This window comes from Cryobacterium arcticum (assembly GCF_003185895.1).
Taxonomy (GTDB): domain Bacteria; phylum Actinomycetota; class Actinomycetes; order Actinomycetales; family Microbacteriaceae; genus Cryobacterium; species Cryobacterium arcticum.
In genome coordinates, this window is record NZ_QHLY01000009.1 from 57672 (window position 1) to 115342 (window position 57671).

Below are 57671 nucleotides of genomic sequence, written 5' to 3' on the forward strand. Positions count from 1 at the left end.
CTGCTCGCCAAGGGCTACGAGGTGCACGGTTTGATCCGTCGCGCGTCGACCTTCAATACCTCCCGCATCGACCACCTCTACGTGGACCCGCACGACCCGACCGCCAAGCTGTTCCTGCACTACGGTGACCTCTCGGACGGCTCCCGGCTGGTCACCTTGCTGGCCGAGATTCAGCCCGACGAGGTCTACAACCTGGCGGCGCAGTCGCACGTGCGGGTGTCGTTCGACGAGCCTGAGCACACCGGCGACACCACCGGCATGGGCACCATCCGGCTGCTCGAGGCTGTGCGCATGGCCGGCATCCACCCGCGGTTCTACCAAGCGTCGAGCTCAGAGATGTTCGGGGCAACCCCGCCGCCGCAGAACGAAGAAACCCCGTTCTACCCGCGCTCCCCGTACGGCGCGGCGAAGGTCTACTCCTACTGGGTGACCAAGAACTACCGTGAGGCGTACGACATGTTCGCAGTCAACGGCATCCTGTTCAACCACGAGTCGCCTCGTCGTGGCGAGACGTTCGTGACGCGCAAGATCACCCGCGCTGTCGCGGCGATCAAGGCCGGCACGCAGGAGCACGTGTACCTGGGCAACCTGGACTCGATCCGGGACTGGGGTTACGCCGCCGAATACGTCGAGGGCATGTGGCGGATGCTGCAGGCCGACGAGCCCGACGACTTCGTGCTCGCCACCGGTGGCAACTTCACCGTGCGGGACTTCGTGGAGACCTCCTTCAGCCACGCCGGACTCGACTGGGAAGAGCACGTGCGTTTCGACGAGCGTTACCTGCGCCCGACCGAGGTTGATGCGCTGGTCGGGGACGCCTCCAAGGCGCAGGACAAGCTGGGCTGGAAGGCCGAGGTCGACACCGCCGAACTGGCCCGGATCATGGTCGACGCCGACATTGCGGCGTTGGAGCACTCGGGTCGTCCCTGGATCGACGAGGTCAAGCTGACCAGCTGGGGAACCAAGTAGCCATGACCGACCCTCTCGTTGACGACCGCGACCAAGTCGACTTCACCCCGGCGGCCCTGGACCGGGACGCCCGGTTCTACGTCGCCGGGCACCGCGGCCTCGTCGGCTCCGCCATTTGGCGGCGCCTGGAAGCGGAAGGCTTCACCGACGTCGTCGGTCGCAGCTCGGCCGAGCTGGACCTCAAAGACCGCGACGCGGTATTCGCGTTTTTCGCCGAGACCACACCGCGGTACGTCGTGCTCGCCGCGGCGAAGGTCGGCGGCATCCTGGCCAACAGCACCTACCCGGTGGACTTCCTCAGCGATAACCTGCGCATCCAGGTGAACGTGCTCGACGCGGCGTTGAAGTATGGCGTCGAGCGGGTACTGTTCCTCGGTTCGTCGTGCATCTACCCGCGGCTGGCCGCGCAACCGATCCGCGAGGATACGTTGCTGACCGGCCACCTCGAGCCCACCAACGACGCGTACGCGATCGCGAAGATCGCCGGCATTCTGCAGATCCAAGCGATCCGCCGCCAGTACGGACTGCCGTGGATCTCGGCGATGCCGACGAACCTGTACGGACCGGGCGACAATTTCTCGCCCAAGGGATCGCACGTGCTGCCGGCATTGATTCGCCGCTACGACGAGGCCGCGCAATCCGGTGCGGGCAGTGTCACAAACTGGGGCACCGGCACGCCCAGGCGGGAGTTCCTGCACGTGGACGACATGGCCGAGGCCTGCCTACACCTGCTCGAGAACTACGACGGACCCGAGCAGGTGAACGTGGGCACCGGCACCGACGTCACCATTCGCGAGATCGCGGAGACCATCGGCCGGGTCGTGGGTTTCACCGGCGAGACCGAGTGGGACACCGACAAGCCCGATGGCACGCCGCAGAAACTCCTTGACGTGAGCAAGCTCGCCGACGCCGGCTGGACGGCGAAGATCGGCCTCGAAGAGGGCCTGCGCAGCACCGTGCAGTGGTACCGGGACCACGCGCACAGCCTGCGAGAGTAGGCGATGGAACCCACTCCCGCAACACGACCGCGCGGACGTGCCCGGCAGCGTGCCCGTAATGGCCGCAAGAGGGCCGTGTTGTCCGCGGTGGTAGTGGTGCTCGTGCTGGCGGTGGGACTGGTTGCGTGGGTGGGCGTGCGGGCGGCACTCGCGCGCGGCGAACTGGAATCGGCAATACCCCTGGCAGGCACCATGCAGCGTCAGGTGGTCGCGGGCGATGGTGAGGCGGCGCGGGCCACGGGCCTGGAGCTGGCTGAGCGTGCCTCCTCCGCTGCCACTCTCACCAGCGACCCGGTCTGGCGTGCGTTCGAGGGGATTCCCGCCCTGGGCCGCAACCTTGCGGTCGTGCGGCAGCTAGCGGGCGTCGTCGACGACCTGGCCAGAGATGGCATCTCGCCACTGGCCGATGTGGCGGGCGGAATATCGGTTGATGACTTCCGACCGGTCGACGGTGTGATTGACGTACAACCGTTGGTCGACGCGCAGCCCGCGATCGCGGCTGCCGCGGCAGCAATCCTGACCGCCCAGGACCATATCAGCGCCATCGATACAGACGACACTCTCAGCGAGGTGTCTGGCGCCGTCGGGCGGCTCGGTTCCGCGGTCGATGAAGCCGCGTTGTCTATCGACGCGGTTGATAAGGCGGTGCGCATCATTCCGGCGATGTTGGGTGCGAGTGGTCCGCGAAACTACGCAGTACTGTTTCAAAATCCCGCTGAGCTGCGGTCGACTGGTGGGATTGTAGGTGCCGTGGCCTTGATCCACACGGAGAACGGCGTACTCCAGCTCACTCAGCAGGCACCTGGTGCGAGCTTCCTCAGGAAGTCGCAGTCGGTTCTCGAGCTGCCAGGAGACACACGAAATCTGTATAGCGACAGAACCGGCCAGTACATGCTCAACGTAGGGCTCACGCCCAATTTTCCGCTATCCGCCCGGCTCGCCCAGGAGATGTGGCGCCTGCAATTCGGGGTGCAGGTTGACGGCGTCCTGTCGATTGACCCGGTCGCCCTGGGTTACATCCTTGCTGCAACCGGGCCGATCACCCTTCCCAGCGGGGACGTTCTCAACTCAGACAATGCGGTCAGTCTGCTCCTCACCGATGTCTATCAGCGGTATTCGGAGCCTTCCGATCAGGATGCATTCTTTGCTTCTGCTGCGGTTGCAGTGTTCTCGGCCGTTGCCGGCGGCGATGTCGACCCGGTCAAACTGATCACGGCACTGGGCCAGGCCGGAAATGAGCGTCGGGTGTTGGTGTGGAGCGCGGCAGAAGCAGAGCAAGCCGTGTTGGCGCCTACTACCCTCGCTGGAGCACTGCCCGTCAGTGACACGACTACGCAGCGCTTCGGGCTGTACCTGAACGATGCGACCGGCGCCAAGATGGGCACGTACCTTGCGGTCGACACGAGCGTTGGTCAGGCGAGTTGCCGCGCCGATAGGCGCCCGAACTATTCGGTGGAGGTCACACTCACCAACACGGCACCGGCCGACGCAGCCACCGTCCTACCGAGATATGTGACCGGTGGGGGAGAGTACGGGGTGGCACCCGGAAACGTGAAAACCATAGTTTCCGCTTACGCCGCACCAGCTCTGCAGAATCTGGGACTCACTCAGGACGGCCAGAAGGTGCCGTATCTACCCGCAACCGACGACGGCTACCAGGTAAGCGCGCTCACCGTGGATCTGGCACCCGGCCAGAGCACAGTCGTGCGCTACAACTGGCTGGGACCGGAGTCATTCAGCGGTGACATTGAGTTGCAAATGACACCCGTAATTCACAGAAATGAAACAAACAAACTGGATATCAGCTGTTAACGTCCCCTAGTGTGGGGGTAGCCCCTTTTGGGGGCCAGCTTCATTCGAAGCAAAGCCAGTGTCGGCAAATTCATTGCACATCAGCAGGGGGTACCTCCATGTTCAAAAAGTCCTTAGCGGCAATCGCTCTCGCGGTTCTCGCAATTTTCGCAGTTCCGGCCGCGGCTAACGCCGCCGGCTACGTTCCGGTCGGCAACATCACCGTCTCCGGTGCTGTTACTCCCGGTAGCGTCGTCACCGTCAGCTTCACCGACGGGTCCTTCACCCCGGGCGAAGACGTTTCCTTCACTCTTACCGGTGAGAACGCAGTCGGCGCCACTCTCGCGACCTTCAAGTCCGTCGTGAACTCGCAGAGCCTCGTAAAGACCGCGAGCGACACCGGCGCGGTCTCGCTCGACGTGAAGCTCCCGACCGATGCGACCGGTACCTACACGGTCACCGCAACCGGCCTCACCTCCGGCACCGTTGGTACCGCGTCGCTCACCGTCGGTTCGGCTGACGCCGGTACCGGTTCATCTGACTCGGCTGCAGGCGGCCTCGCCAGCACCGGTTACAACACCCCGATGCTCGCCATCTGGGGTGCAGCCGGCGCGCTGCTCCTCGGTGTTGCACTGGTCGTCGTGCTCGGCGTCGTTCGCCGCCAGCGCGCAACCGCCTAACTCACATCCCGAGTTCCGCTAGAGGCAACATCTTCCGACACTGTGTGAAGTTGCTAGCCAGGATGTAGAGCGTTAGGAAAGGCCCCGGACACAGTCCGGGGCCTTTTCTTAAGAAGAAATGCAATTACTGGGACGCGCAGGACGCTGCCCAACCACCAATCGTCGCCAACCGAGCAGCCCAGACGCTGCCGGTAGGCTTGTCTTATGGGGATCCAACTGTGAAGATTTCAGTCATTGGCTGTGGCTACCTCGGCGCCGTGCACGCATCGGCCATGGCCGAGCTTGGCCACGAGGTCGTAGGCATCGACGTCGACCCGGCCAAGATCGCGGCTCTCTCCGCGGGTAGAACCCCGTTCTTCGAGCCCGGTCTGCCCGAAGTTCTCACCTCCGCGACGGCCTCAGGCCGACTGCGTTTCAGCACCGACATCGCGGATGCGGCAGGTGCCACCGTGCATTTCGTGGCGGTGGGCACACCACAGAAGCAGGGTAGCCATGCCGCCGACCTTACGTACGTGAACGGCGCCGTGGAGGCCCTTCTGCCGTACCTTAATGCCGGGGATCTCATCGTCGGCAAGAGCACTGTGCCCGTGGGCACGGCTGCCCGCCTTGCCGACGTCATCGAGGCCTCGGGAACCGGTGCCGCCCTGGCCTGGAACCCCGAGTTCCTGCGAGAAGGATTCGCGGTGCAAGACACCATCAGCCCCGACCGCCTCGTCTACGGCGTGCCAGCCGGCGAAGCCGGCGAGCGTGCCGTCGCACAGCTGAACGAGGTCTACGCGTCGGCCATGGCCACTCAGACCCCGCTCGTCGTCACCGACTACGCCACCGCCGAACTCGTCAAGGTCGCCGCCAACGCGTTCCTGGCCACCAAGATCAGCTTCATCAACGCCATGGCCGAAATCGCCGAAGTCTCCGGCGCCGACGTCACCCAGCTCGCCGATGCCATCGGTTACGACGCGCGCATCGGACGCCGGTTCCTGAACGCCGGTGTGGGCTTTGGTGGCGGCTGCCTGCCCAAGGACATCCGCGCTTTCACCGCACGAGCTGAAGAGCTCGGCCGTGGTGAGTCCGTCGCGTTCCTCAAGGAAGTCGATTCCATCAACCTGCGCCGTCGGCAGCGTGTCGTCGACCTGGCGGTCAACGCACTCGACGGCAACGTGTTCAACGCCAAGGTCGCCGTGCTCGGTTTGAGCTTCAAGCCGCACTCCGACGACGTGCGGGACTCGCCGGCGCTTGACGTGGCCGTTCAGCTGCGCGGGCTCGGCGCCGACGTGGTCGCAACCGACCCGCAGGCGATCGAAAACTCTCGTTCGCGCCACCCGCAGTTGACCTACAATCTCGACATCGAAGCCACGCTCCGCGATGCCGCCGCTGTTGTACTGGTGACCGAATGGCCGGAATTCAAGGACATCGACCCCGTCTGGGCGGCCACCCTGGTGCAGACGCCTACGATTGTGGACGGGCGCAACACCCTCGACGCCGCCAAATGGCGCGCCGCCGGCTGGACATACTACGGATTGGGCCGCCCCTAGATGGCAACGCTTCACCCTCAACTGGTCGCTTTCGATCTTGACGACACCCTCGCACCGTCGAAGTCACCCATCGACCCGCGAATGGCCGAACTGCTCGTGCGCCTGTTGGGCGTCGCGCAGGTCTGCGTCATCTCCGGCGGACAATTCGCCCAGTTCACGATGCAGGTGATCGATAACCTCACGGATGTGGACTCCAAGGCGCTGACCCGGCTGCACCTGATGCCCACTTGCGGTACCCAGTACTACCGGTATGAAGACAGCGCGTGGACGCAGGTCTACGCCGAGAACCTGACCGACGATCAGAAGCAGCGTGCCCTGGCCGCTGTGGAAGAGACAGCCAAAGCGCTTGGCTATTGGGAGAGTGAAACGTGGGGTCCGATTCTCGAAGACCGCGGTTCGCAGATCACCTTCTCTGCGCTGGGCCAAGCTGCGCCAGTCGCGGCGAAGACCCAGTGGGATGTGGACGGCGCCAAGAAGACGGCCCTTCGCGAGGCTGTGCAGGCTCTGCTGCCCGACCTGGAAGTGCGCTCGGGCGGGTCGACTTCGGTCGACATCACCCGGCGCGGCATCGACAAGGCCTATGGCATGAACCGCTTGGCGGAACTGACCGGAATATCACTCGACGATATGCTCTTCGTCGGTGACAGGCTCGACGAGAACGGCAACGACTACCCGGTCAAGGCGCTCGGTGTCGACTGCGTCGCTGTCGAGGGCTGGGAAGACACTGCATCGTTCCTCGAAGCGCTTATTCCGACGCTGCAGACCGTTTCCTCGTAGCCGCAGTGCGCTGCGGGACTGACCTGTCCGAGTCCTGCAGCTGGTGCTCGTCGAGGCGTGAATACATCGCTGTGAGCGGTTTGGTGACTTCACGGTCGAACCAGTGCTGCAAGCGGGACTTGGGCAGGCGCAGTCGGATCATGGGCACATCCTCTTCGGGGAGCATGTCTAGTACGCGTCAGCGGGTCCAACGCGTACCCGCAGCAGGGTAAGTGCCGCGGGTGCTGCACAAGATACCCCGGTTAGCCCTTAAGCGGTGCTTCCCGCAACCGAACCCTCCGGATGCGCTTATGCGTCGAGTGTCTTGACGAACTCCTGGAGCCAGGGGCGCAGGTCTAAGCCGAGGTCGTCACGTTCAACGGCCAACTGCACGATGGCCTTGATGTAGTCCAGTCGGTCGCCGGTGTCGTAACGGCGGCCGCGGAAGATGACGCCATAGACCCCGCCGGTGTCGCCAGGGGTGGCCGCCATCTCCTGCAGGGCGTCGGTGAGCTGGATTTCGTTGCCTTTGCCCGGCGCGGTGCGCTCGAGTACCTCGAAGACCTCAGGGCGCAGCACATAGCGCCCGATGACGGCCAGGTTGGACGGGGCATCGGCGCTGTTGGGCTTTTCAACCAGGCCGGTGATTCGCACGACGTCGGGATCATCGGTGGCTTCGACCGCTGCCGCTCCGTAGAGGTGGATGCTGTCGGGGTCGACTTCGAGAAGCGCGACGATGCTGGTGTTGCGTTTCGCCTGCTCGGCAAGCATCTTCGCGAGCAGCGGGTCCCGGGGGTCGATAAGGTCGTCACCGAGCAACACCGCGAAGGGTTCCTGGCCGACGTGCATCTTGGCTCGTAGTACGGCGTGACCCAGGCCGTTCGGATCGCCCTGCCGCACATAATGCATGTCGGCCAGGGTCGTAGAGTGCAGCACGGCAGCAAGGCGTCCGTGGTCACCCTTCTTCACCAGCACGTCTTCGAGCTCTGTCATCCGGTCGAAGTGGTTCTCGAGCGCGTTCTTGTTTCGCCCGGTGATCATCAGGACGTCGGTCAGACCCGCGGCGACAGCTTCCTCCACGACGTACTGGATAGCCGGTTTGTCGACAACCGGCAGCATCTCCTTCGGCATCGCCTTCGTGGCCGGCAGGAATCGAGTTCCCATTCCGGCGGCGGGAATGACTGCTTTGGTGATTGCGTTGGCCATCTCACCATTAGGCCAGATTCAGGTTACGCAGAGGTTTCTTGCAGGTGCCGAGGTAGTTCCGAGGTGGTTCCGAGCGGCGGGTTTATTCAGCGAGGTCCGACGCGACCCGCTCACTCTGATCGGGGCAGCTCTTGGCGGCAGACTGCTCGAGAACCCGGTGGGCCAGTTCGATCCGGGATGCTTCGGAGAGGCCCTCTGTCGCGTACGTTGCCAAGACCTTGTCGACGGCAGCGTTCAGGTCGATGTCGGGGTTGTCGGTGAGGTTCGTGCAGACGACCTCGCTGTACAGGTTGACCATGGTCTTGGTCTGCTTGTCGAGCAGCTGGGGCTCAGTGAGCGGGGTGGCGGACTTCGTGGCCGTTGGTGTGGGCGAAGTGACCGGAGTGCTGGCGGCGCAGCCGGCGAGCAAGACTACTGCGAGAACGCAGGTGGCGGGGGCTAGAAGGCGCATCCGGAGAGCTTACCCACACTTCCCGGGTGAAAACGCTGGGAGAACGCGGGTGCCGGTAGTCACAATGCCCACACGACTACGGTGGCGGCGGCCACCGCACACACGGCCACGAAGATGATCTGGGCGGCCAGCATCCCGGCGCTGTATTCACGTCGTCGGTACCAGCGGCGAATCCGACGAGTCCGTCGGCGGATGCCCATGCGGCGACTATAGCGGCTCCGACCGGTATTTGTCCCCTAAATGAGGCACCCCAGTTCGAGAGTCAGCCGTACCCGGCAACCTATCCGGGGTGATGCCCTCGGTCTATGGTGTGCGCACCGCTACCCGTTCGGTCCGCAGGAGGCAACCCGATGCCCACAGTGCAGAGTATTTCGCCGCGCCATCAGGCGACGCCTCCGCCCGGGAGCAGGGCCTGGCGGATTGTCTTTTTGTGCTTCGGGGCTTTCGCTGTGGTCGTGCTCGGGATCGCCGCCCTCACGGTGTGGAATCTGTCGCGCAGCTTCGAATCCGTAGAGAAGATCCCGGATGCCTTCCCCGCCGACGATGCCGCTCGTCCACCGGTGTCGACTGGAGTTGCGGCCTCAGCGTTGAACTTTCTGCTTCTGGGTTCTGACACCCGCGGCGCCAGCTCCGGGTCCATCGCCAACATCAGCGGGCAACGATCCGACACCATCGTCATCGTGCACATTCCGGCTGATCGTCAGCAATTGTCGGTGATGTCGATACCGCGAGACAGTTGGTTGGAGATCCCGGGCTACGGCGAAGCCAAGATCAACGCGGCGTTGTCGTATGGCGGGGTGCCGTTGGCGGTGCAAACCGTGGAGGGGTTGATCGGTGCCCGCATCGACCACGTGGCGGTGGTTGATTTCTCCGGTTTCAAGGCGCTGACCGATGCGCTCGGCGGGGTGGACATCGACAACCCCGTTGCCTTCGACTCGTACCATTTGAAAGGCCACACCTTCGCTCAGGGGGCACAACACCTCGACGGTACCGAGGCGCTTGCGTTCGCCCGGGAGCGTTACGCCTTCGCCGACGGCGACTTCCAACGTGTGCGGAACCAGCAGCTGTTGATAAGTGCTCTGTTCACCGGACTCACCGACAGATCGACGCTCACCGACCCGGTCGCCATGAACGGGGCGATCCGGGCCCTGCAGACGCATATCGCTGTCGACAACGAGCTGAGTTCGGTCGACTTGGCGACGCTGGGCGTGGAGCTGGCAAACGTGCGGGCTGGCGACATCACCTTCTTCACGATTCCGACCGCTGGCACCGGGACGTCAGCTGATGGACAGTCGATCGTCAATCTGGATTGGGCGGCGCTGCCCGGGGTGCAAGATGCATTTTGGCTAGACAATCTCGGCGGTGTCGCCCCGCACCTGCAGGCCGCTGGTTAGCGTATGAGCGCGCAATCTGCACCGACGACGCTGACGGGGACGGGTGGAAAGCGCCGGGTCCGGCGAATCGTCGTGATTGTCCTCAGTATCGTCGCGGTGGTGGTGCTGGTGGTCACCGGCGTCACCGCCGGCAGCGTACTGGCCACCTTCCAAGCGGTGGAGAAGATCCCAAACGCGTTTCCGGCCGAGGCCGACCGGCCGCCGGTGACCAGCGGTGTAGCGGCGTCGTCGATGAATTTCCTGCTGCTGGGCTCCGACTCCCGCGGTGAGCACAAGGGCTCGCTTGCGGAGATCAACGGTCAGAACTCCGACACCCTCGTGGTCATGCATGTGCCCGCCGACCGCGATCAGATCACCGTGATGTCGATTCCCCGGGATACCTGGCTGGCAATTCCTGGACACGGCGAAGCCAAAGTGAGCGCCGCGATGTCGTGGGGCGGCGTTCCCCTCGCCGTACAGACCGTCGAGAGCCTGATCGACGCACGCATCGACCATGTGGCGGTGGTGGACTTCGGTGGATTCCAGGGGCTGACCGATGCGCTCGGCGGGGTGGACATCGACAATCCCATTGCCTTCGATTCGTTCTATTTGACGGGCCATGCGTTCCCGCAGGGCCCGCAGCACCTCACCGGAACCGAGGCTCTCGCCTTCGCCCGTGAGCGCGCCGCGTTCCCGGACGGCGACGTTCAGCGGGTTCACAATCAGCAGTTGTTGATCGCGGCGATTTTCGACGGCATCCTGGAGCAGGCCACCCTTACCGATCCGGGACGGGTGAGCGCCGTGATCGGCGCGGTCACCGAGCACCTGGCGGTCGATGACACCCTGGCTTCCACCGACCTGGTTGGTCTCGGCGTGGAGTTGCGGGAGGTGCGCGCCGACGACGTTACCTTTTTCACCATTCCGACCCTGGGCGCGGGAACCTCCCCAGACGGACAGGTGATGATCACCCTCGACCGGGCAGCGTTGCCGGCTGTGCAAGACGCGTTTCGATCTGACACTCTCGACGATCTCGCGGTCGGACTCAGGAGCGTCAGTTAGCTCGGGCCGGCAGTCGGTTGCGAGCTGGTGCTACTCCGGGCGGTGATGGTGGAGAGCACGACGAGTGCCAGCGCTGCCCCCACGGCGGCCCCGAGCGTATTCGCCAGCACGTCCACGAAGGTGGCGTATCTCGACGGCAAGAACACCAGCTGGCTCAGCTCGATGAGACAGCTCGCGCCGAAACCGATGAGGATGGCCACCCACCACCGGGCGCTGCCGAGCAGAATCACGCCGAGCATGCCAACCGGGAGGAAGAGCACGATGTTGGCGGAGAACTCGATCAGGGCATAGCTGAACCAATTAGGGACGCCATGATCGTGCAACTTGATCAGTATGCGCACGATCTGACGATTTGCGATTCGGTCGACCGGGGTGGGCCACAGTGCGATCAGCGCGAGAGCAACGAGATACAGAGAGCCCAGCCACAGAGCGGCACGTTGCAGGGCGGCGTGGCGTTGTCTTGCCAATGCGCTCACGCGACCTCCTCTGTGCTGCGAGGGCCACCCATGCGTGCCTATCGCGGGCGGACATCACCGTCAATAAGCCAATGCTCCACCCTAGCGAGGCATGCCTTCCGTTCAAAGCGGCGCGGCGCGCTCCCCAGATAACCGTCAGCGAACGCCGGGGGAGTCGACACGCTTGGGCAGCAGGAAAACGAGGAGTAGCGCAACCACGCTCAAGGCAGCGCTGACTGCCATGGCCAGGGTGGCGCTGTCAGTGAAGCCCTGTGCCACGGCGTCGGCACCGGGGCCGGCAACCACGAGGGTGCCGAAGAAGACGCTGCCGACCACCGCGATACCGGCTGCGCTGCCGACTCGCTGCATGACGCCCACGACGCCACTGGCCGCCCCGGCCTCCGCGCGATCCACGGTAGCAACGATGAACGCCACATTCGGCGCGATGAAGCAGCCGCTGCCGAGCCCGGCGATGAACAGCGGCGGCAGCAAGATCCAGTTGGTCAGGTCTGCCGGGGCGGTGAGCAGGAGCACCAACCAGATCCAGACCAGGCCGAGGGTGACCAGAGCTACGCCGGCGACAAGCACGGTACGGCCCAGCCGCTGGGTGAGGCGATTGCTCTGCGACGAAGCAATGATCGATCCGATGGCGAAGGGAATCGAGACCAGCCCAGACTCGAGCGCGGTGTGGCCGAGGCCCGCCTGCCAGAGAATCGAGATGGTGAAGAAGATGCTGGTGAACGCCGCGAAGTAAACCAGAGCGAGCACAACACCGCCGCTGAATGCGGGATGGGTGAACAAGTGCGGCGGCACGAGGGGGCTGTCACCCCGCTTGGCGACGGCCACTTCCCAGCCGCCGAATGCCACGATCAACAGCACGCCAGCCCCCAGGACGAGGTAGGTCCAGAGCGGCCAGCCCTGGTCCTGGCCTTCGATGAGCGGAACCAGGAGGGCCACGAGGCCGGCCGAGAGCAGCAGGAGGCCGATCAGATCGATGCGGGAAGCGGCGGGAGTACCGGCCTGCGAGGCCGCACCGGTACCGGAGGGCAGCAAGACGGCGGCGGCAATGAGGGCGACGACGCCGATCGGCAGGTTGACCCAGAAGACCAGGCGCCAGCCGTTCTCGGTGCCGAAGGCTTCGATGATCAGACCACCGACGATGGGGCCCAGAGCCGTGGACACACCGATGACCGAACCCATGATTGCAAAGGCCTTGCCACGAAAGCGCGGCGGGAACATCAGCTGGATGACGGCGGTGACGGCGGGCACGAAGATTCCGCCGGCCAGGCCCTGCACGACGCGGGCGATGATCAGCTGCAGGTCGTTCTGAGCAAGGCCGCAGGCAAGGCTGGCGGCCGTGAACAGGGCCAGGCCGGTGAAGAACACCCACTTATGGCCGATCCGGTCGCCGATGCGGCCGGCGGGGATAAGTGCAAGGCCGAATGCCAGGGCGTAGCCGGAGATGATCCAGGAGAGCGTTGCTTCGGAGGCATCCAGGCTGCTCTGAATCGTGGGAAGGGCCACATTGACGATCGTGGTGTCGAGCAGTGCCATGAACATGCCGGCCAGCAGAACGATGAGCGCCTGCCAGGCGCGCCGGGACACCGCCGGAGCGGCTGCGGAGGTGGGGGAGTCAGCCATGGTCGTTGGCCCTTCTGGCGCGAGACGTGAGAGAACAGAAAAACCCCCACTCGCATGAGTGGGGGTCTTTTCTGTCGGGGTAACAGGATTTGAACCTGCGACCTCGTCGTCCCGAACGACGCGCGCTACCAAGCTGCGCCATACCCCGATGGCCCTGTGGACCTCGACAAGTATAACCCCATCGGACCCAAGGGTTTCGACAGGCTCTACCCGAGAGTTGGCTACGGCGCCTTGTACTTGCCGATCACGACGACCACGGTTCCACCGGGTATGGCCGGACTGCCGGCCACCGGATTCATGACCAGCACCTTGCCGTCCTGGTTCTTGTCGCTGACGGTCTGATCCATGGTTGACACCGTGAACCCGTTCAGAGTTCCCTTTGCCTGGGGAAGCGACTGTCCCACCACGTCGGGCAGCAGCACCTGCGAGCCGTTGCTGGTGAAGACCGTGACCAGGCCACCGATGCTGGTGGAGTCGCCGCCGGCTGGTTCACTGCGCGCTATGGTGCCGGCGGGCAGTTCCGAATCGGTGACCCCGCCATCGAGGAAGCCGAAGCCGTCGGATTCGATTTCGTTCCGCGCCTGGTCGATCGACTGGCCGCGCACGTCGGGCACCGTCACCTGCACGCCCTGAACGAGATTGCTCGAGGCCTCGGCGAACTCATCGCCGCCGTACTTGGCGTTGGCGACACTCATGATGTCCGGCCACATCTTGTGCCGCGCCGTGGACGCCTGGCCACTCTCAAAGTAGGTGTTGCGCTGGTTTTTGTCGCCGGTGACGCTCACGACTCCCACCACAGTGGCGATTTTAGTGCTCGCGCCACTCATCCAGGTGTCCTTGTTGCCGTCGGTGGTTCCGGTCTTGCCGATCATCGGTACATGCGGGTACGTGTTGCCATTCGACGGCGAGGCTGTTCCGCTGGTCATGACCCGTTTCATCGCGTAGGCCATGCCCGCGGCAACGGCGGGCTCGACCGACTGCGTGCAGGTGGACGTCGGCGGTGCGATCTCGGCACCGTCGGCGCCGGTGATGCGGTCGATGACGATCGCGGAGCACGTGCTGCCGTTGTTGGCGATGCCGGCGAAGGCGACGGCCATGGTGAGCGGGGCGATCTCGTTGGTGCCGAGCACCGAGCTGGCACCCTGCTGCAGCGGGTCACCGTTGGCGCGGTGCACGCCGAACGCCTCGGCTGTCTGCCGGATCTTGCACAGGTCGAGCTTCTTGGCCATGCCGATGAACCCGGTATTGATCGAGCCGATGGTGGATTCCAGGGCGGTGTAGTTGCGCCCGCTCTCGTTGCTGTCGTTCTTGGGCGCGAAGCCGGCTCCGTAATTTTGCGGGCCATCGCAGCTGTCGGGGAAGGTGCCCCAGTCGGATTTCACCGACGAGTCCACCCGTTCGCCGAGGGCGTGGCCCTCTTTCAGCCACTCCGCCAGGGTGAAGACCTTGTAGGTGGAGCCGGGCTGGAAGCCCGAGGAACCGCCCTGGCTGAAGTCGGTGTTGTAGTTGATGCCCGTGTACTCCGGGCCCGGGGCGACTTCTTCCTGGGTGTAGATCTTGTTCTGCGCCATCGAGATGACCCGGCCGGTGCCGACCTGCACACTCGTGGCAACCCCGCCGACGTCCCACACCGCACCGGTGTAAGGGTCGGTGAAGGTCTGGGGCACGTTCTCGGCGAGGGCGGCTTCCGACGCCGACTGCATGTCGAGGTCGAGGGTGGTGTAGATCTGGTAACCGCCGCGGCGGAAGTTGAGCATGCGGGTGTCTTCGTCGGCGCCGAAGGTGGGATCCGTTTTGAGCACCTGTGTGACGTAGTCGCAGAAGTACGCAGCGCCGCCGGCGGTCTGGCAGCCCGTGCTGGGCTCCCGGATTACGGGCGCGATCACGCTGGCTACGGCAGCGTCGTGGTCTTCCTGGCTGATCTTCTCGTACTGGAGCATCTCGCCGAGAATGTAGTCGCGACGCACCTTGTTGTCGGCGTACCCGTTCGCGGCACCGTTGGTTTCGCTCTCGGGGTTGTCGAGACGGAACTTCTCCGGGTTGTTCACGATCGCGATGAGGCTGGCTGCCTGCGGCAGGGTGAGCGTGCCGGCCGAGGCGCTGTAGTAGTACTCGGCTGCGGCCTGAATGCCGTAGACGGTGCCGCCGAACCCGGTGATGTTCAGATAGCCCTGCAGAATCTCGTCTTTGGTGTACGTCTTTTCCACTCCGATGGCCAGTCGCATCTCCTTGAGCTTGCGTTCTGGGGTGGTTTTGGTCGCGTCCTTGAAGCAGGCATCGAGGGCTTCCTGGTCGCTGAGCACCTCGCACTTTTGCACGAGCACATTCTTGACGTACTGCTGGGTCACCGACGAGCCGCCGGATACGTCGCCGTCGCCGAAGGTCGACAATGCGCCGCGAATGGTGCCCTGCAGGTCTACGCCACCGTGCTCGTAGAACCGGGGGTCCTCGCCGGCGACGACGGCATCGCGCACGAACTGGCTCGTGGCTTGCAGCGGCACTTCCACGCGGTTCTGGTCATAGAACGATGCCAGCTTGTAGGGCGTGCCGTCGTTCTGCACGGCGTAAATGGAACTCACCTGCGACAGCTGGTCGATCTTCAGGTAGTTCGGCATGTTCTCGAAGACGTTGATCGTGCTCGTTGTGGCCAGGCTGGACACCGCGAGCGCCGGCGTGATCGCGACGGTGACCAACAGGCCGGCTGCAGCGCTCATGGCGACTATGCCAAAAAGCCCGCCGACGACGCCGCCAAATGTTCTCTTGTAATCCCCCATAGACGTGAGCCTAGAGGATGAACCGATGGTGGGAGGTGTGTCATGTCCCCCAGGAAGGGGGACTTAGGTGGCGGTGAGGGTGAGCAGTGTCGCCTCTGGCGGGCAGGCGAACCGCACCGGAGCGTAGATGGAGGTGCCCAGCCCGGCCGACACGTTGAGGAATGCTGTGCGCAGACCCACGTTCCAGAAGCTGAGGCCCTTCACCTGTCGGCGGGGGATGTCGCAATTGGTCACCAGGGCGCCGAATTTGGGCACACACACCTGACCGCCGTGCGTGTGACCGGCCAGGATCAGCTGGGCACCGTGATTCACGAACGAGTTCAGCACCCGCTGGTATGGCGCGTGCACGACGCCCACGGTGAGGGTGGAGCGCGGTGCCGCGGGCGTGCCGGGGTCGGGCCAGGTCTCCTCGGCGAGGGGGTCGTTGCCACGCAGCTCGTCGATGGCGCCGGTGATCAGGTCGAGCCGATCACGCCTGATATGCGGATCGTCCACGCCGAAGATCTCCAGGTGGGTTCCGTTGATGTCCAAGGCCTCGGCCGCATTGTTCAGGTCGGTCCAGCCGAGGTCGGCGAAGACCCGGTGCAGGTCGTCGGTGTCGAGCTCTGCGCGGGGCATGCCGGCGAGCCGGGAGGGGCCACCGAAGTACTTGAGCGGGTTCTTCGGCTGCGGGCCGAAGAAGTCGTTCGACCCATTGACGAAAATGCCCGGGATGCCGTTGAACGGTTCGAGGGCGAACTCAACACCCGCGATTCCGTCCTCATGGCCCAGGTTGTCTCCGGTGTTCACGACCAGGTCGGGCTCCAGCGCGGCGAGACCGCGCACCCACTCCTGCTTGTCGCGCTGCCAGGGGGCCATGTGGAGGTCGGACAGGTGCAGTACTCGGATCGGAGCCGAACCCGGCGCGAGCACCGGCACGGTCACTTCGCGCAAGGTGAAACGGCGGCGTTCCACCAATGACCCCCAGGCCACCGCTGCCAGCCCGGCCGCCGTCACAACGGCGGCCGAACTGAGGAGGGCGCGTGCGGCGCTCAACCTGCAGCTCCCGCGACCTTGCCGATGACGACCGTGACGCTGGAGCCCTTGGCTGCTGTACTGCCGGCGGCGGGACTCATCGAGAGCACCTTGCCGTTCTGCGCCGGGTCGGTGACAGCCTGCTCGGTATTCACGACGTTGAATCCGTTCAGCGTGGACTTGGCTTGGCCGAGGGTCTGACCCGTGACATCCGGCAGCACTGACTGCGTTCCGTTGCTCGTGTAGACGGTGATCGTTGCTCCGTTGCTGGCCGTGGAACCGTTGGCCGGGTCAGTGCGGGCCACGGTGCCGGCGGGAAGCTCTGAGTCGGTGACGCCGCCGTCCAGAACGTCGAAGCCGGCTCCTTCAAGGGCGTTCGTGGCATCGTCGATTGACTGGCCTCGCACGTCGGGAACAGCAACCTGGGCGCCCTGGATCACGTTGTTTGACGCCTCGGCGAATTCATCGCCACCGTACTTGGCGTTGGCGACACTCATGATGTCCGGCCACATGCGGTGCCGGGCAGTTGCCGCCTGACCGCTATCGAAATAGATGCCGCGCTGGTTGGCGTCGCCGGTGACACTCACCACACCCACGACGGTGGCGACCTTGGTGCTCGCGCCACTCATCCAGGTGTCCTTGGCGCCGTCGGTGGTACCGGTCTTGCCGATCATTGGCACCTTCGGGTAGGTGGCGCCGTTGGACTGGGTCGCAGACCCCTCGGTGAGCACGCGTTCCATGGCGTAAGCCATGCCCGCGGCGACTGACGGTTCGACCGACTGGGCGCAGGTTGAGGCCGGCGGCTCGATTTCCGCGTCGTCCGGTCCGACGATGCGGTCGATGACCACTGCCGAGCAGGTGGTGCCGTTGTTCGCGATGCCCGCGAATGCCACGGCCATGCTCAGCGGCGCAATCTCGTTCGTGCCCAGCACCGAGGACGCACCCTTCTCCAGCTCATTGCCATCGGCGCGGTGCACGCCGAATGACTCCGCGGTGTCCCTGATCTTGCAGAGGTCGAGCTTCTTGGCCATGCCGAGGAAGCCGGTGTTGATCGAGTTGATGGTCGACTGCAGAGCGCTGTAGTTCGTGCCGCTTTCGTTGGCATCGTTCTTGGGGTTGTAACCGGGGAACGTCTGCGGACCGCTGCAATAGTCCTGGAAAGTTCCCCAGTCCGACTTGCGGGCGGAATCGACCCGTTCGCTGAGCGCGTGGCCTTCCTTCAGCCATTCTGCGAGCGTGAAGACCTTGTAGGTCGAGCCGGGCTGGAATCCGCTCGAGCCGCCCTGGTCGTAGTCGGTGTTGTAGTTGATCCCGGAGTACTGGGCTCCGGTGGCCTGCACCTCCGGATCCTGGCTGTAGACCTTATTTTGCGCCATGGCGAGAACGCGCCCGGTGCCCACCTGCACGGAGGTGGCCACTCCGCCGAGGTCCCACACCTCACCGGTGTCGGGGTCAGTGTAGGTCTGGGGTACGTTTTCGCCCATCGTCGCCTCGGCTGCCGACTGGAGTTCGAGGTCGAGGGTGGTGTAGATGTCGTAACCACCGCGACGGAAGTTGGTCATGCGGGTGTCTTCGTCTTCACCAAAGGTGGGGTCGCTCTTGAGGATGTGGGTGACGTAGTCGCAGAAGTACGCGCTGCCACCCGCGGTCTGGCAGCCGGTGCTCGGCTCGGTGATGGTCGGCGTGATCGGCGAGGCGATGGCCTCGTCATACTGCTCCTGGGTGACCTTGTTGTACTTGAGCATTTCGCCCAGGATGTAGTCGCGTCGCTGCTTGTTGTCGGCGTAACCGTTCGCGGCTCCGTTCGTCTCGCTCTCAGGCTGGTCGAGGCGGAACTTTTCCGGGTTGTTCACGATCGCGATGAGGCTGGCTGACTGCGACAGAGTGAGGTTGGCTGCGCTGGTGTTGAAGTAGAAGTTCGAGGCGCTCTCGATGCCGTACACGCTGCCGCCGAACAGGGTGATGTTGAGGTAGCCCTGCAGGATTTCGGCCTTGTCGTAGGTCTTCTCCACGCCGATGGCGAACCGCATCTCCTTGAGCTTGCGCTCGGGGGAGGTCTCGGTGGCCTCTTCGTAGCAGGCATCCAGTTTGTCCTGGTCGGTGAGAACCTCACACTTCTGCACGAGCACGTTCTTGACGTACTGCTGGGTGATGGATGATCCACCCTGGGTACCGCCGCCGGTGACAGTTGAGAGAGCGCCACGAATAGTTCCCTGCAGGTCCACGCCACCGTGCTCGTAGAACCGGGGGTCCTCACCCGAGACAGCGGCGTCCTGCACGAACTGGCTCATGCTTGCCAGGGGAACTTCAACCCGGTTCTGGTCGTAGAAGGAGGCCAGTGCGTATGGCGTGCCGTCGTTCTGCACGGCATAGATGGTGCTCTTCTGGGCGAGCTGGTCGACCTTGAGATAGTCGGGCAGGTTTTCGAACACGTTGATCGTGCTGGTGGTGGCCATGCCTGACAACGCCAGTGCAGGAGTGACGGCGACGGTGACCAGAACACCGGCTACCGCGCTCATCCCGACGAAACCGAGGAGGCCGCCGAGCGCTCCACTAACCGTACGTTTTTTGGCAGACATACAATTGAGCGTAAGGGACAATTCTGAAAAACCGCCTGAATCGGAGCCGTATGACTGCCTGGGAATACCTCACTACACCGCTGATGATCCACAACACCGCTGCCATCCTCAACAACTGGGGATCGGAAGGCTGGGAGCTCGTGCAGGTCGTCACCGGCCCCGAGGGCGGACTCGTCGCCTATCTCAAGCGCCCGGTCTCCGGCGCGGAAGGAGCATGACCATGTCGCAGATTGAGGCTCGCTTGGCCGAACTGGGAATCGAACTTCCCTCGGTCGTTCCGCCGGTCGCCTCCTACGTGCCCGCCGTGGTGAGCGGCTCGCTGGTGTTCACCTCCGGTCAGCTGCCGATGGTGTCGGGCGCGCTGCCCGCCACGGGTAAGGTCGGTGGCGGTCACGGTCTCGTTCCGGCCGCCGACGCCAAGGAGTATGCCCGGCAGAGCGCCTTGAATGCGCTGGCCGCGATTCAGAGCGTGATCGGGTCGCTCGATCGCATCACCCAGGTGGTCAAGGTCACCGGCTTCGTCGCCTCCGCCCCCGACTTCACCGGCCAGCCCGGCGTGATCAACGGCGCATCGGACGTGCTCGGGGAGATCTTCGGAACGATCGGCGTGCACGCCCGTTCAGCCGTCGGCGTGGCCGTGCTGCCACTAGACTCCCCGGTCGAGGTCGAACTCGTCGTTTCGTTCGCCTAGGAGCTTTCTCAGGATCGCGGGTCTCGCGGGTCCGGCTCATCGCTGGTCGAGCCCGTCGAGACCTCGCGAGTCTCTCAGGCCGGCGTGGCAGCCTTTGCCCGCGCCTGCCCCGCCGAGAATGCCGCCCCGACGCGAGCGGCCAGCGCCTGGGCGGGCAACTCCACCCACCGGTACATCAGCTGGGCGAGACCCAAGCTGACCGGCACCGAGACCAACGCGCCCCACCACCAGCGTTCGGGGCCGAACACCTGCCCGAAGGTGACCACGACGGGAAAATGTACCAGGTACAGGCTGAAACTGATTCGGCCGAGCCAGCCCAGCAGGCGGCCGCTGAGCAGGCGTTGCACCGGTGGCCACAGTGCCACGGTCGCCACGATCAGAACGGCCCCCGGAACCCGCAGGGCCAGGGTCAGTTCATTCCACGGCCCGGTCAGCACCGGCCGAAACAGCCAGTGAGCTATCAACAGCAGCGGGCCGAGCGCGGCCAGAACTGCCCAGGCGAGTGTGCCGGCCGGGCCGCCCGCGAGCCGGGTTGAAGTCGCCTGCAGGGACCGGTGATTCGCGGCGAGCAGGGCGCCCAGCGCGAACGCCGGCAGATACATGAGCGGTTCGACGGCGAGCAGGTATCCGATGGTGGACGCGGCTAGGAGCGCCGCCGCCCAGGAGAGGGTCCACCGGCGGGTGGCCACTGCCAGGATCACTCCCACCGGCAGTAGCAGCGAGAACCACATCTCCCAGGCGAGCGACCACAGTGGCGGGTTGACGTCGGGCCGGCCGGTGTAACCCACGATGCTGGCCTCGCGCAACAGGTTGCCGAGGCCGAGATCTGGGCTGCCCTGCTTCGCCATCCACGCACCGCCGACTCCCGTGCGCGGCACGAGCGCGATCCACATCGCGGCAAGAACCACGGAGACGACTACCGGGATCGCCAGTCGTACGATGCGTCGGGGGTAATACGCCAGCCAGTTGTAGCCCCTCACGGACTGGCGTAGCGGCGACAGCACGAGCACGAAACCGCTGAGGACAAAGAAGACCAGCACGAATTCGGGTCCGGCGAAGAAGATCTTCAGCGGGGAGAGGGTCGCCCACCAGCCGGTGGAGAAGATGGGCACGTCGGTGCTCGACGAGTAGGCGGCGGAGACCGCCGGCGACGTCATCGAGATGTGGTGCACCAACACGATGACGGCGGCCACGCCCCGCAGGGCGTCGAGTGCGACCAATCGGTTCCGGGGTTCAACGGCAGGCATTCGCCCCACCGTAAATGTCCTTCGTGTACGCGAACTGAGAGAAAAGCACTAGCCGAGGGCTCGTGGAGGTGCTTTTCTCTCAGCTCGCGAGAGCCGATTAGCGCATGCTGTCGGTGATGATCTGCATGATCGAGGTGTCGGCGAGGGTTGTGGTGTCGCCGACCTCTCGGCCTTCCGCCACATCGCGCAGCAGCCGGCGCATGATCTTGCCCGACCGGGTCTTGGGCAACTCGTTCACGATGAAGATCTCCCGCGGCCGGGCAATTGCGCCGATCTGCAGCGTCACATGCGCCCGCAGCACCGCACTGATGTCGGCGTGGGAGGCCGCATCCGTCTGGCTGTACTTGATGATCACGAACGCCACGACGGCCTGCCCTGTCGTCTCGTCATTCGCGCCGACCACGGCGGACTCCGCCACCATCGGATGCGCCACCAGCGACGACTCGATCTCGGCGGTCGAAAGCCGATGTCCCGACACGTTCATCACGTCATCCACCCGGCCGAGCAGCCAGATGTCGCCGTCGCGGTCGAGCCGGGCGCCGTCACCGGCGAAATACAGCGGGGCGTTCGGCGCGTCGGCGAACTTCTCCCAGTAAGTCTCGACGAACCGGTCCGGGTCGCCCCAGATGCCGCGCAACATCGACGGCCACGGTTCGGTGACCACGAGCAGGCCGCCGTTGCCGTGCCCGACGTGGTGACCGTCTTCGCCGAGCACGTCGATGGCGATGCCCGGAATGGCCACCTGGGCCGAGCCGGGTTTGGTCTCGGTGAGTCCGGGCAGGGCGGAGATCATGATCGCGCCGGTCTCGGTCTGCCACCAGGTGTCGACCACGGGTGTGACCTGATGGCCGATCACCTCGCGGTACCACATCCACGCTTCCGGGTTGATCGGCTCGCCGACCGAGCCGAGCAGGCGCAGGCTCGACAGGTCGAACTTCTGCGGCTCTTGCCGGCCGATCTTCATGAACGTGCGGATGGCGGTGGGCGCCGTGTACAGGGTGGTGACCTTGTACTTCTCGATGATCTCNTGCGGGGTGTCGGGGGTGCCCTCGTACAGCACCTGGGTGGCGCCGTTGGCGAGAGGCCCGTAGACGACGTAGCTGTGCCCGGTGATCCAGCCCACGTCGGCGGTGCACCAGTACACATCGGTCTCCGGCTTGAGGTCGAAGACGTATTTGTGCGTGAACGCCGCCTGGGTGAGGTAGCCGCCGCTGGTGTGCAGAATGCCCTTGGGCTTGCCGGTGGTGCCGGAGGTGTAGAGGATGAACAGCGGATTCTCGGCCGGAAACGGCACGGCGTCGTGCTCGCCGGATACGGCGGCGAGCTCGTCGTGCCACCACTTGTCACGGTCGTTCCACTCGACGTCGCCGCCGGTGCGCTCGACCACGAGCACTGTGCGCACCGAGGAATCGCCGCTGGCAAGGGCCGCGTCCACGGCGGGCTTGAGCGGGGTGGCCCGGCCCTTGCGGTAGCCGCCATCGGCCGTGATCACGACCACGGCTTCGGCGTCGTCAATGCGGGAGCGCAGGCTCTCGGCGCTGAACCCGCCGAAGATCACCGAGTGCACGGCGCCGATGCGCGCGACGGCGAGCATCGCCACGACCGCCTCGGGAATCATGGGCAGGTAGATGGCCACTCGGTCGCCGGCCTGCACGCCCAGGCCGAGCAGCACATTCGCGGCCCGTTTCACATCGCTGGTGAGCTGGGCGTAGGTGATCGAGCGGGAATCGCCGGGCTCGCCCTCCCAATGCAGGGCCACCCGGTCGCCGTTGCCGGCGAGCACATGCCGGTCGAGGCAGTTGTAGGCCACATTGAGCTCGCCGTCGTCGAACCACTTCGCGAACGGCGGATTCGACCAGTCCAGCGTTCGGGTGAACGGCTTGTGCCAGTGCACGAGCTCGCGGGCCTGATCCGCCCAGAAACCAAGGCGATCTGCTGCCGCGTCGGTGTAGAGCGATTCGGTGGCGACCGATTGCGCGGCGAACTCCGCGGACGGCGGGAATCGGCGGGTTTCGTGGAGAAGATGGTCGATTTGCACGCTCATGCGGGTTCGCTCCTTTGCGAGTACAGGCAGTGTCAGGCCGTCGCGGCGGCCTCATCCCTGAACCCTACACGGCGAGCGAGACCTGTTCGAGGGGGAGTTTTGCGGGAAGAACAGCAGATTTTCTGTGCTCGGTATATTCGAAATCCGCGTCTCACGAGCAGTTCTCGCCGTGTCCTCATTTAGGGGGACCTGGAGGACTTGCGCATCTGACTTTCCCAAGTATGCTTATCAATGTCTGAACGAAAGTTCGACCTGTGGTGCGTTTGGTTCCCCCCAATCAACGCACTGCCGAGGCGGCACCTGTTCCCCCCAATAGGTGCCGCCCCCCTTTTTTAAGCCGACGCTGTTCGCGGCGCCGCCATCCCACCTCGGTGACGTCGCGGGCCTGTCGACCGCGGTGGGCGCGGCGCTCCTCCACAGGCCGCTCTGGCTCGCACCGGCAGCCAAATACCGCCACGGTGCCAGCCGGCGATTCCTCGCCGGTAGCGTGCCCGCATGCCTGAGCCCTACATTGCTGTACCGTCCTTCCTCACCAGGAACAACCCTCTGGTCGTGCGCCCGGAGGCGTCCGAATCGGATGAAGCGGAACCGGGCGCTCCCGGTGCGTCTGGTCAGCTCATCGCGAGCGATCTTCCTGCCCGAACCGATCTCAGCCTGCTCGGCCCTCTGGCGCGGTACGCCCTTGCCGGTGCTGTCACCGACCTGTTTGTGAACGGTGAGGCCGGCCTGTGGCTGGACGCCGGTAAGGGACTGGTGGTGGCGCAGGATTGGCACAGTGATGAGCGCAGTATCCGCGACCTGGCCGTGCGGCTGATCGCGCTGGGCGGCCGGCACATCGACGAGGCCAGTCCCTGTGTCGACGTGCGCCTGGCCGATGGCATTCGGGTGCATGCCGTGCTGCCGCCGGTATCGAGCACCGGCACCTTGCTGTCGATTCGGTTGCCGCGCTCTCAACGCCTTGGTCTCGCCGACCTCGCCGAGGGCGGCCTGTTCGGTCGTGGTGAGGCCGCCACCGTATCGGTGGGCCGGCTGCGCGCCGCGGTGCTCGGCCGCGAGAACCTGCTCGTAACCGGGGCGGCCGGCAGCGGCAAGACCACCCTCCTGGCCGCTCTGCTCGGCGAGGCGCCCGCGGGGGAGCGCATCGTGGTGATCGAGGATGTCGCCGAGCTCCGTATCAACCACCCCCACGTCGTGGCCTTGGAATCCCGGCAGGCCAACCTTGAGGGCGCTGGCCGGATCGGCCTGGACAGTCTGCTGCGCGAGGCTCTACGGATGCGGCCGGACCGGCTGGTGCTGGGCGAGTGCCGGGGAGTGGAAATTCGCGAGCTCCTGGCAGCGCTCAACACCGGCCACGACGGTGGGGCCGGCACTCTGCATGCCAACTCGTTGGCCGACGTCCCCGCTCGGCTCGAGGCGTTGGGCGCCCTCGCCGGCATGAGCCCGACCGCCGTGGCCCGGCAGACGGTGAGCGCGATCGGGCTGGTGCTTCACCTGGAACGCCGTGACGGGCAGCGCCGGCTCGCCCAGCTGGGCCGGTTCACGCTCAACGCCACCGAACGACTCACAGCGGTCGCCGGATGAAACGCCGGCGAATCCAAGCGCCCGAAATCGAGGAAGTGGCCCGGCTGGCCGAACGATTGGCCGTTCTGATGTCCGCGGGCGTCTCACCCGTCTCGGCCTGGGATTATCTGGTGCCGCCCGCTGCGGAAGACCATCCGGGCCCAACGCGGCGCCGGACCGCCCGCACCGCCGACCACGGCAACGAGGCGATCCTGCTGGCCGCGTCGCGGGCGGCGCACGCGGGGGAGCGAGTCGCTGACGCGATCGCCGCCGAAGCCGTGCACCTGCCCGCCCAACTCGGTGAGGCCTGGCGGGCGCTCGCCGCGGCCTGGGACGTCGCCACCCAGTCCGGCGCTCCGTTGGCGGCAGCGTTGCGGGACCAGGCTGCCGCGTTCCGGGAGCTCGGCCAACTGCACCGCGATCTCAGCGTGGCTCTCACCGGACCGCGAGCGACGGCGCGCATGGTGCTCGTGCTGCCGCTGGTCGCACTGCTCTTCGGCACCGTGCTCGGCTTCGACACCGTGCACACCTTGTTCTTCACCGGCCCGGGCCTGGCCTGCCTGCTCGCTGGTTCGCTGCTTCTGCTCGCGGCCGCCGGATGGAACCGCACACTTGTGCGCTCCGCGAGCGCCCAGCACGCGGCGCCCGGCCTCGAGCTCGACCTCACCGCGATCGGCATGGCCGGCGGTGGGTCGCTTGACCGGGCGAGGGCCACGGCACGCAGCAGTGCGGAACGATTCGGTCTGCGCCCCGCTGACGGCGCACGCACTGCCGACGACGCAACCATCGACCGGGTGTTGGAGCTATCCGCTCGCGCCGGTGTGCCGGCGGGCGAGCTCCTGCGCAGTGAAGCCGATCAGGCCCGCCGAGATGCCCGCAGCGCGGGTCGCCAACGGGCCGAGAAGTTGGCCGTGTCACTGATGGTCCCGCTCGGGGTGTGCGTGCTCCCGGCGTTCATGCTTGTTGGGGTGGCCCCGCTCCTGCTCAGTGTGCTCTCCTCCACCCTCACCTCGTTCTAGACCTTCTGCACAACCGTTACTGCGGTTGCCGACCCGGCTGGCGGCGGCGGCAGGATGGCAGTGCTCGTGCCAGCCACGCTGCGTCACCGGCTTCGGCCGCTGACGTGAAAGGAGCCATCATGCATCACACCACCACCAGTCATGCACCCTCCAACGTTGCAGCCCCCGCCGACCCCAGCTCAGGCGTTGCCGGGCTCGCGGGGCCGGTGCCCGGCGGCGGGACCGTCGAGAGACCCGTTCCTGTGGCCGGCTCGCGCCGTGCTCTGCCGACCGCGAGCAGGTACACCGGCATCACCGAGGGTTCCGTGCGCACCCGCACGGTGCGATCCAACACAGCGCGCGCCCTGCTCAGGCTGCGCCAGGAGCGGGGAGCCGCGACCGCCGAATACCTGGTGGCCACGATGGCCGCCGTCGGCTTCGCCGGCCTGCTCATCGTCATTCTGCGCGGCGACGAGGTGCGCGGCATCCTCACCGATCTGGTGCGTAGTGCACTTTCGGTCGGCTGACCGTCAGCGGGGCAGCGTGACAGCGGAGTTCGCCGCCGTGCTGCCCGCCGTGCTGGTGCTTCTTGCGGCGTGTCTGGGAGCGGTGCAGGTGGTCGGACAGCACGTGCGCCTCACCGACGCCGCCGGGTCAGCCGCACGGCTGCTCGCCCGAGGGGAGAGCGCGCACAGCGCCGCCGCCCCGCTCCAGGGCCTGGGACCGAGCGCGACCCTTACCGTGGAGTCACAGGGCACCTTCATCTGCGCCGGAGTGAGCGCCGCCAGCGCATTCGCCCCATTCGCCGCAGCAGGTCTTGTGCTCAGCGCACGCTCCTGCGCCCTGGCCGGTGGCCCATGACCGGCCCGAACGAGTGGTTCGGCGGTGCAGGCGCGGCCCGCCGCTGGGCTGGTGCTGAGCACGGCTCTGGGTCGGTGCTCGCGATCGCCCTGCTGGGAGCGATCGCAACGGTGACCATGGTCTTGTTGCCCGTGCTTGGGTTGCTCAGCGTGGGTCAGTCGGTGCGCTCGGCGGCCGACGCGGCGGCGCTCGCCGGAGCGGACACGGCGTCTGGCCTGATTCCCGGAGTGCCTTGTGAGGCTGCACAGCGCGCTGCAGAACTGAACGCCGCCCACCTGAGCGGCTGCACCATCGATCGGCTGAATGTGACGGTGACAGTTGCGCGCACCGCTGGCGGTTTCACGCTGCTCGGGCGCGCCAGAGCCGGGCCACCCGATCCAGGCTGAGGTGGATCGTCCCTACGACGCGGCGCCGGAGGAGCCGAACACGGCCTCGAGGTAGCGGTAGTCCACTGCGGTCGGTTGTTCTGGATGATCCGTGGAGTCGAATTCGAGTCCCGCGGCGCGCGCGTAGAGGTAGCGTTTGCCGTGCGAATCGGCGGGAATCTCTATCCGCGGCCGCGGGTCCCCCGACTCGAGGAACTCGGTGGTGACGGTCTTGCCTTCGAGGGGGCCATCCGTGAGTTTCGCGGTGTACGTGCCCTGCGTTGCTGTACCCATGACTCCATTGTGCGTCTGCACCCGTGAGAGGCAACCCCCAAACGCGATACATCGGCGACTCCGGCCGCCTTCGGGCGCGTCGCGAGAGGATGTGCGGGAACCGCTCGCGCCCCTTGCACTGGGCCGCGGACGGGCTACCGTGGAGGCAATTGGTGGCCCGCCCGCGCCCTCTCGGTAGGCGCGCACTCGATTCCTGTGTGTATGGTGTGGCTTGGCCGTTACATTGGCCGTTACCTATAAAGAGGAGTCTGGTGCCAGGCACTAAGAAGCTGGTCATTGTCGAGTCGCCGACCAAGATGAAGTCGATCGCCGCCTATCTGGGCGACGGATACGAGGTTTTGTCGTCGGTCGGACACATTCGAGACCTGATCGAGCCCAAGAATCTGCCGCCGGAACTGAAGAAGGGCCCGCTGGGCAAATTCTCCGTCGACGTCGACAACGGCTTCGAACCGTACTACGTGGTTTCCGACGCGAAGAAGAAGACCGTGAGCGACCTCAAACGAGCTCTGAAGAACGCCGACGAACTCCTGCTCGCAACTGATGAGGACCGCGAAGGCGAGGCCATCGCCTGGCACCTGCTGCAGGTCCTGCAGCCCAAGGTCCCGGTCAAGCGGATGGTCTTCCACGAGATCACCAAGGACGCGATCATCGCGGCCACCAACAACACCCGCGACCTGGACACCGCTCTCGTTGACGCGCAGGAAACCCGGCGCATCCTCGACCGTATCTACGGCTACGAGATCTCACCCGTACTCTGGCGCAAGGTCGGCCCCGGTCTGTCCGCCGGTCGGGTGCAGTCCGCCGCCACCCGCCTCGTGGTCGACCGCGAACGCGAACGCCTCGCGTTCGTCTCCGCCGGCTATTGGGACCTGATCGCACAGCTCGCGCCGGGCTCCGCCGACGACCTCGCCTTCCAGGCCAAGCTGGTGCGACTGAACGGCGACCGCATCGCCACCGGCAGCGACTTCGACGATTCTGGCAAGCTCAAGCCCAAGGTCGTCGCCGCGACGCTCGACGAGGCTTCCGCCCTCGCCCTCGCCGATGCGCTCAAGGTGCCCGGTGTGAAGATCACCGTGACCAAGGTTGCCTCCAAGCCCTACCGTCGCAGCCCCGCCGCGCCCTTCACCACCTCGACCCTGCAGCAGGAAGCGGCCCGCAAGCTGCGCTTCACTGCCCGCCAGACCATGAGTGTGGCGCAGTCACTGTACGAAAACGGCTACATCACTTATATGCGGACGGACTCGCCGTCGCTGTCGCAGCAGGCCATCAGCGCCGCCCGCAAGCAGGCCGCGTCGCTGTACGGCGCTGAGACGGTGCCCAGCAGCCCGCGCCTTTACAAGGGCAAGAGCAAGAACGCGCAGGAGGCGCACGAGGCCATCCGCCCGTCGGGTGACACCTTCCGCACCCCGTCGTCGTTGTCGAGCACATTGCGCGGTAACGACTTCAAGCTCTACGACCTGATCTGGAAGCGCACCGTCGCCAGCCAGATGGCCGACGCCACCGGCTCGACCGCGTCGGTGACCATCGCCGCCGGTCCAACCGGTCAGGCCGCGCACCCCGCCGCGGCCGAGGCGCTGGCCGAATTCGCCGCCAGCGGCACCGTCATCACCTTCCGCGGCTTCCTGCTCGCCTACGAGGAATCACGGGACGAAGAACGCAACGCGCCGACAGATCCCACCGAGTCGAAGCTGCCGCCGCTCGAAGAGGGACAGACCCTGTCGCTCGTCGAGGTGGAAGCCAAGGGCCACGAGACCACCCCGGCCGCCCGCTACACCGAGGCCAGCCTGGTGAAGAAGCTCGAAGAGCTCGGCATCGGCCGTCCGTCCACCTACGCATCGATCATCTCAACCATCACCGACCGCGGTTATGTCACGCCCCGCGGGCAGGCGCTGATTCCCAACTGGATCGCGTTCTCGGTAGTGCGGCTGCTCGAGGAGTTCTTCTCCGACCTGGTGGAGTACGACTTCACCGCCGAGATGGAAGACGACCTCGACCGTATCGCCGGCGGTACCGCCGACCGGGTGGACTGGTTGACCAGCTTCTACTTCGGTTCAGACAAGCACCGCGGCCTGCGCCAGGTAGTCGACAACCTGGGAGAGATCGACGCTAAGTCGATCAACTCGATCCACATCGTCGACGACATCACCCTGCGCATCGGCAAGTACGGCCCCTACCTCGAGGTCGTGGACGCTGAGGCCGGCCCGGATGCCACCCCGCGTCGGGTGAACATCCCGCCGGACCTGGCACCCGATGAACTCACCCCGGCCAAGGCCAAGGAACTCGTCAACGCTCCCGTGGTGACCGACCGGGTCATCGGCGTGAACCCCGACAACGGCAAGGAGATCGTCGCCAAGGACGGCCGGTTCGGCCCCTACGTGACCGAGCTCGAGCCCCCGGCCGACACCGACGGCCCCGGCGAGACCGTTGATCCGCTCACCGGCGAGGTCACCCAGCTCAGCGACACCACCCCGAGCGTCGAGGCTGCCGCCGCCAAGCCCAAGCGCAAGACCCCGGCCAAGAAGGCCGCCGCCGCGGTGAAGCCGCGCACCGCGTCGCTGTTCAAGTCGATGGACCTGGCCACGGTCGACCTCGACACCGCGCTGGCGCTGCTGAACCTGCCTCGCGTGGTGGGCATCGACCCAGAGACGCAGACCGAGATCCTTGCCCAGAACGGCAAGTTCGGCCCGTATCTGAAGAAGGGCGTCGACACCCGCTCGCTCACCAGTGAGGACCAGATTTTTGAGATCGATTTGGCCGGTGCCGTGGACCTCTACGCCCAGCCGAAGTACGGTGCCCGCCGGGCCTCGAGCGCGCTCAAGGACTTCGAAGAGCCCGACCCGGAGAGCGGCAAGGCCATCAAGATCAAGGACGGCCGGTTTGGCGCCTATGTGACCGATGGCATCACGAACGCCACGATCCCCAAGGCCGAGAGCGTGGAAGAGGTCGACTACGACCGCGCTGTGCAGCTGCTTGCCGACAAGCGCGCCAAGGGTCCGGCCGTGAAGAAGGCGCCCGCCAAGAAGGCAGCGGCTAAGAAGCCCGCGGCCAAGAAGGCGCCGGTGAAGAAGGCCGGCAGCACGACGAAGACCGCGGCCAAGCGGGCACCTGCCAAGAAGACCGGCACCTCCGCCGCCACCCCGGGCGCGAGCGTGCGCGCCGAGCGCACCCCGGAGCAGAAAGCCGCCACTGCGGCGAAGGCTGCGGCGACGCGGGCGGCTACTGCTGCTGCGAAGGCCGCGGCCGCGCAGTCGTGACCGATGTCGTGACGCCCGGCCTGTTCATCACCCTCGAGGGTGGCGACGGGTCGGGCAAGAGCACCCAGGCGCAGCTGCTCACCGACTGGCTCGAGGCCGCCGGGCACACCGTGGTGCGCACCCGGGAGCCCGGCGGCACCGAGGTGGGTGTCGAGATCCGTCAGATCGTGCTGCACCACCGCGGCGAGGTCTCACCCCGCGCCGAAGCGCTGCTGTACGCCGCCGACCGGGCCCAGCACGTGGCCACGCTGGTGCGGCCGGCGCTGGCCCGCGGCGAGATCGTCATCCAGGACCGTTATCTCGACTCCTCCGTCGCCTATCAGGGTGCCGGACGGGTGCTGGGCGGCCCCGAGGTGCGCGACCTCTCACTCTGGGCGGCCGAGGGCTTGTTGCCGCACCTCACCCTGCTGCTCGACCTCGACGAGACCGCGGCGCGGGGCCGGCTCGACGCCGATAACAAGGTCTTCGACCGGCTCGAGGCGGAGAAGGGCGAGTTCCACGCCCGCGTGCGCGCCGCTTTCCTTGACCTGGCCGCCGCCGAACCCGACCGGTTCCTGGTATTGGATGCCGCCGCGCCGATTGACGAAATCGCCGCCGTCATTCGCGCTCGCGTCGCCACGCTGCTCTAGCCGCTCGGCCCGGTGGCGCGCCTGGGTGTCGCCGGCTCCGGGTAGCCTTGACCAATGGCAGTGTGGGACGACCTGACGGGTCAAGCAGACGCGATCGCCATCTTCCGGGCCGCCGCTGAGCGGCCTGGGGCGGTCGCCACGCTGGAGCGCCCTGAGGCCGACGCCGGTGCGGACACACCCAGCACGTCCTCATCGATGACGCACGCCTGGTTGATCACCGGCCCGCCCGGCTCCGGCCGCTCCAATCTCGCCTTCGCGTTCGCCACCGCCCTGCTCAGCCCCGGCACCCCACAGGGCGACGAAACCACCGGCCGGCTGGTCGATGCGCGCACTCACCCCGACCTCACCGTGCTCACCACCGAGGGCGTGATCATCAAAATGGACTCCGTCAAGGAGGCCGTCGCCCGGTCGCAGTACTCGCCGTCGGTGGGCCGATACCGGGTCGTCGTGGTCGAAGACGCCGACCGTATGGTCGAACGCACCTCCAACGTGCTGCTCAAGGCGCTCGAAGAACCGCCGGAACGCACCGTCTGGATTCTCTGCGCCCCCAGCGAGGCCGACCTGCTGCCCACCATCCGCTCCCGGGTGCGCACCGTGCGCCTGCGGGTGCCGAGCATCGACGACGTCGCGGCCCTGCTCATCCGCCGCACCGGTGCCGACCCGACCGTGGCTGAACGAGCCGCCCGTGAGGCGCAAAGCCACATCGGCATGGCCCTCCGCCTGGCCACGAACGCCGAAGCCCGCGCCCGTCGGGAGGAAACCCTGCGCACAGCACTCGGTCTGACCGGAGTGGCCAACGCCGTCAACGCCGCCACCCGGCTGCTCGCCATCGCCGGCGACGACGCCAAGGCGATCACCATCGAACGAGACGCCAGCGAACGCGAGGGGGTACTGCGTTCCCTCGGCGTGGAGCCGGGCCAGTCGGTTCCGCCGGCCCTGCGCGGGCAGATCAAAGCGCTCGAGGACGACCAGAAACGCCGCGCCACCCGGAGCCTCCGTGACGGCATCGACCGCATCCTCGTCGACCTCACCTCCCTCTACCGCGACGTGATGATGGTGCAGCTGGGGCGGGAGAACACCATCATCAACCTGGAACTGCTCACCGAGCTGCGCCGGGCGGCAGCCGCCTGTGCACCGGCTGTGACTGTGGCGACGATGGATGCCATTGCCCTGGCCCGGCAGAGAATTGAAGCTAACGTAGCTCCGGCGCTGGCTCTTGAAGCCATGCTGGTCTCGATGATCCGACGGTGACGCCGTCGGCGGTGCCGCGGGCATCAGGGAAGAGGAACTCAGTGACGATGCGCACTCGCGTAATCACGACCATGGCGGCCGCGGTGGCAGTGACGCTCGGACTGAGCGGCTGCGTGCCGTGGTTCATGCCGCAGCCCGCGCCGGCGACCTCCACGCCCAGCGTGGAAGAGGTGGGCAGCTCGCTGGAGCCGTTCTACAGCCAGGTGCTGGCGTGGGACGACTGCGACGACGGCATGCAGTGCACCACCGCGAGCGCGCCGCTGGACTGGGACGATCCGGCCGCTGGATCGATCGATCTGGCCCTGGTGCGCCAGCCCGCCACCGGTGACCGTATCGGCTCCTTGCTGGTCAACCCGGGTGGCCCCGGCGGCTCTGGCTATGAGTTCGTCAAGGACTCCGTGGACTACGCCACCGACGCCACCCTGCAGGAGCGGTTCGACATCGTCGGCTTCGACCCCCGCGGTGTGGGGCGCTCGTCGGCAGTGGCCTGCCTCGACCCCGCCGAGATGGACACCTATCTCTATGGGCTGACCGTAGCCGAACGCGGCAGCGACGCCTGGATTCAGGAGCAGGAAACCAGCGCCAGCAACTTCGCCGCGGCCTGCGCCGACAAGACAGGTGCGCTGCTCGGCGAAGTCGACACCACGAGCGGGGCACGCGATCTCGATCTGCTGCGCGCGGTGCTCGGCGACGCCCAGCTCAACTACCTGGGCTTTTCCTACGGCACGTTCCTCGGCGCCACCTACGCCGAGCTCTATCCCGACAAGGTCGGCCGGCTCGTGCTCGACGGCGCCCTCGACCCGTCCACCAGCAACTTCGAGGTGACCAGCACGCAGGCGCAGGGCTTCGAGAGCGCATTGCGCGCCTACCTCACCGACTGCCTGGCGGGCACGGACTGCCCGTTCGACGGCACAGTGGATGACGCCATGGCCACGATCGGCGCGTTGCTCGCCTCCGTGGACGCGAGCCCGATCACGGCAACCGACGGCCGGCAGCTCGGAGCCAACTCGTTGCTCACCGCGATCATCTACCCGCTGTACCAGGCGACCGCCTGGAGCTACCTCAGCGACATGTTCGAGAGCGTGCTGCAGGGCAGCGCCGATGGGGCGATGCAGTTCGCCGACGCGTACAACGGTCGCAACGCCGACGGCAGCTACGCCGACAACTCCACCGAGGCCTTCATGGCGATCAACTGCGTGGATTACGCCTACGATGACGACCCGGCGGCCATGCGCGCCCAGGCGGCCGAGATCGAGGCGGCGGCGCCCACCATCGGCAAGTACATGGCGTTCGGTGACATCTCCTGCGCGAACTGGCCATACGCCTTCGACGGCGAACGCCAGGAGATCCACGCGGCCGGAGCAGCACCGATTCTTGTGGTGGGCACCACCAACGACCCGGCCACGCCGTACGTGTGGGCGCAGAACCTGGCCGAGCAGTTGGACAGTGGGCAGCTCGTCACCTATGAGGGCGAGGGACACACCGCCTACAACAAGTCGAACTCCTGCGTCAACGATGCCGTCGACAGCTACCTAATCGACGGCACGGTGCCGGCGACCGATCCGATGTGCTGATCGGCTGAAACCTCGCCCACCGCGTTTTTGCGCCTCATGCAAGAATTGGGGCATGGCGGTGGAACCTGACGAAGTGGGCCTGCGGGAGCGCAAGCGCCTGGCCACGCGCCGGCAGATTCAGCGTGCCGTGCTCACTCTCTGCTCAGCGCGCGGCATTGACAAGGTCACCATCGACGAGATCAGTCGCTGCGCAGATATCTCACCCCGCACCTTCTTCAATTACTTTCCGTCCAAGGACTCCGCCCTGGTCGGTGACGAGTTGGAACTCGCCTGTGACTCCGACATCGAGCGATTCGTGGCCGGGGGAGCGGACAGTGACGTCATGGCGGACCTAGCCACCCTGCTCGCTCAGAGCCTGCAGAACACCGACAGCGATCGAGAGATCCACGAGCTGCGTCGAATGGTGATGAAGGAGAACAGCTACCTGTTCACCATGCGGATGGCCACGCTGCGCAATTTCGAAGCCGGCCTGCAGGAGATCGTCGAGCGCCGATTCGCCGCTGACGACCCCAGGCTCGCAGCGGACCCGCAGGCGCTGTCCCAGCGGGCTCTACTCTTCACCCTGGTGGCAATGGCTGCTACCAGGCATGCCTGGCGGTGCTGGGCCGAATCCGACGAGTCCACCCCGCTGTCGGAGTGGGTGGCCAAATCGTTCCGTGAGCTGTACACCGTGACCTCCCCAACCCACTAAGCTTGGATGCTGTGTCGCCGCGCGTTTCCCGCAAGGGCAATTTCGGTCTCACGCCGCCTTAGCTCAGTTGGTAGAGCGATTCACTCGTAATGAATAGGTCATCAGTTCGATTCTGATAGGCGGCCCCACTATGACACCGGAGCCTTGAGCTCGACGCTGTTGGCTTGCCGAATTCAGCAATCACCGAAGTTGGCCCTCTGTGCCGGGCGTGTCCCAGAGCGTATCGAGTTGGATTCCGGGGTTCAGTGTGCTGTCGCCAGTGCGGGCGCTACTTTCGCGAGCTCAACTCGGCGGCCTTCAGCCGGAGCTTCGCGATGCGACCCGACCACGAGCACGTACCGTGATTGGAGCGCGTAGCAGTACGCCCCTATTCGAGAGCGGGCTTCGCGTGTCCACCCTGCGATGACACTCATTCGGGGGTAGCGCACGTATAAACTCAGCGCATGTCCCGGGGAAAACTGATCCTGCTTGGCATTCTTGCCATCGCGGTCGTCGTCTTGACTGTTATGGCCGTGCAAGGACCTAGGCCCGGCGCGCCTACTGCAGCCGCCGGACCGATCCCGACATTCGGAACCGTGACGTCCGACCCGCACCCGGTCGCCGCATTCGTGGGGGACTCGTACACGACGGGGACTGGCGCCACGGTGAAAGTGAAAACGCGCTGGACTGCCCTTGTGTCCGCCGAGATGGAATGGAAGGAGGTCAACCTCGGTCGAGGGGGTACCGGGTACGCGACCACGTCGGGGCGTTCCGGTTGCGGGAAAGAATATTGCCCGAGTTTTGTAGAGATGATCCCGGAAGTGCTGGCTGTTGACCCGGATGTGGTGTTCATCTCTGGCGGGCGGAGTGACATCCGAGCTTGGGACGCAGATCCGAGCATTGTGATCGCCGCCATCACCCAGACATACGCTGACATGCGGTCCGCTGTCCCGGATGCGCGGATCATTGCTGTTGGGCCGGCCGTAAGTGGGACTGTAACTCAGGACGCGATCGACATGGACTTAGCGGTCGAGAGTGCCGCCACCGCGGTGGGGGCGGAATTCATCAGTCTTTTGAACCCTTCTGTACTCGATGCATCATTGCTATCGGGAGATCGTATCCACCCGAATAATGCAGGGCATTCTGCGATTGCCCGTCGCATAGTCGAGGGTCTAGGCACTCAATAGTCGGGTGACTGCTTGGTCCATCCGAAAATAGCGCTGGTTCTGGGGTGACGCGCGATCGCGGACATCTCGCGCTATATTCACGCGCGCGAAATGTGCGACTGTTACCCTCGTCCGGGGGGTATTCCCTCATCTAATTGAGGAGAGCCGTGCGCGCTAGTAATTTGCCATCCGTCAGCGCACCGCGGCGGATTCAATGGCCCGATGCCGCTCGAGGCATGGCAATCCTCCTTGTTGTACTGCACCACGCGGTCATATATTCCGCGGTGGAAGGGTTGGCATCGCCGGGCTGGCTGGTTGCAACGGAAATGCTTAGAACCATGCGAATGCCCCTGTTCTTTCTGGCTGCGGGCCTATTCGCCGGGAAATACGTCACCGGCACTTGGCGTGGCCTGTTCCAGAAGAAGATAATGCTCTTCGCTTGGGTCTTCGTTTTATGGGTGATCATCAGATGGATCATCCTGAACCTGATTCCCGGCATCGACAGCGAAACGGGCATTCTGCAGTTGCCGCTCCACCTTTTCTGGCCAGTGGGCGGATGGTTCATCTTCGTGCTTGCGATCTATTTCGCCTTGGCCAAGCTATCGGTACGTATCTCGAAGCCGATCCAATTAGTGAGCGCCGGCCTCGCCTCCCTCCTCTGGTTCGCACTCGACGACCCGATTGGGAACAATGGCTGGGACGGCGTGCCAACGTTCTACATCTTCTTCATCCTTGGCTGCTACGGGCGCTCGGGTATTCTCGCCTTCGGCGCTTGGCTGACCCCGATGACAGGCATTGCCATGGTTGCCATATGGGCCGGCTCGTATACAACCCTCGCCCAGCTGGATCTCGCTGACGCGCCCGTGATTTCCTTCGCAATGAGGATTCTCGGGCTGGGCGCAGGAATCGCTCTCGCGCGCGGGTTGGAACGGGTTGGATGGTTGCGACGACTTGGCGGGCAGACTCTCTCGATCTATCTGTCGCACACTCTCTGGATCTTCCTCTTAGTTTGGTTGTTGTCCCTGATCTGGCCAACTGGAAGCCCCTTGGCAGCGCTGTGGCTGCCAGTGCTAGTCGCCGCGTTCGGTCTTGTGATGGCGAGGATCACCGCAGTTTGCGCGGCTTATGTCCATGCTGGGTGGCTCTTTGAGACTCCTCGATGGCTTGAGAATCTATTTATTCGAGCATGGCCGCTTCCGCGTTCTGACGTGACTCCAAGCCAAATTGCAGGGCGATAGACACGGTTCGAGATTGCGCCGGGTTCGCGTATTGCCATTCATGAGGCCGTCACTCAGCCGAAACATCATGCAGATACACTCGTTCGGGGGGTAGCCTCCACGACAGCATGGGGGATCGATGAGCACGTTGGTAAAGACTGAGCTACAGTCGGCGGCACCCGTGGATGCGCCGAAGAAGTCCATCCGACGCGATATTCAGGGCCTCCGCGCTGTGGCTGTGCTCGCTGTCGTCGCCGATCACTTATTCCATTGGCCAACCGGGGGTTTCGTCGGTGTTGACGTGTTCTTCGTGCTTTCGGGTTTCCTCATCACTGGCCTGTTGCTGCGCGAGCATGACCGAACCGGCACCATTTCATTCGTTGGCTTCTACAAGCGCCGGGTTCGACGTATCCTCCCCGCCGCGACACTTGTCCTGGCTGCCACTCTCTCAATCGCTTTCGTGGTCTTTAATGTCGGCCGAGCCAATCAAACCGCCGGCGACGCGTTCTGGTCGTTCATCTTTCTGGGCAACTGGCACTTTGCAGCTGACGGGACTAACTATTTTTTAGCCGGTGGTCCGGTCTCACCGCTACAGCATTTCTGGTCTTTGTCTGTTGAAGAGCAGTTCTATTTTGTGTGGCCGTGGCTGATGCTTCTGATTCTTGCGCTGGGAGGCAAGGCGACCAAGTGGAACACCGTGGTCGCCCATCGCGTTATCGGTGCCGTGATGTTTGCCATCATCATCATCACTTTTGCCTGGTCGATCTGGGAAACCACAACAAATCCCACTTGGGCCTATTTCTCGACATTCTCTCGGACGTGGGAGCTGGGCGTTGGAGCCCTGTTGGCCGTCGTCGCAGGACGACTCCGGTCAATACCGTCTTGGCTTCGACCGGTTCTCGGCTGGGCGGGGCTTCTCGGTATCTTCGGGTCCATCTTCTTCATCACCGACGCCATGCCGTTCCCTGGGCCCTGGGCCGCCGTGCCTGTACTCGCCACTGCGCTCGTAATCCTCGCGGGCACCGGCGGCGAAGTGCGCTACCTCTGGCCGCTCACCAACCGGGTGTCGACGTACATCGGAGACATTTCTTACAGCCTCTATCTCTGGCATTTCCCGGTGATCATCTTGTTGGGTTCGATCGTTGCCGAAGGCACTGTTGAGCACGCGGTGAGTGCATTGGTATTGATGGCTGTCTTGTCGGTGTTGTCCTACCATTTTGTGGAGCAGTCCGTCCTCAAGTCGACGTGGCTGCGCGACGTGTCCGCGGTGGAGCGCGCAGCTTTGCGTCGTGCCAAGCGTCAGAAGAAACGCGCGGCTCAAAAGTCGAACGCCCCGGTGTTGGTCGGCGTGGCTTTGGTCGCGGTCGGCAGCCTGACGCTGGCTTGGGCGGCCCTGACACCGCGGGATCTCCCGGTCAGCACCTTTGTCAGCGCTGCGCAGGCACAGATCCAACCCGATGATGGCGCAGCTGACGCGTCGCAGGTGCCGGCCAGTCCCGCTAGCGACCTCACGGCAGGCCTTACGGCGGCGCTAACAAGCGAAACGTGGCCAGCCTTCGATCCGCCGGCGGATGGTTCTGTGAACTTGCGAGTGCCTCAGTGGGTCGAGGACGACTGCCTGACGATCTCCGAGGAGAAGTTGGATAGTTGCGCGTATGGTGCGACCGAGCCCAGCAAGACCGCAGTCATCGTTGGAGACTCCATTGCCACGAGCTGGCTTCCGGGCATAATCGCAGCGCTTGAACCGCTGGGGTACGCGGTTCAGCCCCTCACGCGGGAAAAATGCCCCGTCGGGTTCATGCCGGTCACGTCTAGCGAAGAGACGGGTGGGCCGCTCTATGACGCCTGTAACCAGCAGCATGAGTGGGTGACGGAAAAGGTGCAGGAGATTCAACCCGATCTCATCATCATGTCCGACTCCTTCTACGGGCTGAACCGCCTGATCAGTCAGAATCGCGACGATGCGGCCAACGCGGAATGGAAGGCTGGTTTCGGCGAGGCGCTTGCCGCTCTTCCCGCTGAGACTAAAAAGGTGGTCTTGATGTCGCCGCCAGGAGCGGGAAACATGACGCAGTGCTACACGCCGTTGTCGAGCCCGAAGGACTGCACCGGGAACCTGCAGCCGAACTGGAAGATCGTCCTGGATGCCGAGTCCGCTGCCTCTGAGGAAGCTGGCGTGGCGTTCGTTGATACGAGGGAATGGTTCTGTGTTACCGATCGATGCCCAGTTTTCGTGGGTACGACATCCATCTACGCCGACACTGCTCACTTGACCAATAATTACAGCCAGAGTCTTGCCCCTGTGATCCTCGCCAAATTGCAAGAACTTGGTCTCGTCTAGTGCAACCGTCGCATGTACGGGCGAAGCCAGCCAGCGGACTGCTGGTTGATATCGTTGACCGGATGAGCACATCGCCCAGAAGCTGGGAGTCACGAATTCCAGACGGGTCTTCTACGAGGGGAACGGCCACTTGACGATCACCCCAGTCCCGCACGTGGCTTCCCGAGCAACGCGCGAGCAGCCCATCGGTTATGGGCTCACCGCGACACTGCTCACCATTGTCTTCGCCGGCCTGATGCCAATCTTCATTCTGACGACCATCCCGTATCCGACCGACCGAGCCATAGTCGGCGACGTGGTGATTGCCCTGATCATCGTGGCGTTCAGCGGCACTCGCCTGGCGTTCGTGATCGGTAGGGGCCTGCCTACCCTGTTCGCGTTCTCCTTTTGGCTCTTCGTGTACGTCTTTCTTGCAGTGCCTGCCTTCGCTCAGGTGCTCGCAAGCAAATCGCCAGGGACGACTCCCAACATCAATCTGGGCTACAACACCGAATCGCTCGTGATCATCCTTCTCGGCCTGATCGCGTTCGAGGTTGGCGCCTTCTTCGTTTCACGACGACCCACGGCGACCACTCCAGAGAATAAGTCCAAGTCGCGCGGAGCTCGCTCGGGTCCGCGAGAATTCTCCCGTACGAGAATCACATTGCTGGCCGTAGGCGGATTCACGGTGTGGGTCTATTTCGTGGCGCGGATCGGTCCTGCGACGTTTTTCACTAGCCGGGAAACGATGGCGACTATGCGAACCGTGGTTTTCCCCGACCCAACACTGTCTACGATCATTGCTGCGTCGGCATCCATTCCCTTGCTGGTGTGCGTGCATGCCATGGCTCGCTACCGGCGGGCGGAAGTCGCGGCGGGAGCAAAGAAGCGAAGCTATTCGTTGATGATGCCGATGGCCGCGTTTGCCGTGATGTTTGCGATCAACATCTTTAGCTCGTCCCGGTACCTGTTCGGAACCATGGCGTTCAGCCTGTTAGTGCTCGTGGGCGCATTCGCGACTCGAGCACGAATCCGGTGGACCATGACGCTACTAACTGGCGTGTTGCTCTTCGGCTTTCCGCTTTTCTCTATTTTCCGTCGAGAGGCAACACAGACAAACAGTCAGCTCGGTGCCGGCGCTTTCGTCAACAGCGGTGACTATGACTCGTTTGCGCAGATCAACAACGCCGTCAACTACGTTTCTGTTGAAGGCATCGTGTGGGGTAAACAGCTTCTTGGACCCCTTGTCTTTTGGGTACCGCGATCGATCTGGCCAGACAAACCAATCGATACCGGGGTATTCATTGCGCAGTTTCGCGGCTATTCGTTCGAGAACCTGTCTTCGCCGTTCTGGGCTGAAGCGTACCTCAGCGGTGGTTGGGTAGGACTGGTCATCATTTTCGTGCTGCTTGGATATTTCCTGAAGCGTGCCGACCGGTCCACTCAATTCAATCTGGCGACGGCCGGCGTGTCTGGCGTTGCGGTCGCCATTCTCTCGTTTTACATGCTCATCCTGCTTCGAGGGTCACTCCTTCAGGCGACCAGCATGCTCGCGGTCATGGTTTTCAGTATCTGGTTTGTCTCGAAACGAGGACCAGTCCACGCCGGCGGACCCAAAGGCGCGTCAGGGCTGGTGCGCGGCAGGGAATTTTCCAGAACGTAACCTCCCTGCCGTCTGATCGGCACCCCCATCCGGGGGAGGCCGATAGGGTCGAACGATGGGGAACAACGCGGGGAATACTCGACCAGAATTTCCGTATTTGGACGGGCTCAGGGGATCCGCGGCAATCGCGGTGGTCCTCTATCATGCCTTCCTGTTCACGGGGCTCTCCAACGAGTCCACCACGGAACTACCAGTCATCGACCTGGTTGTCGGTTGGGGCTACCTCGGGGTGCCGGTTTTCATAGTGCTCTCTGGCTATGTGCTCATGCTTCCGACGCTGTCCAATGGATACAAGTTGCGCGGCGGCATGGGACGCTATCTGAAGCGGCGTGCGCGGCGGGTCATTCCGCCCTACTATGCTGCTCTCATAATTAGCGTTCTCCTGATTCTCTTTGTTCCCGTGATGCAGCAGCAATCGGGGACCCAATGGGACACCAAACTGCCGATGACTGTGCCCAGCGTGGTGAGTCATTTCCTGCTGATCCATGATTTTTCACCGGACTGGATCGGCGCTATCAATGGGCCCCTCTGGAGCGTCGCGGTTGAGGCGCAGATCTACATCCTGTTCCCACTCGTGCTGCTGCCGCTGTGGCGCATGTTAGGACCCCGGTGGGTCGTCGCGGGCGCCGTGGTTGTCTCGCTCTCCCCAGTCTTCACAGGAATCGGCGTTTGGGCCCACCCGTGGCTGGTGGGCATCTTTGCTCTAGGGATGTGGTCGGCGCAGGTCACCATGAGTCCGAAAAGGAACAGATGGGTCGGTCCGCTGTTCGTTCTGTTCGGTGCGCTGACCATGGTCGCGATCGTGGCGACGAAGGCGTTTGACATTCGCTCATTGGGCCTGATCGAGATTTGCGCGGGTGGGGTCGTGGCAGCCGGCTTGGCCTGGGCAGGACAAAGGGTTGTGGCTGGTTCAACGCCCTGGATTGTCAGGCCGTTTCAGACCCGCCCGATGATTCGACTCGGTCTGTTTTCTTACAGCGTGTATCTGTTGCATAGTCCGCTCCTTGCGTTGGCAAACCTGCTCTTACTGCCGATGGAACTGCCGATCGGGGCGCACTGGGCGATCATGACGTTCGCGATCGCCCCGGTCGTCGTGGCCATTTGTTACGGGTTCTTCCTCCTCGTCGAAAAGAACTTTCTCAATTCCCGTCAACGTCAAGCCACGCTCGAGTTGGAGGAGCACACAACGGCGGACGCTGAATCGGGAGATCCTTCGGTGCGTGCCGAATCAAACTCGCGCTGACATCCACTGCCGTGGTGAAATCAGTTATGGCTGAGAGCGGACGCGGACGAGTAATGACGGACGCGGCGGCGCGCGGGCTCGACATCGAGATCGTGGAACGACCTGCGGCGGACAGCTTGGAGAGCGCGGCGCGGCTACTGGGCCTTGAGCCTGCCGGCATTGTGAAGTCTCTGGTGGTCAGGCGGCACGACGGCGATTACATCTTCGTGTTGGTGCCAGGCGACCGGCAGATCAGCTGGGCGAAGCTGCGCGCGCTGGTGGGGGTCAACAAACTGTCGCTGCCGCACGAAGACCTCGCCCTGGTCGCCACCGGCTACGCCCGCGGCACGATCACACCGCTGGGCAGCACGACTGCCTGGCCGGTGTACGCCGACGAACGGATGCGCGGCACCCGGGTGGCGATGGGGGCGGGGGAGCATGGCTACTCGGCGTTCGTGGATGCGGATGCGCTGATTGAGGCCTATGGGGCGACGGTCGCGGACATTACTGATGCGCTGAAGCCGCGGTCGTAAGACCGGTGCTCATGCACGTCACCGGGTCTCGACAAGCTCGACCAGCGCACGGGCGGCGTCGTAGAACATCGCCCGGCGGATGCCGACCACAACGGTTTCACCCACCAGGTAGCGGCGGCCGGGTACCCGGCAGCGCACGCTGATGCCCTGCCAGGTGACGACGATATCGTTGCTGGCGCGGCCGTAGAGCGAGGACGCCACCACGGCATCCGTCGGGGCGCCCGTGCCCGGCTCAAGGGTGATGTCTTCGGGCAGCACGGCGATCATGCCGGCGCCTGAGAGCGCATCGGCGCCCGAGCCGACATCGAGCAGGTGAGCGGGCACGGCGCAGGGATGGTCCGTGGCGACGAAGCCGTTTCGGTCGCGGTCGCCGGGGAAGATCGTGGCATCGCTGAGGAACCGGGCCACCTCCGCGGTGACCGGCCGGGTGACCAGCTCCACCGGGCTGCCGACCTGCTGGATGCGGCCGCCGTCGAGCACCACCACCCGGTCGGCCAGGGCGAGGGCCTCTTCGCGGTCGTGGGTGACGTGCACCACCGTGAGGCCGATCGAGCGGGTGAGCGACTGCAACTCGAGCCGCAGACTGTCGCGCAGCGGTTCGTCCAGCGCGGAGAGGGCCTCGTCGAGCAGCAGCACACGAGGGCGGCCCACGATCGCCCGGGCCAGCGCCACCCGCTGCCGCTGGCCGCCGGAGAGAGTGGCCGGGTTGCGCTGCTCGAAACCGGTCAGGCCCACCAGCTGCATGACCTCAGCGACCCGCTGAGTCCGTTCGGCGCGGGGGACCCTGGCCAGCACGAGCGGGTAGGCGATGTTGCGCTCGACGCTCCAGTGCGGCCACACCGCGTGCTGCTGGAAGACCATGCCGAGGCCGCGCTTTTCTGGCGCGACCAGGGTGGAACGGTCGGCGACGAGCGTGTCGTCGAGCCGGATCGAACCGGCGGTGGGGGTGAGGAACCCCGCGATGGCGCGCAGCAGGGTGGTCTTGCCTGAGCCGGACGGCCCGACCAGGGCCACGAACTCGCCGTCGGCGATGGCGAGGTTGATGTTCTCGAGGCCGACGGTGCCGTCGGGGTAGACGAGGCCGACATCCGTGAGTGTGACTGAAGACATGGAGGTCCTTTGCAGTTAGCGGGCCCGGCGGGCGGCGAGGCCGAGGCCGGCCAACCCGACGAGAGTGATGATGAGGGAGAGCGCCGACGCGGCGTTGTACGCGCCGGCCTGCTGCAGGCTGAAGATGTTCACGCCCAACGTTTGTGCGCCCGGCGCGAGCAGCAGCACCGAGATGGTGAGTTCCCGCACCGCCGTGAGCACCACCAGGATGCTGCCGGCGATCGCCGCCGGCACCGCCATGCGCCAGGAGATGTCGAACAGGGCCCGCAACCGGGTGGCTCCGGAAATACGCGCGGCCTCCTCCGCGGTCATCGGGGTGGCCTTCAGCGGCGCGCTCACCGACTGCACCACGATCGCGATGAACGCCATCACGTAGGCGCAGAGGATCAGCCACGGGGTGTTGAACAGGCCGATCCGCGGGGCGATGATGAGCCAGCCGACGGCGATGACAAGCCCGGGAATGGCCTGTGGCAGCATCGCGAGGGTCTTCAGCGCCGTGTTCGACCGGGCCCGGGTGCGAGTGACGACGGTGCCGATGGCCAACCCGAGCACGCCACAGATCAGCCCGGCCAGCACCGACAGCATGACCGAGTTCATGGCGCCGGTGAGGGTGGACGGGGCGCTGGTGGCCCGCACGATGTTGTCGAGGGTGAGGTTCTGCCAGGTGAGTGGCACCCCGGGCGCGGGCAACAGGGCTTGGCTGAGCAGCGCGCAGAGCGGCAACAGGGTGATCACCAACACCCCCAGCCAGGTGGCCATGGTCAATGGAAGCCGGGCCACGCCGAGTGGGAGCAACTGCACGGCCGACGATGAGGCGTCCAGTTCGAACCGGGAGCGGGAGACGAGCACGTCGATCACCATCGCGGCCGCGGCGATCAGCAACAGCACCACGCCGATGGTGGAGATCACCTCGAGCGGCGATTCCACCGTGCCGGATTGGATGTAGCGGTAGATCAGGGTGGACAGGGTGACGTATCGCTCGGGCAGCCCGATGATCGACGGGATGCCGAAGTCAGCCAGGTTGCCCACCGCCACCAGGGTGAACGCTGAGAGCATCGCGGGGCGGAGCAGCGGCAGGGTGATGGTGCGGACCGCCCGCACCGCGGACGCTCCGGAGATGCGGGCGGCCTGCTCGAGGTCGGTGGGGATGCGCCGGAGGGCTGCCGACACGATGATGTAGACCACCGGGTAGGAGTGGATGGCGAGCAGGAAGACCACGCCGTCGCCGCCGTAGATGTTCCACAACGGCCCGCCGAACCAGGTCGTCCAGGCCACATTGGCCGGGCCGGTGGGGCCGGCGATGCTGATCCACGCGATCGCGCCGACGAACGGCGGCACCAGCAGCGGGGTGAGCGCGAACAGGCGCAGCGCCTTGCGGCCGCGAAGGTCGGTGCGGTCCAGCAGGAGGGCGAGCGCGGTGCCGGCGGCCACGGCGAGAGTGGCGGAGAGCACCGCGGAGACCATACTGTTCAGGCCGGCCTGGAGCACGTCGCCCTCCAGTAGCAGGGGCAGGTGGTTGGCGGAGAAGGCGAGCACCACGATGGCGCCGAGCGGCAAGAGCACCACGGCGGCGCATACCAGCCAGAGGGCGAGGCGGAGCAGGTCGATGCCGGCGCCGGTGCGGGCATCCGTTCGCGGGCGGACGGATGGCTGAGGAAAGCGGGAACGGGCCCGGTCGAGAACGACCGGGCCCGCACCTGACGCTTTACTGGAAGAGCTCATTGAACCGCGCGACAGCCGCGGCCTTGGTGTCGGCGATCACGTCGAGGTCGGGGGTGAGGATCTCGATGTCATCCATGGCCGGGGCGCCGTCGGGAGTGCCGACGTCGTTGCGCACCGGCAGGTAGGACTGCTCCACGGCCAGCTCCTGGCCCGCGGCGCTGACGAGGTAGTCCACGAACGCCTCAGACGCGGCCTCCTCGTCGGTGCTGGCGAAGATGCCCACCGGCTGGGAGACGTAGGGCACACCCTCGGTGGGGTAGGCCACGTCGATGGGGGAGCCGGCGGCCTTGAGCTCACGCACCAGGTAGTCCACCACCACGCCGACGGGCTGGGTGCCCGCGGCGACGGCCTGCGAGACCGGTCCGTTGCTGTCAGCGATGACCGGCTTGTTCTTGGCCAGGTCCACGAGCCACTCGTCGCCGAGGTCGGCGTTGTCGAGCCAGACCGCGGCGTTGTAGGCGGCCGCACCGGAGACATCCGGGTTGGGCATGGTGATCTGGCCGGCGTAGGCCGGGTCGGTGAGGTCGGCCCAGGAGGTGGGCGGGGTGTCGATCACGCCGGTGTTGTAAGCGATGACGGTGGGGATGATGCGGGTGCCCACGTAGAAACCGTCGGGGTCGACGACGTCCTGGTTGAGCGACTCGACGTCGGCGGGCGTGTATGCCAGCAGCAGGTCGTCGGCCTTGTAGCCCTCGAAGGTGGCGGAGTCGGCGGCCAGGAGGATGTCTGCCTGCACGTCGCCGGTGGTGCGTTCGGCTTCGATACGGGCGGTGAGGTCGCCGGTGCCGGCGCGGAAGACCTCGACGGTGACGTCGGGCTGAGTCTCGTTGAACGCCGCCACGATGGCGTCGATCTTCTCCTGCGGTTCGGAGGTGTAAACGGTGATGGTCGCCGGTTCCAGCGCGGCGGCCGCGGAGGCCTCCGGGGTGTTTTCGGCGGTGGCTGCGGGGGTGGAGCAGCCGGCCAGGGTGAGGCCGAGAACCACGAGAGTGGCGACGCCGGCGACCTTGGGTGTGCGTGACATTGGATTCCTTATCGAGTGGGTGTGCTGGAGAGGGCGGACACGGGAGTGGAGAAGAGCGGATGCGCGGCCTGCAGGCTCACGGGGGCGGAGCTGACCTGGTCGGCGGTGAGCTGCACGAGGGAGAACATGGCCAGGTCGTGGCCACTGACCGCGGCCGGGCCGGCGTTCATCACCTGGTGGTACGCCAACGACGGGCCCACCGAGACGGGCAGGCCCGCGAAGAGGGAGGTCATCGGGTGGTGATAATGCCCGGCCAGGATGAGGCGGGTGTCTGAGCCGTGCAGGGCCTGGGCGAGCAGCTGCGGGTCGCGCAGGCCGATCTTCGACAGGGTGGGCAGCGGGGACGGCGCCGGGGAGTGGTGCAGCGCGACGACGGTGCCCATCCCGAACGGTTCGGCCACCGTGGCGCTGAGCCAATCGAGCTGCTCAGCCTCGAGCGCGCCGGTGCGAGAATCCAGCAGCACGAGCCGGATCGGCCCGACGGTGACGACCCGGTAGTGCCCATCATGGTGCCCGGTGAGGGCGCGGGCCGGCTCGTCGGCGTCGTGGTTGCCGAGCACGGTGAACACCGGCGCACCCACCATCTCGCCGAGCCGACGCAGGGCCGCGTCGACCTTGGCGTATGCGGCCCAGTGGCCACGCTGCACCAGGTCGCCGGTGACGACGACGGCTTCGGGAGTGACGCCGGCCGCGACGACGTACTCGCCCACCTCGGTGAGCCGGGCCAGGCCGTCGACCTGGCCGTAGAGCAGCTCGCCGGCGGTGGCGTGCACGTCGCTGAGATGCAGGATGGTGAACTTCGACGCGTCACGCATGGGCCACCGCCGCCAGGTTCTCGCGCAGCGCCGTCAACTGACCGGTGGTGAGACCGTGCCGGCGAAGGTAGACCACCGGCCCGCCGAGCGCGGCGAGAGTGGCGAGGGCGTGCCGCATCGCCTCCGGCGGGCTGTCCAGGTGCAGGCGCAGGGAACGGGTGCGGGCATCCGCGGTGAGGTTGAGGCCGTGCAGTGCGCTTTCGGCGTGGGCGGTGCGATATGGGCGCACGACCGCGCCGGAGCGGGCGTAGTCAGCCACGATGTCGGCGTCGCTGTGGCCGGCGGCGGCCAGGGCGAGCGCCACCACCAGGCCGGTGCGATCCTTGCCCGCGGTGCAATGCACGAGCGCCGGGCCGGGCGCGTCGGCTATTGCGGCGACGGCCTCTGTCAGTTCGGCACCGCGTTCGCGCAGTAAGAAGTCGTAGACCGACTCGAGGTCGCCGGTTTGTGGTGGGCCGTCCGGCAGGCGGTACAGCGGAACGGCGGTGACCGGGCGGCCGTGGCGGGGCATGCCGCGCTCGCCGGGTTCGCGCAGGTCGATGACCAGCTGGATGCCCAGCGTGGCCAGCTGGTCGGCGCCGGCCGGACTGACCTCGTCGAGAGTGGCCGAACGGGCGAGCCCGCCCTCGCGGCCGCCGCTCCAGCGAGCGTTGTAGCTGCCCGCGATATCAATTCCAGCCATGACCGGCCCTTCCATTTCTTCGTTTCATAACTGATGAAACGTCGTTACAGAAAGAGAATGCTGGGGGCAGGTGAACGGTCGGTTGACGGCGAGCGACGGCGACGTCAACATCGGGCGACGCCGCCCGGTCGAGGATTATTCGTCGCTGATGAGGGCCTCGGCCACCACCTCGCGCATGGACGCGGTGGCACCGGCGGTGCTGCGCTCGGCCAGGGCGGTGTGCAGGGTGTGCAGCACCAGGAGGTGGCTGAGCCGGCTGAGGTACGGGTCCACGTCGTGCGCCCGGGTGACCGGGCCGGTGACGAGGCTGATGTCGGCGAGCTGGGTGAGCGGCGTGTGGGTGAAGCTGGTGATCGCAATCACGGTGGCTCCGCCCTCGCTCGCGGCCCGGCAGGCGCGCAGAGTGTGCGTGTTGGCGCCGGAGTAGCTCACCGTGAGGCAGGTGTCGCCCGGCTGGAGCGACCGGGCGGCGAACTGCTGGCCGAGCACGTCGCCGGGCGCTTCGACCGGCCGGCCGAGGGTGGCGAACCGCATCGCGGCATCCTGCAGCGGTGGCCCGGAGAACCCGCTGCCGACGAGCACCAGCCGGCGGGCGCCGGCCAGGGCGGCCACGGCCGCGTCGACGGCGGCCAGGTCCACGCTGGCCCGGCCCAAGCTGATCGCGTCGGCCGCGTCGGAGAACACCCGGGTGAGCGGATGCGTGTCGCCGGCGCTGATGATGTCGCTGGGTACGGCCCGAGCGATTTCGAGCCGCAGGTGCTGGAAGCCGCGGAAGCCGAGGTTCTGGCAGGCGCGCACCACTGTGGCGGTGGACGTCTCGGCCGCGGCGGCCAGCTCCGCCGTGGACCACTCGGTGACGGAGCCCGGGCGGGTGAGAATGACCTGGCCGACCCGGCGTTCGCTCGGGCCGAGCTGGGGCAGCGCGGCGCGCACCCGCATGAGCACGTTGTTGTCGGGCAGCACAGCGCTGCCCGGACTCTCAACGGCATTGATGTCGGCCATGCGTGCTCCAGTGATCGGTGTGAGCCGAATCATAGTGAAGCCGGGCAAACGATGCGGCATGGATCACCATCTCACCCGACCGGTGCCGACTCTTAGGCTGGGGTCATGACTGAGACCACCACGCCGAGCACTGCACCGCACCGCCGCTGGCCGCTCCTGGTGCTGGGCGGGGTGGTGCTGCTGGCGATCGGCGTCGCGGTCGTCGCGGCAACGCTCGGTGGCCGGGGCCCGACCGCTTCCCAGCCCGCCCCGTCGGATCCTTCAGCACCGGCCACAGTCTCGTCAACAGCGCCGACCTCGGCCGATCCGCTCCCGGTGGCGGTCTTCCTCGGCGACTCGTATACCCAGGGGTTCCCGCCGGTGCCGGCGGAGCAGCGCTGGTCGACCCTCGTTGCCGCTGACGCCGGCTGGACCGAGGTGAATCAAGGACTGGGCGGAACGGGTTTCGTCACCACCTCAGTCATGAGTGCGTGCGGCCTCGAATACTGCCCCACTTACGTGGAGCGCGTGCCCGGCGTGATCGCCGCGGCCCCCGACGTGGTGCTCATCGCCGGCGGCCAGAACGACCGGGCGGCGCTCGCGGCCGATCCCGACCGGGTGCGGGCGGCCGTCGACGCGACCTACGACCAGATCCGGCAGGGCCTGCCGAACGCGCGCATCATCGCCGTCGGACCGTCCACCGCGGAGCCGGCCACCGATCTCATCGTGGAGCTGGATGCCTGGGTGCAGGCTGCGGCGGCCCGCGTCGGCGCGGACTACGTCAGCCTGATCGACCCGGTGGTGATCGAGGAGGACATGATCGGACCCGACCGGGTGCACGTGAACGAGGCGGGCTACCGGGCGATCGCGGACCGCGTGCTCACCGTGGCACTGGCTGACTGAGCGATTCCGGAGGCGTTACCGCGGCAGCCGACGGTCCTTGACCAGCAGCACCACGAAGACGTAGACGCCCACCAGCTGCCACAGCGACCGGCAGAGCAGGTCGGCGGGGGAGTTGCGGAAGGAGAAGTCCGGCGGATCGAGGCGGGTCGGGCGCGGCGGTGACACCGGGCTGGGCACAACCGTGCGGGGCGGGCTGATGCGCTGGTGGAGAAGCTGATTCTCGCTCACGGGAGCCAGCGTAGGCGGATGGGGTGACCATCCGGCGAACGCCCGGTGACGGTCGTCTGACCGGGCTGCCTACTCGGTGGTGCGCGGTTCCGGCTTGCCCGGGCGCACCGCTGCGGTGTCGGCCACGTCGATGCGCTTCACGCCGTCGGCCTCCTCTTCGATGGTGATCCGCGGGGCGGCATCGCCCTCGTCGGCCTTCGGAGCGGTGGTGAGCTGGTCGTGGCGCTTTTCGTCGAACGTCTTTTCAGTCATGACCGGCACAATAACACGCCGTTCTGGTGACCGGCCGGAAGATTTCGCTAGGCTCGCACCATGACTGATGCACTCCGCTGGGGAATCCTGGCCACGGGCGGAATCGCCCACGCTTTCACCGGCGACCTGGTGAAGAACGGCTTCACCGTGCAGGCCGTCGGCAGCCGTAGCCAGGCGTCGGCGGATGCGTTCGCCGCCGAATTCGGCATCCCCACGGCGCACCCGAGCTACGAAGACCTCGTGGCCGACCCCGAGGTCGACATCATCTACGTGTCCACCCCGCACCCCTTTCACGCCGCCAACGCCGCGCTGGCGCTGAACGCCGGCAAGCACGTGCTGGTGGAGAAGCCGATCACCGTGAACGCCGCCGAAGCGCGCACCCTGGTGGCGCTCGCCGAGAGCAAGAACCTGCTGCTGCTCGAGGCCATGTGGACCCGGTTCCTGCCGCACATGGCGCGCATCCGCGATCTCATCGCCGAGGGCGCGCTGGGCGAGGTGCACAGCCTGATCGCCGATCACACCCAGGATCTGCCCGACGACCCGAACCACCGCATCAACGCGCTGGCCCTCGGCGGCGGCGCCCTGCTCGACCTCGGCATCTACCCGGTGTCGTTCGCGTCGGCCCTGTTCGGCCGGCCCGAGACGATCCTGGCTTCGGCCACGTTCAAGGACACGGGGGCGGATGCCCAGGTCGCCACGATCTTCCGCTACCCGGGCGGCCAGATCGCGTCGCTGCTCAGCGCGAGTGACACCAAGGGACCCAACACGGCCAACATCCTCGGCACCGATGGCCGGATCGACATCGACGAGGTCTGGTACTCGCCCACCTCGTTCCGGGTCTACGACAGCGCCAACGAGGTTGTCGAGTCCTACGAGACGCCCGCCTTCGTCGGCCGCGGCATGCACTTCCAGGCCCTCGAAGCCCAACGCCTCGTGGCCGCCGGCCTGATCACCAGCGACCTGCTCACCGTGACCGAGTCGGTGCAGATCATGGAGACCCTCGACGCCATCCGCGCCCAGATCGGACTGGTCTACCCCGAGGATTAGGCCGGCCCCGGGCAGAGGCATCCCGCGGCACGTGTTTCGCGTCGCGGCACGTGTAAAGCGCCGCGGCCCGCGGTAGAACACGTGCGGCCGGGACGAACGCGTGCCGCGACGGTCAACCCGTGCCCCGGTGACCCGCTTCCACGGCTTTCGTGGCGCACGATGTTTGTCGTGGCGCAGGATCCTTCTCGTGGCGCACGATAACGACCACATTTCGCTGCGCCACGAGCAATTTCCTGCGCCACGAGCAGTTTCCTGCGCCACGAGTGTTGACCGCGCGGCGTGAGGCGACGACAGCACAAGCGGCCTGCTTTCAGCTGGGGCGTTTGCCGTCCTGGCGCCCTTCGTCGTCAACTGAAGACCTATCACCCCAGCGGATGCGCGCTCCCCACGCCGCCACTCTGACCGGGCTCCCACCCTCGCTCGCTAAAATGCGTTGGTGGATACACCAGAACGGCCCGTACCCGACCCGGTCGACCCTGCCGAGGCGGGCACCCCGGGCAATCCGGGCACGCCGACCAACCCGGGCACGCCGGCGCTGGGATCGGCCGCATCCGCTGCATCCGTGCCGCCCGACCGCCCCGCCGCCGCGCGCCGGCTGCGCCTGATCATTGCCGCGGCCGTGGCGTTCGTGCTGCTCGGCAGTGGTGCCGTCTGGGCCGGGGCGGCCACCGGCGGACTCGATCCGAAGCCGGTCGCCGCCGTGCCCAGCGAGACCGAAACCCCGATGCCGACGCCGACCCCGACGACGCCCGAGCTACGGCCGGCGCCGGCCGTCGCCACGGTCGCGAGCCCTCTGCGCACCTGCTCGGTTGCTGACCTGGCCGCGGATTCACGGCTGGGCGACTTCCAGGCCCAGGTCGTGAACGCCGACACCGGCGAAATCCTCTTCGACCGGGGCGGCACCACGGCGTCCCGGGCCGCCAGCGTCATGAAGGTGCTCACCTCGGCGGCGGCGCTGAGCGTGCTCGGCCCCGACTACCGCGCCACCACAACCGTCGTCGCCGGCTCCGAACCCGGCCAGGTGGTTCTCGTCGGCGGCGGAGATCTCACCCTGTCGAGCACGCCCACCGGCGACGACTCCTTCTATGGCGGGGCCGCGCACCTCGACGCGCTCGCCGAGCAGGCCCGCACCGCCATGGGCAACACCGCCATCACCTCGGTCGTGCTGGACTCCTCGTACTTCGGTGATCCGGGCTGGGAGCCCAGCTGGGACCGCAAGGAGCAGACCGACGGCTACATGCCCCTGATCACCGCCCTGCAGGTGGACGGCGACCGCGACAACCCGTACAACAGCACCTCCGCGCGCAGCGACGACCCGGTTGCCCGGGCCGGCGCGGCCTTCGCCGACGAACTCGGCGGCGACGTGAGCGTGACCGTGGGCACCGCGCCCGAGGGCGCCGAACAGTTGGCTTCGGTCGAGTCCCAGCCGGTCTCGATCCTGATCCAACAGTCCCTCATCGTCTCCGACAACGCCCTCGCCGAGATGCTCGCCCGGCTCGTGGCCGTCAAGAGCGGCACCGGCAACACCTTCGAGGCCATCCAGCCCGCCGTGCTCGCCGGTCTGGAGACGTACGGTATCGACACCACCGGCATCCTCATCACCGACGGCTCCGGGCTTTCCGACAACAACGCCATCCCGCCGGCATACCTCACCCAGTTGTTCCGCCAGATCGACGCCAGGGAGGGCAACCTCGGCGTGATCTTCGACGGTCTGCCGGTCGCCGGCGGCGATTCCGGTTCGCTCTCGTACAGTGACCGGTTCACCGGCGACAATGCGGATGCCGATGGCGCCGTGTTCGCCAAAACCGGCTGGATCGACACCGGCTACACCCTCGCCGGCATCATCAACGCGCAGGACGGCAGCACCCTCACCTTCGCCGTTTACGCGCTCGGTGATGTGGGCGATAATGCGAAGCAAGCGATCGACACCATCACCACGGGGTTCTTCCGCTGCGGGAACAACCTCGCGAACTACTGACCTCGACCCGACAGGAGCTTGCCGTGACCCGCGCACTGGTCATCATCGACGTTCAGAATGACTTCACCGAGGGCGGTGCACTGGCGGTCACCGGCGGTGCGGCGGTGGCCGCGGCGATCAGCGCGTTGCTCGCGGCGCATCCGCACAGCTACGACCACATTTTTGCCTCCCGCGACTGGCACGACGCCGAGGGCGGCAACAACGGCCACTTCGCCGTGAACGACGCACCCGACTTCGTCGACACCTGGCCGGTGCACTGCGTGGCCGAGACCACAGGCGCCGAATACCATCCGGCGCTGTTGCTGCCGGAATCGGCGGTGCACATCCGCAAGGGCCAGGGCCAGCCCGGCTACTCCATCTTCGACGGCATCGACGACGCCGGCGAGAAGTTCGGCGAGCTGCTCATCGCGGCTGGGGTGACGGATGTCGACCTGGTCGGCCTCGCCACCGACTACTGCGTGCGCGCCTCGGGGCTCGACGCGCTCGAGCACGGCCAGCATGTGCGGGTGTTCACCGACCTCGTGGCCGGGGTCGCCGCAGACTCGAGCGACCAGGCGCTGGCCGAACTGGCGCACGCCGGCGCGGTGCTCGCCAGCTCCGAACGGATCGAATCCGCCTGAAACATTTCTTGGCGGGGGTGCATCCGAATCGGCCATCCTCCGGGAAGTAACGGGTAACGGAAACCTTACTGGTTTCCGCTTCCGTTCCACTGACTGGAGGAAACCATGCGCAAGACCCTTGCCGCCGGCGTCGCAGCCGGCGCCCTTGTCGCCCTCGCAGGGCTGGCCCCGGCGTACGCCGCCGAGGGCGACGCCCAGCTCTCGGTGCTGCATGCCGTGCCCGGGCTCACCGTCGACGTGTACGTCAACGGCGACCTCACCCTCGACAACTTCGAGCCCGGCGACCTGGCGGGCCCCCTCGACCTGCCGGCGGGAACCTACACCGTGGCGATCACCGCCGCCGATGCCGCCGACGCGAGCGCCCCGGCCATCGGTCCGGTGGACCTGCCCCTCGAGGCCGGTATGAACTACACCGCCGTGGCCCACCTCGACGCGGCCGGCACCCCGACCGCCACCCTGTTCACAAATGACACCGCCACCCTCGCCGCCGGCGAGGGCCGGCTGACGGTGCGGCACGTGGCCGCGGCCCCGGCGGTGGACGTACTCGCAGGCGGTACTGCCGTGATCACCAACCTGAGCAACCCGAACGAGTCGCTGCTCACCCTGCCGGCCGGCACGGTGTCGGCCTCCGTGGCCGCAACGGGCACCACCGACCCGGTGATCGGCCCGGCGGATGTGACCGTGGCCGAAGGCACGAACACGATCGTCTACGCCTGGGGCAGCCTCACCGACTCCAACCTGGCCCTGGCGATCCAGACCGTGGGCGGCATGCACTCCAACCCGGACGGCATCCCCGCCGGGAACGCCGGCCTGGTCGCCACGAATCAGCCCGGCGACGCATCCGGCTGGTGGTTCGGGGGTGCCGCGCTGATCCTGGTGCTCGGCATCAGCGTCGCCGCGGTCTACGGCACCCGGCGCGCCGAGGCTCGGCACTGAGCGCGGGCCACGGACTCAGGCTGCGGGTCACGGTGTTCCGGTTCGGGTGTTCACCGTGATCCGCTCTGCCCGGGGCGGCACCCGCCGCAACGTCGTCGCCGTCCCGGTCCTCGCGGTCGGACTGCTGGCGGTTCTGCTCAGCGGATGCGCCGGCCCGGCCGCCGGAACCACCGATACTGATCCTGCCGGTGGTTCCGGGGCCGTGGCCGGGGCGACCGCCGCCCCGGACCCCTCCGCTGGTGTTGTGACGCCGACCGAGACACCGGACCCTGCACCGCTCGCCACCGGCAACGTTCCCCGCCAGGCGGCCGCGCTGGACCGGCAGCCGGCGCCGGCCAGCGCCCCGGTGCGGGTGCGGGTCGAGACTCTCGGCATCGACATGCCGATCGAAGCGGTGGGTACGGGGGACAACAGCGCCATGGCGCTGCCCGCGAACCCGGCCGTGGCCGCCTGGTACCGCTACGGCTCCGGGCCCGGCAGCGCCGCCGGCGCCACGGTTGTCGCCGCGCACGTCGACTCCCTGGTCTATGACATCGGCCCGTTCGCCCAGCTGGCCGACGCTCCGGCGGGCACGGAGATCCTGCTCGATACTGCCGACGGGGCCGTGCACCGCTACGCCGTCGCATCCGTCGACGTTGTCGCGAAGCCGGATGTGCCGTGGGGCGCCGTGTTCGACCGCACCGGAGCGGCCCGGCTCACCCTCGTCACCTGCGGCGGTGAATTCGACTACGAGGCCAAGCGCTACCTGTCGAATGTGATCGTGACGGCGGTGCCGGTGCCATGACACCACTCGTGGGGCTGCCGATGCGCGCGGAGCATGGCTATGCTGGCCGCACCCGAACCCCGACCCGCCGAGTGTGCAGGCACTGATATGTATGAGCACAGGCCGGGTCATTCCACACGGAGGCCGCACAACGACGTGACCGCACCCCTTGCCAGCACCCCGGACGAACGCGATCAGGCCCGCCTGGTCGCGGACTTCCGGGCGGGCGATGAGCGGGCCCTCGCCGAGGCGTATGCGCGCTGGTCGTCGCTGGTGTACACGCTGGCGGTGCGCTCGCTGGGTGACACCGGCGAGGCCGAAGATGTCACCCAGAAGGTCTTCATCGCCGCCTGGCAGGGACGCGCCGGGTTCGACGAGAGCCGGGCGGCGCTGCCGGCCTGGATCGTGGGCATTGCCCGGCACACCATCGCCGACGCCCACGAAGCCCGTGCCCGGCGGCGGCGGATCGAACTGGCGGTGGTGGAGGACACCCCGTTGTTCGCGGTCGACGAGTCGGCCGACGTGGCCGAACGGCTGTTGCTCGGCGAGGAACTGAACCGGCTCGACCCCGTGCCACAGCGGGTGATGCGGCTTGCCTTCTACGACGACCTCACCCACGTGCAGATCGCCGATAGCCTCGGATTGCCGCTGGGCACGGTGAAGAGCCATATCCGCCGTAGCCTGACCCGGCTGCGTACCCGATTGGAGGCGAACGATGACGCATCTTGACCGCGACACGCTCGCCCTGGTCGCGCTGGCCGAGCTGGACCTCAGCCCCGCCGAACGTGAACACCTGCAGAGCTGCCCCGCCTGCACGGGCGAGCTCGACGCGCTGCGCCGCACCGTTCTGATCGGCCGCACCGCCGGCAGCGTCGACCTCGTCAAACCGGCGGATGCCGTGTGGGGGCGCATCCACGCCGCCCTCGGCCTCTCCGACGCCGTCGCAGCGCCGCCGCGCCGTGGAGTCGACACTTCCGTCGACGCCGCTGTGGTCGACGAGAGTGCTGCCGGGATGGTGCGGCCGCCGGCATCCGTCGTCGAGCTTCCCAGGCGCCGCCGCTGGCTGCCGGTCGCCGCGGCCGCCTGCCTGGTGGGGGTGCTCGGCGGCATCGGAGCCACGGTCTGGTGGCAAGCGGCGCGGGCACCGGAGCCGCTGCCGGTGATCGCGGAGGCTCAACTCGACGCATTGCCGGGCTGGACCGCCAGCGGGCGCGCCTATCTGGAGGAAGACGCCGACGGCCGCCGGGAGGTGGTGGTCGACGTCGACGGTGGGGCGGATGCCGGCGGGCTGCGCGAGGTCTGGCTGCTCACCGCCGACGCGACCGGCCTGGTCAGCGTGGGGCTGCTCGACGGAGCGACCGGCCGGTTCAGTATCCCGGCCGGGATCGACCTGGCCGAATACCCCGTGGTGGACGTTTCCGCCGAACCCGACGACGGTAACCCGGCGCACTCGGGCGACTCGATCGTGCGCGGCACTCTCTCCGGCCTGTAGCCCTGAGGCCGCCAGCGAGAGGTCAGTTGGGGGCAGTTGCGGCGGGTGGCACTGCCCTCAACTGCCTTCTCGCGGGAGGGTGCTGCTCGAGACTCCAGGCAGCCGCGCACCCCGAGCTGGGGATTGTGACGCGTTCGCCGGAGGAACAGGATGCAAGACATGGCGCACCATCCCGCATCCATCAGCTCCGCCGTGCCCGGTACCGTCCTTCTCCGCCCCCGCCGACTGTGGTGGCTCGCGCTGCTGGTGGTGGGCTGGTTCAACCTTCTCTCGGCCCTCGG

The 57671-nt window shown here is 66.2% G+C and carries 54 protein-coding genes and 2 tRNA genes (2 of these 56 cut by a window edge); 36 read left to right on the top strand and 20 right to left on the bottom strand.

Annotated features, from left to right (window positions below; all coding sequences use genetic code 11):
- From gmd to CTB96_RS08380, 6 genes are all read left to right on the top strand, one after another.
- A protein-coding gene (gene gmd / locus CTB96_RS08355; RefSeq protein ID WP_110126471.1) for a GDP-mannose 4,6-dehydratase crosses the window boundary here: on the top strand, nt 1-969 show its 3' portion. The gene continues 63 nt to the left of window position 1, outside the view; the window shows 969 of its 1032 coding nt (coding positions 64-1032); its start codon lies off the left edge, out of view; its stop codon occupies nt 967-969.
- Between the two features lie 2 nt (nt 970-971).
- Complete coding sequence (locus CTB96_RS08360) at nt 972-1967, top strand: GDP-L-fucose synthase family protein (protein ID WP_110126472.1); 996 nt, start codon at nt 972-974, stop codon at nt 1965-1967.
- A gap of 3 nt (nt 1968-1970) precedes the next feature.
- Complete coding sequence (locus tag CTB96_RS08365) at nt 1971-3779, top strand: DUF4012 domain-containing protein (RefSeq protein ID WP_146215773.1); 1809 nt, start codon at nt 1971-1973, stop codon at nt 3777-3779.
- A 98-nt stretch (nt 3780-3877) separates the two neighbouring features.
- Nucleotides 3878-4438, top strand: coding sequence for a sortase (locus CTB96_RS08370; protein ID WP_110126474.1), 561 nt, complete (start codon nt 3878-3880; stop codon nt 4436-4438).
- Between the two features lie 218 nt (nt 4439-4656).
- Nucleotides 4657-5970 (top strand): UDP-glucose dehydrogenase family protein, encoded by a 1314-nt coding sequence (locus CTB96_RS08375; protein WP_110126475.1) that lies wholly within the window; start codon nt 4657-4659, stop codon nt 5968-5970.
- A complete protein-coding gene (locus CTB96_RS08380; RefSeq protein ID WP_110126476.1) occupies nt 5971-6747 on the top strand; it encodes an HAD-IIB family hydrolase in 777 nt (258 codons plus the stop codon).
- A gap of 288 nt (nt 6748-7035) precedes the next feature.
- On the opposite strand, the gene galU is transcribed toward CTB96_RS08380, so the two are convergent.
- The 3 genes from galU to CTB96_RS20480 form a co-directional block, all read right to left on the bottom strand.
- On the bottom strand, nt 7036-7932 hold the full coding sequence (gene galU / locus CTB96_RS08385) for a UTP--glucose-1-phosphate uridylyltransferase GalU (RefSeq protein WP_110126477.1): 897 nt from the start codon (nt 7930-7932) through the stop codon (nt 7036-7038).
- Between the two features lie 82 nt (nt 7933-8014).
- Nucleotides 8015-8383 (bottom strand): hypothetical protein, encoded by a 369-nt coding sequence (locus tag CTB96_RS08390; protein ID WP_146215774.1) that lies wholly within the window; start codon nt 8381-8383, stop codon nt 8015-8017.
- 59 nt (nt 8384-8442) lie between these two features.
- Nucleotides 8443-8583 carry a hypothetical protein gene (locus tag CTB96_RS20480; RefSeq protein WP_181397198.1) on the bottom strand — a complete coding sequence of 47 codons (141 nt, stop codon included), beginning with the start codon at nt 8581-8583 and terminating at the stop codon, nt 8443-8445.
- Nucleotides 8584-8733: 150 nt separating this feature from the next.
- Between CTB96_RS20480 and CTB96_RS08395 the strand changes: the two genes are divergently transcribed.
- Both CTB96_RS08395 and CTB96_RS08400 read left to right on the top strand, forming a co-directional pair.
- The gene (locus CTB96_RS08395) at nt 8734-9777 is read left to right on the top strand and encodes an LCP family protein (RefSeq protein WP_181397199.1); all 1044 of its coding nucleotides are present in this window, start codon (nt 8734-8736) and stop codon (nt 9775-9777) included.
- 3 nt (nt 9778-9780) lie between these two features.
- Nucleotides 9781-10815, top strand: a complete 1035-nt coding sequence (locus CTB96_RS08400) for an LCP family protein (RefSeq protein ID WP_110126480.1) — start codon at nt 9781-9783, stop codon at nt 10813-10815.
- On the opposite strand, the gene CTB96_RS08405 is transcribed toward CTB96_RS08400, so the two are convergent.
- The 6 genes from CTB96_RS08405 to CTB96_RS08430 form a co-directional block, all read right to left on the bottom strand.
- The gene (locus CTB96_RS08405; RefSeq protein ID WP_181397200.1) at nt 10812-11291 is read right to left on the bottom strand and encodes a VanZ family protein; all 480 of its coding nucleotides are present in this window, start codon (nt 11289-11291) and stop codon (nt 10812-10814) included. The two genes, CTB96_RS08400 and CTB96_RS08405, sit on opposite strands and share 4 nt — an antisense overlap.
- Before the next feature lie 135 nt (nt 11292-11426).
- Nucleotides 11427-12911, bottom strand: coding sequence for a DHA2 family efflux MFS transporter permease subunit (locus CTB96_RS08410; protein ID WP_110126482.1), 1485 nt, complete (start codon nt 12909-12911; stop codon nt 11427-11429).
- Nucleotides 12912-12985: 74 nt separating this feature from the next.
- Nucleotides 12986-13059: transfer RNA gene (locus tag CTB96_RS08415), tRNA-Pro, on the bottom strand.
- A gap of 73 nt (nt 13060-13132) precedes the next feature.
- Nucleotides 13133-15625: a transglycosylase domain-containing protein gene (locus CTB96_RS08420; protein ID WP_181397201.1), complete on the bottom strand. Its 2493-nt coding sequence runs from the start codon at nt 15623-15625 to the stop codon at nt 13133-13135.
- Between the two features lie 123 nt (nt 15626-15748).
- Nucleotides 15749-16720, bottom strand: a complete 972-nt coding sequence (locus CTB96_RS08425; RefSeq protein WP_110126484.1) for a metallophosphoesterase — start codon at nt 16718-16720, stop codon at nt 15749-15751.
- Nucleotides 16717-19278, bottom strand: coding sequence for a transglycosylase domain-containing protein (locus CTB96_RS08430; protein WP_110126485.1), 2562 nt, complete (start codon nt 19276-19278; stop codon nt 16717-16719). The genes CTB96_RS08425 and CTB96_RS08430 overlap by 4 nt, the downstream gene beginning before the upstream one ends.
- A 50-nt stretch (nt 19279-19328) precedes the next feature.
- Here CTB96_RS08430 and sp36 point away from each other — a divergent pair, with 50 nt between their 5' ends.
- Both sp36 and CTB96_RS08435 read left to right on the top strand, forming a co-directional pair.
- Entirely contained in the window at nt 19329-19496 is a 168-nt protein-coding gene (gene sp36 / locus CTB96_RS20485; RefSeq protein WP_181397202.1) for a Sp36 family protein, read from the top strand.
- A 2-nt stretch (nt 19497-19498) separates the two neighbouring features.
- Complete coding sequence (locus CTB96_RS08435) at nt 19499-19969, top strand: RidA family protein (RefSeq protein WP_110126486.1); 471 nt, start codon at nt 19499-19501, stop codon at nt 19967-19969.
- Nucleotides 19970-20043: 74 nt separating this feature from the next.
- Here CTB96_RS08435 and CTB96_RS08440 read toward each other — a convergent pair whose 3' ends face one another.
- Nucleotides 20044-21216 (bottom strand): acyltransferase family protein, encoded by a 1173-nt coding sequence (locus CTB96_RS08440; protein ID WP_110126487.1) that lies wholly within the window; start codon nt 21214-21216, stop codon nt 20044-20046.
- A gap of 97 nt (nt 21217-21313) precedes the next feature.
- Nucleotides 21314-23260, bottom strand: a complete 1947-nt coding sequence (gene acs, locus CTB96_RS08445) for an acetate--CoA ligase (protein WP_110126488.1) — start codon at nt 23258-23260, stop codon at nt 21314-21316.
- A 495-nt stretch (nt 23261-23755) separates the two neighbouring features.
- On the opposite strand from acs, the gene CTB96_RS08450 reads away from it, so the two are divergent.
- The 5 genes from CTB96_RS08450 to CTB96_RS08470 all read left to right on the top strand — a co-directional run bounded on the left by CTB96_RS08450 (nt 23756) and on the right by CTB96_RS08470 (nt 27065).
- Nucleotides 23756-24841 (top strand): TadA family conjugal transfer-associated ATPase, encoded by a 1086-nt coding sequence (locus tag CTB96_RS08450; RefSeq protein WP_110126489.1) that lies wholly within the window; start codon nt 23756-23758, stop codon nt 24839-24841.
- Complete coding sequence (locus CTB96_RS08455) at nt 24838-25839, top strand: hypothetical protein (RefSeq protein WP_110126490.1); 1002 nt, start codon at nt 24838-24840, stop codon at nt 25837-25839. The genes CTB96_RS08450 and CTB96_RS08455 overlap by 4 nt, the downstream gene beginning before the upstream one ends.
- Nucleotides 25840-25958: 119 nt before the next feature.
- Nucleotides 25959-26345, top strand: coding sequence for a DUF4244 domain-containing protein (locus tag CTB96_RS21020; RefSeq protein ID WP_427846476.1), 387 nt, complete (start codon nt 25959-25961; stop codon nt 26343-26345).
- Nucleotides 26346-26361: 16 nt separating this feature from the next.
- The gene (locus tag CTB96_RS08465) at nt 26362-26679 is read left to right on the top strand and encodes a TadE family type IV pilus minor pilin (protein WP_248283286.1); all 318 of its coding nucleotides are present in this window, start codon (nt 26362-26364) and stop codon (nt 26677-26679) included.
- Nucleotides 26676-27065, top strand: a complete 390-nt coding sequence (locus CTB96_RS08470) for an Rv3654c family TadE-like protein (RefSeq protein ID WP_110126492.1) — start codon at nt 26676-26678, stop codon at nt 27063-27065. The genes CTB96_RS08465 and CTB96_RS08470 overlap by 4 nt, the downstream gene beginning before the upstream one ends.
- A gap of 12 nt (nt 27066-27077) precedes the next feature.
- Here CTB96_RS08470 and CTB96_RS08475 read toward each other — a convergent pair whose 3' ends face one another.
- Entirely contained in the window at nt 27078-27338 is a 261-nt protein-coding gene (locus CTB96_RS08475; protein ID WP_110126493.1) for a hypothetical protein, read from the bottom strand.
- A gap of 251 nt (nt 27339-27589) precedes the next feature.
- Between CTB96_RS08475 and topA the strand changes: the two genes are divergently transcribed.
- The 12 genes from topA to CTB96_RS08535 all read left to right on the top strand — a co-directional run bounded on the left by topA (nt 27590) and on the right by CTB96_RS08535 (nt 42837).
- Nucleotides 27590-30592 (top strand): type I DNA topoisomerase, encoded by a 3003-nt coding sequence (gene topA / locus CTB96_RS08480; RefSeq protein WP_110126494.1) that lies wholly within the window; start codon nt 27590-27592, stop codon nt 30590-30592.
- An 8-nt stretch (nt 30593-30600) separates the two neighbouring features.
- Nucleotides 30601-31221 (top strand): dTMP kinase, encoded by a 621-nt coding sequence (tmk, locus tag CTB96_RS08485; protein WP_110126633.1) that lies wholly within the window; start codon nt 30601-30603, stop codon nt 31219-31221.
- A 54-nt stretch (nt 31222-31275) separates the two neighbouring features.
- Entirely contained in the window at nt 31276-32472 is a 1197-nt protein-coding gene (locus CTB96_RS08490) for a DNA polymerase III subunit delta' (RefSeq protein WP_110126495.1), read from the top strand.
- 47 nt (nt 32473-32519) lie between these two features.
- Nucleotides 32520-34046, top strand: a complete 1527-nt coding sequence (locus tag CTB96_RS08495; RefSeq protein WP_110126496.1) for an alpha/beta hydrolase — start codon at nt 32520-32522, stop codon at nt 34044-34046.
- Nucleotides 34047-34098: 52 nt separating this feature from the next.
- Nucleotides 34099-34737 carry a TetR family transcriptional regulator gene (locus tag CTB96_RS08500; protein ID WP_110126497.1) on the top strand — a complete coding sequence of 213 codons (639 nt, stop codon included), beginning with the start codon at nt 34099-34101 and terminating at the stop codon, nt 34735-34737.
- 52 nt (nt 34738-34789) lie between these two features.
- Nucleotides 34790-34865: transfer RNA gene (locus CTB96_RS08505), tRNA-Thr, on the top strand.
- 315 nt (nt 34866-35180) lie between these two features.
- Nucleotides 35181-35903, top strand: a complete 723-nt coding sequence (locus CTB96_RS08510) for an SGNH/GDSL hydrolase family protein (RefSeq protein WP_110126498.1) — start codon at nt 35181-35183, stop codon at nt 35901-35903.
- 146 nt (nt 35904-36049) lie between these two features.
- Nucleotides 36050-37120, top strand: coding sequence for an acyltransferase family protein (locus CTB96_RS08515; RefSeq protein ID WP_282433125.1), 1071 nt, complete (start codon nt 36050-36052; stop codon nt 37118-37120).
- 118 nt (nt 37121-37238) lie between these two features.
- Nucleotides 37239-39440: an acyltransferase family protein gene (locus CTB96_RS08520; protein ID WP_110126500.1), complete on the top strand. Its 2202-nt coding sequence runs from the start codon at nt 37239-37241 to the stop codon at nt 39438-39440.
- A 130-nt stretch (nt 39441-39570) separates the two neighbouring features.
- A complete protein-coding gene (locus CTB96_RS08525; RefSeq protein ID WP_146215775.1) occupies nt 39571-41082 on the top strand; it encodes an O-antigen polymerase in 1512 nt (503 codons plus the stop codon).
- A gap of 55 nt (nt 41083-41137) precedes the next feature.
- A complete protein-coding gene (locus tag CTB96_RS08530) occupies nt 41138-42325 on the top strand; it encodes an acyltransferase family protein (protein WP_110126502.1) in 1188 nt (395 codons plus the stop codon).
- 26 nt (nt 42326-42351) lie between these two features.
- Nucleotides 42352-42837: an aminoacyl-tRNA deacylase gene (locus CTB96_RS08535; RefSeq protein ID WP_110126503.1), complete on the top strand. Its 486-nt coding sequence runs from the start codon at nt 42352-42354 to the stop codon at nt 42835-42837.
- A gap of 18 nt (nt 42838-42855) precedes the next feature.
- Here the strand turns inward: CTB96_RS08535 and CTB96_RS08540 are convergent, their stop codons facing one another.
- The 6 genes from CTB96_RS08540 to CTB96_RS08565 all read right to left on the bottom strand — a co-directional run bounded on the left by CTB96_RS08540 (nt 42856) and on the right by CTB96_RS08565 (nt 49192).
- Nucleotides 42856-43947: an ABC transporter ATP-binding protein gene (locus tag CTB96_RS08540; protein ID WP_110126504.1), complete on the bottom strand. Its 1092-nt coding sequence runs from the start codon at nt 43945-43947 to the stop codon at nt 42856-42858.
- A gap of 15 nt (nt 43948-43962) precedes the next feature.
- A complete protein-coding gene (locus CTB96_RS08545) occupies nt 43963-45669 on the bottom strand; it encodes an ABC transporter permease (RefSeq protein WP_110126505.1) in 1707 nt (568 codons plus the stop codon).
- Nucleotides 45653-46693 (bottom strand): ABC transporter substrate-binding protein, encoded by a 1041-nt coding sequence (locus tag CTB96_RS08550; protein ID WP_110126506.1) that lies wholly within the window; start codon nt 46691-46693, stop codon nt 45653-45655. The genes CTB96_RS08545 and CTB96_RS08550 overlap by 17 nt, the downstream gene beginning before the upstream one ends.
- 8 nt (nt 46694-46701) lie before the next feature.
- Nucleotides 46702-47508, bottom strand: a complete 807-nt coding sequence (locus CTB96_RS08555; RefSeq protein WP_110126507.1) for a metallophosphoesterase — start codon at nt 47506-47508, stop codon at nt 46702-46704.
- A complete protein-coding gene (locus CTB96_RS08560) occupies nt 47501-48190 on the bottom strand; it encodes a tyrosine-protein phosphatase (protein ID WP_248283287.1) in 690 nt (229 codons plus the stop codon). Before CTB96_RS08560 ends, CTB96_RS08555 begins: the two co-directional genes overlap by 8 nt.
- Before the next feature lie 135 nt (nt 48191-48325).
- Nucleotides 48326-49192, bottom strand: coding sequence for a MurR/RpiR family transcriptional regulator (locus CTB96_RS08565; protein WP_110126509.1), 867 nt, complete (start codon nt 49190-49192; stop codon nt 48326-48328).
- 105 nt (nt 49193-49297) lie between these two features.
- Here CTB96_RS08565 and CTB96_RS08570 point away from each other — a divergent pair, with 105 nt between their 5' ends.
- Nucleotides 49298-50074, top strand: coding sequence for an SGNH/GDSL hydrolase family protein (locus tag CTB96_RS08570; protein WP_110126510.1), 777 nt, complete (start codon nt 49298-49300; stop codon nt 50072-50074).
- A gap of 15 nt (nt 50075-50089) precedes the next feature.
- On the opposite strand, the gene CTB96_RS08575 is transcribed toward CTB96_RS08570, so the two are convergent.
- Both CTB96_RS08575 and CTB96_RS08580 read right to left on the bottom strand, forming a co-directional pair.
- Nucleotides 50090-50302, bottom strand: a complete 213-nt coding sequence (locus CTB96_RS08575) for a hypothetical protein (protein WP_110126511.1) — start codon at nt 50300-50302, stop codon at nt 50090-50092.
- Between the two features lie 69 nt (nt 50303-50371).
- Nucleotides 50372-50554, bottom strand: a complete 183-nt coding sequence (locus CTB96_RS08580) for a multidrug transporter (RefSeq protein WP_110126634.1) — start codon at nt 50552-50554, stop codon at nt 50372-50374.
- A 60-nt stretch (nt 50555-50614) separates the two neighbouring features.
- On the opposite strand from CTB96_RS08580, the gene CTB96_RS08585 reads away from it, so the two are divergent.
- The 8 genes from CTB96_RS08585 to CTB96_RS08620 form a co-directional block, all read left to right on the top strand.
- Entirely contained in the window at nt 50615-51601 is a 987-nt protein-coding gene (locus tag CTB96_RS08585; RefSeq protein ID WP_110126512.1) for a Gfo/Idh/MocA family protein, read from the top strand.
- 436 nt (nt 51602-52037) lie between these two features.
- A complete protein-coding gene (gene dacB, locus CTB96_RS08590; protein ID WP_248283288.1) occupies nt 52038-53579 on the top strand; it encodes a D-alanyl-D-alanine carboxypeptidase/D-alanyl-D-alanine endopeptidase in 1542 nt (513 codons plus the stop codon).
- Nucleotides 53580-53602: 23 nt separating this feature from the next.
- Nucleotides 53603-54199 carry an isochorismatase family protein gene (locus tag CTB96_RS08595; RefSeq protein ID WP_110126514.1) on the top strand — a complete coding sequence of 199 codons (597 nt, stop codon included), beginning with the start codon at nt 53603-53605 and terminating at the stop codon, nt 54197-54199.
- A gap of 105 nt (nt 54200-54304) precedes the next feature.
- Nucleotides 54305-55135, top strand: coding sequence for a DUF4397 domain-containing protein (locus CTB96_RS08600; protein WP_110126515.1), 831 nt, complete (start codon nt 54305-54307; stop codon nt 55133-55135).
- Nucleotides 55136-55190: 55 nt separating this feature from the next.
- Complete coding sequence (locus tag CTB96_RS08605; protein WP_146215776.1) at nt 55191-55919, top strand: class F sortase; 729 nt, start codon at nt 55191-55193, stop codon at nt 55917-55919.
- 135 nt (nt 55920-56054) lie between these two features.
- Entirely contained in the window at nt 56055-56627 is a 573-nt protein-coding gene (locus tag CTB96_RS08610; protein ID WP_248283289.1) for an RNA polymerase sigma factor, read from the top strand.
- Nucleotides 56614-57390, top strand: a complete 777-nt coding sequence (locus CTB96_RS08615) for an anti-sigma factor (RefSeq protein WP_110126518.1) — start codon at nt 56614-56616, stop codon at nt 57388-57390. Before CTB96_RS08610 ends, CTB96_RS08615 begins: the two co-directional genes overlap by 14 nt.
- A gap of 159 nt (nt 57391-57549) precedes the next feature.
- Nucleotides 57550-57671, top strand: the 5' end (the start) of a protein-coding gene (locus tag CTB96_RS08620) for a hypothetical protein (RefSeq protein WP_110126519.1). The gene runs 349 nt beyond the window's last position; 122 of the gene's 471 nt are visible here — the first part of the coding sequence; it begins with the start codon at nt 57550-57552; its stop codon lies off the right edge, out of view.

Bases quoted from the DNA above. Each gene is read 5' to 3' on its own strand.
- CTB96_RS08360 (WP_110126472.1), top strand. From the start codon at position 972: ATGACCGACCCTCTCGTTGACGACCGCGACCAAGTCGACTTCACCCCG.
- CTB96_RS08365 (WP_146215773.1), top strand. From the start codon at position 1,971: ATGGAACCCACTCCCGCAACACGACCGCGCGGACGTGCCCGGCAGCGT.
- CTB96_RS08370 (WP_110126474.1), top strand. From the start codon at position 3,878: ATGTTCAAAAAGTCCTTAGCGGCAATCGCTCTCGCGGTTCTCGCAATT.
- CTB96_RS08380 (WP_110126476.1), top strand. From the start codon at position 5,971: ATGGCAACGCTTCACCCTCAACTGGTCGCTTTCGATCTTGACGACACC.
- galU (WP_110126477.1), bottom strand. From the start codon at position 7,932: ATGGCCAACGCAATCACCAAAGCAGTCATTCCCGCCGCCGGAATGGGA.
- CTB96_RS08390 (WP_146215774.1), bottom strand. From the start codon at position 8,383: ATGCGCCTTCTAGCCCCCGCCACCTGCGTTCTCGCAGTAGTCTTGCTC.
- CTB96_RS20480 (WP_181397198.1), bottom strand. From the start codon at position 8,583: ATGGGCATCCGCCGACGGACTCGTCGGATTCGCCGCTGGTACCGACGA.
- CTB96_RS08395 (WP_181397199.1), top strand. From the start codon at position 8,734: ATGCCCACAGTGCAGAGTATTTCGCCGCGCCATCAGGCGACGCCTCCG.
- CTB96_RS08400 (WP_110126480.1), top strand. From the start codon at position 9,781: ATGAGCGCGCAATCTGCACCGACGACGCTGACGGGGACGGGTGGAAAG.
- CTB96_RS08410 (WP_110126482.1), bottom strand. From the start codon at position 12,911: ATGGCTGACTCCCCCACCTCCGCAGCCGCTCCGGCGGTGTCCCGGCGC.
- CTB96_RS08420 (WP_181397201.1), bottom strand. From the start codon at position 15,625: ATGAGCGCTGCAGCCGGCCTGTTGGTCACCGTCGCGATCACGCCGGCG.
- CTB96_RS08430 (WP_110126485.1), bottom strand. From the start codon at position 19,278: ATGTCTGCCAAAAAACGTACGGTTAGTGGAGCGCTCGGCGGCCTCCTC.
- sp36 (WP_181397202.1), top strand. From the start codon at position 19,329: ATGACTGCCTGGGAATACCTCACTACACCGCTGATGATCCACAACACC.
- CTB96_RS08435 (WP_110126486.1), top strand. From the start codon at position 19,499: ATGTCGCAGATTGAGGCTCGCTTGGCCGAACTGGGAATCGAACTTCCC.
- CTB96_RS08440 (WP_110126487.1), bottom strand. From the start codon at position 21,216: ATGCCTGCCGTTGAACCCCGGAACCGATTGGTCGCACTCGACGCCCTG.
- CTB96_RS08450 (WP_110126489.1), top strand. From the start codon at position 23,756: ATGCCTGAGCCCTACATTGCTGTACCGTCCTTCCTCACCAGGAACAAC.
- CTB96_RS08455 (WP_110126490.1), top strand. From the start codon at position 24,838: ATGAAACGCCGGCGAATCCAAGCGCCCGAAATCGAGGAAGTGGCCCGG.
- CTB96_RS21020 (WP_427846476.1), top strand. From the start codon at position 25,959: ATGCATCACACCACCACCAGTCATGCACCCTCCAACGTTGCAGCCCCC.
- CTB96_RS08470 (WP_110126492.1), top strand. From the start codon at position 26,676: ATGACCGGCCCGAACGAGTGGTTCGGCGGTGCAGGCGCGGCCCGCCGC.
- CTB96_RS08475 (WP_110126493.1), bottom strand. From the start codon at position 27,338: ATGGGTACAGCAACGCAGGGCACGTACACCGCGAAACTCACGGATGGC.
- CTB96_RS08490 (WP_110126495.1), top strand. From the start codon at position 31,276: ATGGCAGTGTGGGACGACCTGACGGGTCAAGCAGACGCGATCGCCATC.
- CTB96_RS08495 (WP_110126496.1), top strand. From the start codon at position 32,520: ATGCGCACTCGCGTAATCACGACCATGGCGGCCGCGGTGGCAGTGACG.
- CTB96_RS08500 (WP_110126497.1), top strand. From the start codon at position 34,099: ATGGCGGTGGAACCTGACGAAGTGGGCCTGCGGGAGCGCAAGCGCCTG.
- CTB96_RS08510 (WP_110126498.1), top strand. From the start codon at position 35,181: ATGTCCCGGGGAAAACTGATCCTGCTTGGCATTCTTGCCATCGCGGTC.
- CTB96_RS08520 (WP_110126500.1), top strand. From the start codon at position 37,239: ATGAGCACGTTGGTAAAGACTGAGCTACAGTCGGCGGCACCCGTGGAT.
- CTB96_RS08530 (WP_110126502.1), top strand. From the start codon at position 41,138: ATGGGGAACAACGCGGGGAATACTCGACCAGAATTTCCGTATTTGGAC.
- CTB96_RS08535 (WP_110126503.1), top strand. From the start codon at position 42,352: ATGGCTGAGAGCGGACGCGGACGAGTAATGACGGACGCGGCGGCGCGC.
- CTB96_RS08540 (WP_110126504.1), bottom strand. From the start codon at position 43,947: ATGTCTTCAGTCACACTCACGGATGTCGGCCTCGTCTACCCCGACGGC.
- CTB96_RS08545 (WP_110126505.1), bottom strand. From the start codon at position 45,669: ATGAGCTCTTCCAGTAAAGCGTCAGGTGCGGGCCCGGTCGTTCTCGAC.
- CTB96_RS08550 (WP_110126506.1), bottom strand. From the start codon at position 46,693: ATGTCACGCACACCCAAGGTCGCCGGCGTCGCCACTCTCGTGGTTCTC.
- CTB96_RS08555 (WP_110126507.1), bottom strand. From the start codon at position 47,508: ATGCGTGACGCGTCGAAGTTCACCATCCTGCATCTCAGCGACGTGCAC.
- CTB96_RS08560 (WP_248283287.1), bottom strand. From the start codon at position 48,190: ATGGCTGGAATTGATATCGCGGGCAGCTACAACGCTCGCTGGAGCGGC.
- CTB96_RS08565 (WP_110126509.1), bottom strand. From the start codon at position 49,192: ATGGCCGACATCAATGCCGTTGAGAGTCCGGGCAGCGCTGTGCTGCCC.
- CTB96_RS08570 (WP_110126510.1), top strand. From the start codon at position 49,298: ATGACTGAGACCACCACGCCGAGCACTGCACCGCACCGCCGCTGGCCG.
- CTB96_RS08580 (WP_110126634.1), bottom strand. From the start codon at position 50,554: ATGACTGAAAAGACGTTCGACGAAAAGCGCCACGACCAGCTCACCACC.
- CTB96_RS08585 (WP_110126512.1), top strand. From the start codon at position 50,615: ATGACTGATGCACTCCGCTGGGGAATCCTGGCCACGGGCGGAATCGCC.
- CTB96_RS08600 (WP_110126515.1), top strand. From the start codon at position 54,305: ATGCGCAAGACCCTTGCCGCCGGCGTCGCAGCCGGCGCCCTTGTCGCC.
- CTB96_RS08615 (WP_110126518.1), top strand. From the start codon at position 56,614: ATGACGCATCTTGACCGCGACACGCTCGCCCTGGTCGCGCTGGCCGAG.